37 protein-coding genes (1 of these 37 running past the window's edge) are annotated in these 57,671 nt (G+C 46.3%); 17 read left to right on the top strand and 20 right to left on the bottom strand.

The features are described 5' to 3' along the window. Window positions 1-5,903: the 5' portion of a T9SS type A sorting domain-containing protein gene (locus ACTHMC_RS24300; RefSeq protein WP_440417209.1), read on the bottom strand. The gene continues 427 nt to the left of window position 1, outside the view; only the first 5,903 of its 6,330 coding nucleotides appear in the window; its start codon is at window positions 5,901-5,903; the stop codon falls past the left edge of the window. Window positions 5,904-6,261: 358 nt separating this feature from the next. Here ACTHMC_RS24300 and ACTHMC_RS24295 point away from each other — a divergent pair, with 358 nt between their 5' ends. The 3 genes from ACTHMC_RS24295 to ACTHMC_RS24285 all read left to right on the top strand — a co-directional run bounded on the left by ACTHMC_RS24295 (window position 6,262) and on the right by ACTHMC_RS24285 (window position 12,773). Continuing rightward, complete coding sequence (locus ACTHMC_RS24295; protein ID WP_440417207.1) at window positions 6,262-6,939, top strand: response regulator; 678 nt, start codon at window positions 6,262-6,264, stop codon at window positions 6,937-6,939. Window positions 6,940-6,970: 31 nt separating this feature from the next. Next, window positions 6,971-9,526 carry a T9SS type A sorting domain-containing protein gene (locus ACTHMC_RS24290; protein ID WP_440417205.1) on the top strand — a complete coding sequence of 852 codons (2,556 nt, stop codon included), beginning with the start codon at window positions 6,971-6,973 and terminating at the stop codon, window positions 9,524-9,526. Window positions 9,527-9,680: 154 nt separating this feature from the next. After that, window positions 9,681-12,773 carry an ATP-binding protein gene (locus tag ACTHMC_RS24285; RefSeq protein ID WP_440417204.1) on the top strand — a complete coding sequence of 1,031 codons (3,093 nt, stop codon included), beginning with the start codon at window positions 9,681-9,683 and terminating at the stop codon, window positions 12,771-12,773. A gap of 47 nt (window positions 12,774-12,820) precedes the next feature. Here the strand turns inward: ACTHMC_RS24285 and ACTHMC_RS24280 are convergent, their stop codons facing one another. From ACTHMC_RS24280 to ACTHMC_RS24240, 9 genes are all read right to left on the bottom strand, one after another. Further along, window positions 12,821-14,083, bottom strand: a complete 1,263-nt coding sequence (locus tag ACTHMC_RS24280) for a hypothetical protein (RefSeq protein ID WP_440417202.1) — start codon at window positions 14,081-14,083, stop codon at window positions 12,821-12,823. A gap of 37 nt (window positions 14,084-14,120) precedes the next feature. Continuing rightward, entirely contained in the window at window positions 14,121-15,017 is an 897-nt protein-coding gene (locus tag ACTHMC_RS24275) for a S1 family peptidase (RefSeq protein ID WP_440417200.1), read from the bottom strand. Between the two features lie 25 nt (window positions 15,018-15,042). Continuing rightward, window positions 15,043-16,134 (bottom strand): thioredoxin family protein, encoded by a 1,092-nt coding sequence (locus tag ACTHMC_RS24270; protein ID WP_440417198.1) that lies wholly within the window; start codon window positions 16,132-16,134, stop codon window positions 15,043-15,045. A gap of 15 nt (window positions 16,135-16,149) precedes the next feature. Next, complete coding sequence (locus tag ACTHMC_RS24265; RefSeq protein WP_440417196.1) at window positions 16,150-17,496, bottom strand: TlpA family protein disulfide reductase; 1,347 nt, start codon at window positions 17,494-17,496, stop codon at window positions 16,150-16,152. 56 nt (window positions 17,497-17,552) lie between these two features. Continuing rightward, window positions 17,553-18,476: a hypothetical protein gene (locus tag ACTHMC_RS24260; protein WP_440417194.1), complete on the bottom strand. Its 924-nt coding sequence runs from the start codon at window positions 18,474-18,476 to the stop codon at window positions 17,553-17,555. 11 nt (window positions 18,477-18,487) lie between these two features. Beyond that, window positions 18,488-20,065: a RagB/SusD family nutrient uptake outer membrane protein gene (locus ACTHMC_RS24255; RefSeq protein ID WP_440417192.1), complete on the bottom strand. Its 1,578-nt coding sequence runs from the start codon at window positions 20,063-20,065 to the stop codon at window positions 18,488-18,490. A gap of 12 nt (window positions 20,066-20,077) precedes the next feature. Continuing rightward, window positions 20,078-23,698 carry a SusC/RagA family TonB-linked outer membrane protein gene (locus ACTHMC_RS24250; RefSeq protein WP_440417190.1) on the bottom strand — a complete coding sequence of 1,207 codons (3,621 nt, stop codon included), beginning with the start codon at window positions 23,696-23,698 and terminating at the stop codon, window positions 20,078-20,080. Between the two features lie 283 nt (window positions 23,699-23,981). Next, window positions 23,982-25,163, bottom strand: a complete 1,182-nt coding sequence (locus tag ACTHMC_RS24245; RefSeq protein WP_440417188.1) for a FecR family protein — start codon at window positions 25,161-25,163, stop codon at window positions 23,982-23,984. 69 nt (window positions 25,164-25,232) lie between these two features. Further along, complete coding sequence (locus ACTHMC_RS24240) at window positions 25,233-25,832, bottom strand: RNA polymerase sigma factor (RefSeq protein ID WP_440417186.1); 600 nt, start codon at window positions 25,830-25,832, stop codon at window positions 25,233-25,235. Between the two features lie 195 nt (window positions 25,833-26,027). On the opposite strand from ACTHMC_RS24240, the gene ACTHMC_RS24235 reads away from it, so the two are divergent. From ACTHMC_RS24235 to ACTHMC_RS24225, 3 genes are all read left to right on the top strand, one after another. Continuing rightward, entirely contained in the window at window positions 26,028-30,335 is a 4,308-nt protein-coding gene (locus ACTHMC_RS24235) for a hypothetical protein (protein ID WP_440417184.1), read from the top strand. A 125-nt stretch (window positions 30,336-30,460) separates the two neighbouring features. Then, the gene (locus ACTHMC_RS24230) at window positions 30,461-33,568 is read left to right on the top strand and encodes an ATP-binding protein (RefSeq protein WP_440417182.1); all 3,108 of its coding nucleotides are present in this window, start codon (window positions 30,461-30,463) and stop codon (window positions 33,566-33,568) included. A 77-nt stretch (window positions 33,569-33,645) separates the two neighbouring features. Continuing rightward, window positions 33,646-34,269 carry a response regulator gene (locus ACTHMC_RS24225; protein ID WP_440417180.1) on the top strand — a complete coding sequence of 208 codons (624 nt, stop codon included), beginning with the start codon at window positions 33,646-33,648 and terminating at the stop codon, window positions 34,267-34,269. A gap of 26 nt (window positions 34,270-34,295) precedes the next feature. On the opposite strand, the gene ACTHMC_RS24220 is transcribed toward ACTHMC_RS24225, so the two are convergent. The 6 genes from ACTHMC_RS24220 to ACTHMC_RS24195 form a co-directional block, all read right to left on the bottom strand. After that, window positions 34,296-35,066, bottom strand: a complete 771-nt coding sequence (locus ACTHMC_RS24220) for a TIGR03915 family putative DNA repair protein (protein WP_440417179.1) — start codon at window positions 35,064-35,066, stop codon at window positions 34,296-34,298. A gap of 1 nt (window position 35,067) precedes the next feature. Further along, the gene (locus tag ACTHMC_RS24215) at window positions 35,068-36,330 is read right to left on the bottom strand and encodes a putative DNA modification/repair radical SAM protein (RefSeq protein WP_440417177.1); all 1,263 of its coding nucleotides are present in this window, start codon (window positions 36,328-36,330) and stop codon (window positions 35,068-35,070) included. Between the two features lie 111 nt (window positions 36,331-36,441). Continuing rightward, window positions 36,442-37,188, bottom strand: a complete 747-nt coding sequence (locus ACTHMC_RS24210; protein ID WP_440417176.1) for a DUF4397 domain-containing protein — start codon at window positions 37,186-37,188, stop codon at window positions 36,442-36,444. Window positions 37,189-37,284: 96 nt separating this feature from the next. Then, entirely contained in the window at window positions 37,285-37,635 is a 351-nt protein-coding gene (locus ACTHMC_RS24205) for a hypothetical protein (protein WP_440417174.1), read from the bottom strand. Beyond that, complete coding sequence (locus tag ACTHMC_RS24200; RefSeq protein ID WP_440417172.1) at window positions 37,556-37,879, bottom strand: sigma-54 factor interaction domain-containing protein; 324 nt, start codon at window positions 37,877-37,879, stop codon at window positions 37,556-37,558. Before ACTHMC_RS24200 ends, ACTHMC_RS24205 begins: the two co-directional genes overlap by 80 nt. 110 nt (window positions 37,880-37,989) lie before the next feature. Next, a complete protein-coding gene (locus ACTHMC_RS24195; protein WP_440417170.1) occupies window positions 37,990-39,573 on the bottom strand; it encodes a PDDEXK nuclease domain-containing protein in 1,584 nt (527 codons plus the stop codon). Between the two features lie 608 nt (window positions 39,574-40,181). On the opposite strand from ACTHMC_RS24195, the gene ACTHMC_RS24190 reads away from it, so the two are divergent. Continuing rightward, window positions 40,182-40,544, top strand: coding sequence for a hypothetical protein (locus ACTHMC_RS24190; protein ID WP_440417168.1), 363 nt, complete (start codon window positions 40,182-40,184; stop codon window positions 40,542-40,544). 59 nt (window positions 40,545-40,603) lie between these two features. On the opposite strand, the gene ACTHMC_RS24185 is transcribed toward ACTHMC_RS24190, so the two are convergent. From ACTHMC_RS24185 to ACTHMC_RS24175, 3 genes are all read right to left on the bottom strand, one after another. Next, window positions 40,604-40,711 carry a hypothetical protein gene (locus ACTHMC_RS24185; RefSeq protein ID WP_440417250.1) on the bottom strand — a complete coding sequence of 36 codons (108 nt, stop codon included), beginning with the start codon at window positions 40,709-40,711 and terminating at the stop codon, window positions 40,604-40,606. Beyond that, on the bottom strand, window positions 40,708-41,121 hold the full coding sequence (locus tag ACTHMC_RS24180; RefSeq protein WP_440417167.1) for a hypothetical protein: 414 nt from the start codon (window positions 41,119-41,121) through the stop codon (window positions 40,708-40,710). The genes ACTHMC_RS24185 and ACTHMC_RS24180 overlap by 4 nt, the downstream gene beginning before the upstream one ends. A gap of 75 nt (window positions 41,122-41,196) precedes the next feature. After that, a complete protein-coding gene (locus tag ACTHMC_RS24175) occupies window positions 41,197-41,655 on the bottom strand; it encodes a YciI family protein (RefSeq protein WP_440417166.1) in 459 nt (152 codons plus the stop codon). A gap of 432 nt (window positions 41,656-42,087) precedes the next feature. On the opposite strand from ACTHMC_RS24175, the gene ACTHMC_RS24170 reads away from it, so the two are divergent. From ACTHMC_RS24170 to ACTHMC_RS24145, 6 genes are all read left to right on the top strand, one after another. Continuing rightward, a complete protein-coding gene (locus ACTHMC_RS24170; RefSeq protein WP_440417165.1) occupies window positions 42,088-42,672 on the top strand; it encodes an RNA polymerase sigma factor in 585 nt (194 codons plus the stop codon). A gap of 82 nt (window positions 42,673-42,754) precedes the next feature. Further along, window positions 42,755-43,588, top strand: coding sequence for a DUF4974 domain-containing protein (locus tag ACTHMC_RS24165; protein ID WP_440417164.1), 834 nt, complete (start codon window positions 42,755-42,757; stop codon window positions 43,586-43,588). Window positions 43,589-43,852: 264 nt separating this feature from the next. Further along, a complete protein-coding gene (locus ACTHMC_RS24160; protein ID WP_440417163.1) occupies window positions 43,853-44,425 on the top strand; it encodes an RNA polymerase sigma factor in 573 nt (190 codons plus the stop codon). A gap of 112 nt (window positions 44,426-44,537) precedes the next feature. Further along, window positions 44,538-45,578, top strand: coding sequence for a FecR family protein (locus ACTHMC_RS24155; protein ID WP_440417162.1), 1,041 nt, complete (start codon window positions 44,538-44,540; stop codon window positions 45,576-45,578). A 416-nt stretch (window positions 45,579-45,994) separates the two neighbouring features. Beyond that, window positions 45,995-49,327: a SusC/RagA family TonB-linked outer membrane protein gene (locus ACTHMC_RS24150; protein WP_440417161.1), complete on the top strand. Its 3,333-nt coding sequence runs from the start codon at window positions 45,995-45,997 to the stop codon at window positions 49,325-49,327. A 12-nt stretch (window positions 49,328-49,339) separates the two neighbouring features. After that, window positions 49,340-50,770, top strand: coding sequence for a RagB/SusD family nutrient uptake outer membrane protein (locus ACTHMC_RS24145; RefSeq protein ID WP_440417159.1), 1,431 nt, complete (start codon window positions 49,340-49,342; stop codon window positions 50,768-50,770). 31 nt (window positions 50,771-50,801) lie between these two features. Here the strand turns inward: ACTHMC_RS24145 and ACTHMC_RS24140 are convergent, their stop codons facing one another. Beyond that, complete coding sequence (locus ACTHMC_RS24140) at window positions 50,802-51,104, bottom strand: hypothetical protein (RefSeq protein ID WP_440417157.1); 303 nt, start codon at window positions 51,102-51,104, stop codon at window positions 50,802-50,804. A 314-nt stretch (window positions 51,105-51,418) separates the two neighbouring features. Between ACTHMC_RS24140 and ACTHMC_RS24135 the strand changes: the two genes are divergently transcribed. From ACTHMC_RS24135 to ACTHMC_RS24120, 4 genes are all read left to right on the top strand, one after another. Beyond that, window positions 51,419-52,171 carry a caspase family protein gene (locus tag ACTHMC_RS24135; protein ID WP_440417156.1) on the top strand — a complete coding sequence of 251 codons (753 nt, stop codon included), beginning with the start codon at window positions 51,419-51,421 and terminating at the stop codon, window positions 52,169-52,171. Window positions 52,172-52,452: 281 nt separating this feature from the next. Then, window positions 52,453-53,025: a sigma-70 family RNA polymerase sigma factor gene (locus ACTHMC_RS24130; protein WP_440417154.1), complete on the top strand. Its 573-nt coding sequence runs from the start codon at window positions 52,453-52,455 to the stop codon at window positions 53,023-53,025. An 88-nt stretch (window positions 53,026-53,113) separates the two neighbouring features. After that, window positions 53,114-54,199: a FecR family protein gene (locus ACTHMC_RS24125; RefSeq protein ID WP_440417153.1), complete on the top strand. Its 1,086-nt coding sequence runs from the start codon at window positions 53,114-53,116 to the stop codon at window positions 54,197-54,199. A gap of 168 nt (window positions 54,200-54,367) precedes the next feature. Then, on the top strand, window positions 54,368-57,671 hold a 3,304-nt coding region (locus ACTHMC_RS24120; RefSeq protein ID WP_440417152.1), incomplete at its 3' end, for a SusC/RagA family TonB-linked outer membrane protein.

Raw genomic sequence — 57,671 nt, 5'->3', positions numbered from 1 at the left:
GCACTCCGTTCAATACCAAACCCTTTGTTGTTCTGTTCACTGGCAGTGGCCCAACTGAGCGTTATGCCCTCATTCACTGCCTGTGCCGTAAATGACAGCAGATTAACCGGCAGTATAGTGCTCAGACTTTGCGTGGATGACAGGTAAACAAAACTGGAACCCAGTGGAACATTCTGGAACTCCACGTAATAAACGCCGTCCTCTACTCCGGATGAAACGGGAGCAATGGGCACCGCCTTTCCTGCGGAGAAACTGCCGTTGTCGTAAACATCGGTTATCACATCATCTGCACTGCCACTATACCTGAACCAGCCACTGGTCAATGCACCCGGAACATTTGTTGCATTCAGCTCGTCCGCACTGTAATAAACCCTTAGCTTACCGGTGGTAACCGGTGATGCATTGTTATCAGCGATGGATGCAATACGTGGCATCAGGTTGGTGAGCAGAGCTGGTCCGTTATTGTATTCAACTCCTTCAGGAGTGATGGTTACATCCAGGTTATTCAGCTCAGGAGTGGAAACGCCGGACAGACCCAGCAGCTTTTGCGTTGCATTTCCAGTCTTGTTGAAATAAACCCATTCCCCTGTTCCGCAGTTATTATTGTATTCACCGGTTGTTTCAACATTTTCCGGCAGGTATATATTGCCTGTGCTTAATGGCGTTACCCTTCCGAAAGTGAAGAAGCTGGCGCCATTGGGGAAAGCATGCATCGCCTCGTAGTTGGTGCCGTTCAATGTCAGTGCAATAGCCGTAACATTGGTGGTGAACGCTGCATCATCAGCAAAGATCATGGCGTAGTCCGCGCAGGCATCATTTGCCAGGGTGGTTGTACCTACAGAAGCCTGCGGTATACGGATAGCCAGCTGATCAGCAAGTCCTGTATTCTGAACCTTCCAGACACGGTTCATACGGCGTCCGTTATTGATGCTGCCTGCATAGATGAATGCGGTATAGGTACCGGCTGTATTGGTCATCGCTTGTACATTACCGTTATCACCCCATAGAAGGAACTTACCATCTGCAATGATGCCGGCATTGGCCTCATTGGTTTGAGCAATTTCTCCCAGGCCCATGATCACCTGTCCGTTGGTATTTGCCTGCTGGCTCCTGCTTTGCTTTTGAAGCAGTGCAGAGTTGAAGTCGTGGCCGATGCCTGCAACATTGTTATAAAACCCGGAGTTGGCCGCAGCATCCCAAACTACCGCATTCTGCGAAGTAGTGTAGTTGTTGCTGTTCTGCAGGGTAATACCATATTTGATGGCCAGGTATGCATCTACTTTATTCCGTTCTGCAGCAGTAATGGTACCATTACCATATATGATCAGTTCGCCGATGTTCCCGGTGAAACCTGCATCATCACCATTCGGACCATCTGTTCCGTTATTGATATTATTAGCGCCGAAAATATGACCGCCAGTGCCCAGCCCCCGGGCAGTATGACTATACGCAGTGCCTACCGGTGCTCCATTGAGCCCCTTGCTGGTGCTGAGATCATAGATACGATGGTACATGATACTTGGTCCATTGGAAGCAAAGTTGATACTACCGGGATTGACAATAAAATCGCCCCCGCCTGTGTTGTTGCTCCTTCCGATATTGCCATTGGCATAGAGTCCCGGGAAATCCCAATTATCTCCATTGAACAATGTATTGTTGATCCCGATATTGAAGAACCTGGAACCAGCCATGCTTTCTTTGGTCAATGAGAATATTTCGAAATCGGTCACAGATACGGTAGGCTCCGTGATATTACCGATCGCCTGGTTGGTGTTGGTGAAGTTGATGCCGGGATTGAAATTGAAATAAGCAGAATCGCCGGTTTTAAATACAGGTAATGCGCCCGTTCCAAGTTGGGATACCACAACACCGGAAGCAAAATCAGTCCACCTTGTGAGGTCTGTGCCTGTTCCCGCCGACTCCGTCTGCTTATCTGCCCTGTACCAGTGGCTCAAGCCGTTGGTCACGCCACCAGGTGCTTGTAAATAAGCAGCGAATGTAAAGTACTGACCATTGCTGAGCGTTACATCTGCATAGGCATATTCCAATCCATTCACCACCTGCAGACCGGTCATGTCTGTAAATACATCAGTAGCATCTATCACATCGTCCGGACTTTGTACCAGTTTCAGATTGGTAAGGCCACGCGGCCATGCCACACGCACCGTGCCGGTACCACCCGTATTCTGCACTTTCCAGATTGCTGCAAAGCGCTTATTGATATCCGGTATACCGGTGATGTTCACGGTTGGCCCTTTGGCCAGTTTATTATCGCCCCATACCAGGTATTGATTATTGGCTATCACTCCGGTGTTGGCCGCATTGGTATTGGCAAGGCCTGTAGTACTGATCAGTACCTGTCTGCCCGCATTCACGCTCATGGATTGCTTCTGGTATAAAGAACCCAGGTCGTCCCTGCCAATGCCGGCAATATTGTTATTGTACCCGTTATTGGCAATAACATCCCACACAATGCCTGCAGTACTGTTCAGGTAATTGCTCACCGAAAGTCCATTATCCGCAAGCAGTGTTATTCCATATTTAATGGCCAGGTAAGAATTGATCTGTTGTTTTTCCACACTGGTCAGGTCCCTTCCGTAACTGATGATCTCGGAGGTAATGGCGCCTGACAGGTTATTGCTGCCACCATCGCTGTTGATGTAAAGATGACTTCCGATCGGGCGGGATGCGTTCACATTTCCTGTTACCAGGCCGGTGGACCCGTTGAGGCTCAGCGTGGCGGAATAAGGATTGCTCACCCACTGCGGCATATAATAGGAATTGATGGCAGGAATCTTGTTGATCCTGGTAATTCCATTGATGGGTGCTGTCTGAACAAAATTATCCTGCCAGAACAAACGTGGCAGTTTGGTGGTACTGGTCAGAAACCAGGGCGCTTCAAAAGCTCCTGAGGAGTTGGCAGTAGTGCCGTAGGTAACGATGGTACGCTCGGATGCTACATCCGGATGACTTTGCAATACAAATGTCGACAAAGGCCGGTGCGCATTGGCCGGGAATACATCCGTCAGCACCAGGGAGCCATGTGCATCGATGGTCTTATCTATTATAGCCGGATTGAAATTATGCACTGCATTTTTAAATATCGGCAGGTTGAATGTCAGCAACTGGCCAGCCGCTCCGCCTGAAGATCCCAGGTTATCCCAGGAGCTTACATCGGTACTGTCTACGGAAGTATTGGTACCGGCATTTGCCTGTAACCATACTGCTGCTCCGCCCACACCACCGGGCCCCACCAGGTAACCGGCAAAAGTGAAATAGCTGCCATTACTGAGTGTCACATCGGCGTAATTGTACCCAACACCGTTAATGGTAATGGTGTTGACAGACATATCCGTGAATACATCAGTATCATCAAACACCGCATCGGCACTCTGAACAAGATGGAGATTAGGAATACCCTGCGGCCAGGCTATCCGCACTGTGGAAGCTGCTGCAGTAACCTGTGATTTCCAGATAGCAGGAAAACGCAGGTTCAATGCAGGACGGCTGGGAAAATTAAAACCGAGGGAGGGCGATCTGGAGAGACCATTGTCTCCCCAAATCAGCCACTGTCCCTCAGTCAGCCCGACCGTATTCAAAGCGTTCGTATTTGCGAGACCGGTAGTTCCGATGAGCACCTGCTGTCCGGCATTATTGCTCTGGGATTGTTTCTGATGAAGGGCGCTGCTTTCATCCCTGGCAAGACCGGCAATATTGTTATTATAACCGGCATTGGCAGTTGCATTCCACACAATCGCGGATGCGCTGTTCATATAATCGGGAACGGCTGTTCCATCATCCGTTTTCAACGTGATGCCGTATTTGATGGCGAGGTAAGAATTGATCCTTCGTTTTTCATTGCCACCTGAGTTCTGGTGGTCCACACTATAGGCAAAAACTTCTGATATGCCTCCCTGGTGATGCTCATTGCCACCTGCCTGCACATTATGTCCTTCAGAGCCGATGGCGAAGTTGGCAGGGCTCCTGTTATCGTTTAACGTACCGATATGGGTGGAGGTGGAACTGTACGTTTTACCATTGATATTCATGTACACCCCATTGATACCATTACCACGCCACAGCATGCCTCCGATATTGGCGGGCAGCGTACGTGCATCCATATCGGTTGTCATCAGCGCACGTCCGTTATCTCTCCACAATTCATACCTTTCATCCCACCTGAAGAAATTAGGGTCATCGTCTGCCCATCCGTAAGGTGTATTCCAGCCACCTCTGCCGGAATTGAACATCACACCGTAGGTTGAACCCGGGCTGTTGACAGAAGGGAAATACAGATCCCCTTCCCGGTAGAAGAAATCATTGGTACCGTCGAAATAATAGAATGGATTGAAGTTGAAGCTATAGGTTTTGTTATCGGCCTTGTATGAATTAGCGGTTACCAGCAGCGGCTGGTAGGTTGCATTGTTATTCTGCATAACATCCCTGCCATTGCCTGACACGTCCTGCCATTTATTTTTTGCTCCGGGAGCTACTACCCCGTCATCGGCTTTATGCCACATCATAAGCCCATCCACTACTCCACCGGGAGAAGGCACTTTAGCACCAAAAGTAAAGTATTGACCATTGGATAGTATTACGTCAGTATAATTATAGACAACGCCATTGATCGTTGTTTCATTGGAAGCCATATCTGAAATGATGTCTGTTGCATCGAAAACAGCATCTGCACTCTGAATCAGTTTGAGATTGAGCAAGCCTTTTGGCCATGCAATACGTACCGTGCCTACAGCTCCCTGGTTTTGTACTTTCCAGGTAGCTGCAAACCGGTGGCTGATGCCGGTGATCCCCGGAATAGCAACGGTGGCTGTTCTGGCAAGGCCATTGTCACCCCAGATGAGGTATTGCCCATCTGTGAGGCTGCCTGCATTGGCCGCATTGGTGTTGGCGAGCGTTCCAACGCCGATCAACACCTGCCTGCCTTCATTGGTGCTCCAGGATTGCTTTTGATAGAGTGCGCCGTTATTATCCCTGGCTATACCGGCAATATTATAATTCCAGCCTGCATTGGCAGTTGCATTCCAGACCGTGGTATTAGTTGAGTTTTTGTAATCGCGTCCTCCACTGGCATAGGTAGTGCCATATTTTATGGCGAGATAGGTTTCCACCTGGTCCATCTGCGTAACGGTCAGTTTATCTTCAAAAACAAGCACCTCATTCAACTGTCCACTGAATGCGCCATAGTTATTGTCACCGCCGATCCGCAGGTCGCGTGCACCTGTTGAGAGATTGGCATTCTGCAGCTGACTGGCTGCATAGTCAACCCTGTTGCCGTTCAGCGATACGGTGGCGCCTGCATAGGCGGCCGTTGCGCCGGCTCCATTCCTCCAGCCTGCACCTGCCGTAAAGAATGATCTGGCTGCCATCGGCGCGTTACTTTGCCCCTGGTATCCGGGCCCGCCGGTGAAGAACAACAGGTGGAAGTTGGAGGCATAAGTATGCAGCCCCGGATAATCCATGGATGGATGAAACCCGAGCAGGCCATTGCGTTTTTGCACATTCATGAAGCCGGCCGCATACAGGGTACCCTCAGCCCGGTCTATGATATTGATGCCTGTACCGGCAGTGAACTGCATCCAGTCATTACTGCCGTCAAAAGTCACTGTTGGATTGAAGTTGGCGAGTGTGGTGGCATTGGAGAAGACCGGCCTTGCCCCGGCTGTTGCCTGCAATAATTTGAATCCTTTGCCGGTGTATTCGTTCCACCTGTAAACCTGGCTATTATCTGACACCTGGGTGGCGCCATTATCTGTATATAATCCGGAACTGATATCAGCCCGGTACCAGGCTGCGGCAGGAACGCCTCCTGGTGATTGTCCTTTGAGAGACTGGGTGGACAGCAGTATGCCTGCCAGCCCAAAAGAGCAGATCAATTTTGTGTACATAAGATGATGGAATTAGAAAGGAAAATGGATAACCGTCCGTATTTGATTTCGTATTAAAACTACTCATATTATGAGCACCTGCTTTCAGATACAGTAATACCTGAAGCTGGTGATTGAACAATCCCGGTAATAGTAAACCCTTATAAACAGATAGATACTATCTCTTAAAGTTCCGGAACCGGTTGATGGAGCTGGTTTGGCAGGCGCCTGTTGCAAAAAAGAAGAGAAAGGGGGTATAGTAGTTCCTCAATTCCCCTATTCAATAAATTATATACTACAGGTATTCATATTGTTAATTCATTAGATTTGCCCGGGCCGGCACTCCCTCATGGCATTAAACAAATATCATCCCAGAAGAATGGAAAATAAACAGGCAAAATACAATTCAGTATTAGTCATAGATGATCATAAGATGGTGGCCAATGGAATAAAATTGTTGATAGGAGATCTATTTGAAAATTTTTACATGGCTCATGACGGAGCAAGCGGCATGAGTAAAGCCCTGCAACATTTCCCTAAACTGATCATCGTGGACTATTCCCTTCCGGACACTACCGGAGAGATCCTGGTGCGCGAGCTGAGATACAAAATCCCTTCAGCCAGGTTGCTGGCCTACACCTATACCTACTCCGCCGAAAAGATCGTGAAGATGTTTCAATCCGGCATCAATGGTTATGTGATAAAAAAAGAGAATGACGATGATTTCATACGGGCCATTCATGTATTGATGGAGGGGCGGGATTATTTCTGCAGTGAGGCCCGTACACATATACTTAACCGTTTTTCCAGCGCTGATGAAGACCATACCATCAGACATCTCATAGCAAACACAAAATTCTCAGGAAAGGAACTTGAGCTGATAAAATTATTATGCCGGCAAATGACCACCAAAGAGATAAGTAGTCATTTATACCTTTCCGAACGTACCGTGGAGCAATACCGGAGCAGTATAACCAGACGTATCGGGGCCAGGAATGTTGCAGGGGTTATCAAATTTGCATTGCAGAACGGGATCATTCAACTGGATGAATTATGATACCTACCGTCACCATATCAATGCTATCCACATGCTTACGAAGAAAGCACATTCAAAAACAACATTTTTAAAACAAACAATTTCAGCACTTTTACTCATCTTCTTCAGTTTATTTGCTTCAACCTCCCTTGCCCAGAATTGCTCTATAAATGCCGGCGGAAATGCCACCGTCTGCGGATCTTCCACCACCCTGACAGGAACAGAAAGCGGCACCATCGGTCCCGGAACGCCCACCTGGACCTTTATATCCGGCCCCGTAGTTCCTGCAATCATTTCCCCCAATACCCTGGTAACAAATGTCACCGGCATGACTGTTGATGGCAACTATGTGTTCCAGCTTTCCCGAAGCTGCGGCACCGGCACCGCCATTTCAACGGTCACTGTCACAGCCCATCCCCGCCCGGCAAGCTTTACTGCGGGCCCGGACATCACCACTGTATGCGCAACGGTGGGCACAACACCATTGGCAGGTGTGATACCTGCCGGCTATACGGGTAGCTGGAGGGCAGTGAATATCTATTCCTGGAACAGGTATAGTACGTTTGTCAATACCAATTCCGCCTTTAACAATACCACTACCGCCACTCCTGTTTTTTCACTGATCAATAAAGCCAATCATACGATTGACCCGGCTTATTATGCTATTTTAAGGATCACCTCGGCCGATAATACCTGTACTTACGAGGATACCACCATTGTAAGGTTCGTTCCGAATCCTGTTCTCGTATATACTGCCACCTCAACCGTCTGCCGGGATGCAGGGGACAACCAGGCGGTTATTTTTGTATCTGCCGGTTCCCCTATACTGACAACAAGCTACACCAATACTTCAGGCTCCGCCGGTTCAGGAACTACAGTATCGATCAATGTGATCAGCCAGCCGGCTGGCGCGAACCTTACGTTTGACCGTATCAGTGATGAAGGAAGGCTCTTCCTTACAGGCGCCAATATTCCGGGATCCTATCAGTTCCAGCTAACGGTAACCAACAGTTGCGGCACTCATACAACACCCACTTTGACCTATAATTTTACCGGCACCAAGCCACATATCGTTAATTTTCAACCGGCCGGACATGGCGCTCCTGAGCAATTGACGATTTATTCCAATGTTGGTTCAGGAGGAGAGATCCATTGCAACAGCAAGGCAGGAACCACTGCCCCGGAAACATTTTATTTCAGTATCGATCCGGCAGATCCCGCAACTGTAGTTACTACAGTAACCAACAGAGGTATCACTCCGCCGGGAGGAGCGCCTGCAATTGCATTGTCCGGCGCCGGAACCCGCGACCGGATGGTTACTGTAACACCTCCCGCAGGAGGATGGCAGGTTGGAACCTATTCATTTTCTGTATCTACCTCCAATGGAGCTTGTGAGGTAAGCCAGTCTTATTTTATTCATATCTCCGATAACGGACGGACGAGCCCCGTAGTGCCGGATGTCAGCGCGTGCTATATAGCCTCAGGAGCTGCAATATCAGCCACTGTTCCACTTCCAGCGGTTTACAAAGGAGCTGTGAATACAAGCTATTTGCAGGAATTTGGCGGCTATTACAATTTTGCTGTAGTATCCAAACCTGCTGGCTCTGCCACTCCTGCTTACACTTCCACAAGTTTGCGCAGTCTTACCAGTACCAGTACCACTATTTCCAATCTCAACAAGCCAGGGGATTATGTATTCAGCATCACTGCAACGAATGGCCCGGGCGCTGGTCCGATACTGGCGGCAGAGTATGGTTGCAGTGGCGCCTCATTGACTGGTACCTTTACAATACATGTGGAAGAGAAAATCAGCGCGAATGCAGGTTCCGGCCTGACAGGCTGTACACAGTCAGTACCACTTTTGGGAAATGCAACTGGTTCCGGTACGGGTATTTGGACAGTAGTAGATGGTCCCGCCGGGGCTAGTCCAACCATTGCATCTCCAGGCAGCCTTTCCACTACAGCCAATGGGCTGGATGTTTTGGGCCAGTATAGATTTGCATGGAATATTACAACTCCTTTAGGAGGATGTACCGGCTCCGATACCGTTGTTTACAATATCACCTGTAACCTGCCGGTGAACCTGACTGATTTCAAAGCATCAAAGCAAGGCGCAGCAGTGGTCCTTGACTGGACCACGGGCTCCGAATCAAATAACCGCGGCTTTGACATTGAATATTCTACCGATGGCAGCCATTGGAAAACCATCGCTTTCCAGGCATCCAAAGCGACAGAAGGAAATAGCGCCAGTCCCATCAACTACAGCTATACACATACCAATCCGGTCAGTGGCGCCAACTTCTACCGGCTGAAGCAATTGGACTTGAACGGCAAGTGGGAATACAGCCCCATCAGGCAGGTGAAAATGAACGCTTCTAACATTTCCGTATACCCGAACCCGGCAACCAGCAACATCACTGTTCAGGGTTTGACCGGTAACGAAACCATTCAGATCTGCGATATAACAGGCAGAAAGATAAAGCAGGTAAAAACCAGGTCTCAGTTGGTCAGTATCGGTATTTCCGATCTGCCCCAGGGGACCTATCATATTGTGATCGTCTCTGCAGGCGGCTCTTCTTCAACGTATAAAATCTCAAAACTGAAATAATGCAGTATAAAAATGGGGCCGGCACCGGCCCCATTTTTTTGCTTTGCCCACAGGCCTGCGTTCCCGGTTATCAGCACTTGATTCTAAGGCCATCCCCACTTATTCCACGCATTAAGGTGAAAACTTTATATTTGATGGATTTTTACCTGATTCTATGCAAAAGACCAGTTCCTGCTCTTACCAAAACAAGCTGCTGAAAAGCGGTCTGCTATTCCTTTGTTTCCTTTTTTTACAGCAGGCAGTATTCTCCCAAAAGAACAACTATGTAATCAGACAGTACAATTCGGAAAACGGATTACCACAGAACAGCGTAAAGGCTATCAAATTCGATAAGAGTGGGTTTTGCTGGCTGTCTACCGAATCGGGCATCGTCAGGTTCGACAATACCAATTTCAGGTATTATGGAAGTGATATCATAAAAGGACTTAAAAGTACCAGGATCTCGGCCATGATGACCGATACCGCAGGGGCCATCATAGCACAGGGGCTCGATTACCAGAATATTAAAATTGACGGCTCCTCCTCTCTCTATTCCTTTTTACCTGTACTCACGGATACGAGCATGAGTTTCGTTACTTCAGGATACCTTACCATCAACCCTACACTGGACAGTTTGTGGAAGGCTATCTATAAAAACATTACTCTCCCTGAACTAAAGAACCCGGGAGGCCTTAAAAACGGGGACATCTACCTTGTCCAGGGAGTCAATGTCTGGTATATCCGGAATCGCAAAGCCATAAAACTGCCACCCAATCAAACGGAACCCATTGGCAGCATGGTGCTCAACGATTACTATTATTTACAGATCTGGCCAGGCAACCGGATAAAGACCTGGGATAACGGTAAGGGTAAAGATGGGCAGATCGAAGGGGCTATCGCCACCGATAAAGACTTTCTCAAAGGACAATTTAAATCATTATGGTGCGAGCAGGGCGCCTTTATTTATGCCGGGGAAAACCTTTATGAACTCCGGTATACAAATGGAAAAGTAATCAGCAGGTGCGTAGCCAGCCGTCTCAACCTGGAAATGCCCCTCAGTATCGCTTATCGCCCGGACCTTAACACCTATTTTATCGGGACCGGCACCCAGGGTTTGTTCACCATCAAAGTACCTGATTTTATTTATCCTGAAATCCCCGCGGAATCCGGCCCTGAAAATTACTATGCTATCGGAAAAACATCGGAAGATGAAATTATTGTTCATAATGCAATAGTGCATCGTGATAATACTTCAAGGTATACACCTTTAGATAATATACATACCAGGGCTATGTATACAGATAGCGCGGACAGAGTCTATTATGAACGTGATTTTGTACTATGCCGTTACAATGCCAGAACAGGGATGATCGACAAAAACATTCTACAGCTGGATAACCGGCTGATGTCCATTGTGCCTGTTATGGAAGACGGTTCTTTGTTGTTATGCACACACACTACTTTATACAAAATAACCAGGGAAGGAAAACTTATCTCTCAGAACAAATTTCCCGCTGACTTCATGGCAATAGCCTTGATGCCGCTCAAAAACGGAGAATTCCTGCTGGCAACCACCAAAGGGGTAAAATGGTACCATGCAAAAGATCACACATTTTCACGGTCTGTGCTTGATTCCTTTTCTGTGAGAAATATTCATCTCGACAAACAAAACAGGCTGTGGATCGGCACAGATGGCAAAGGCTCATTTTTATATGCAGCCAATGAAACATATCCCCTGCCACCTGGCCCCAGAGGAGCGTTCAGTTCCATTCACTCCTTTATAGAAGACAACAATGGCAATTTCTGGCTACCTACCAATAATGGCTTGTACAAAGTGGCGATCAATGCACTGGTGGATTTTGTAACAGGCAGAACAAAATCGTTTTTCTGTTTTACGTTCAATAACGCAAATGGCTTAAGAACGAATGAATTCAATGGAGGTGCACATCCTAATTTCCAATGGCTGAAAGACAGTGCACTGGTTTTACCATCCATTAACGGTCTGATAAAATTCTATCCAAACCGGCTTTCTTCTGCGTTCCCCCAGGAACAGATCTTTATAGATGAAATGTCTATTGACGGACAGCCCGCAGCGTTGACCAGTACCAGTGAGGCCATCAGGCTGGAACCCAATTTCCGGACTTTGAATATCAAGGTTGCCTGTCCGTTCTTCGGGAACAAGGAAGATCTGAAGCTGGAATACAGGATCGGTAAAGACACAGACCAGTGGATACCGGTGCCTTCTTCCGGTGACATTTCCATCAATACATTGCCTGCAGGCGATTACACACTGATGTTCCGCAAAGCAGGCAGTGACCAAAACACACCCAATGCCGGCATTGCATTAAAAATAGAAGTGACCCCTTTTTTCTATCAGACAGGCTGGTTCTTCGGAGGAGTAGTTTTGTTAATCATTTTCCTTGGATACCTGTATTCAAGAAGACGATTGAGCAAGCTGAGAAAAGAGAAGATCAGGATCGAAAATATAGTAAAGCTCAGAACTGAAGAACTGAATGCCGCCATTCAACAACTGGAGGAATCGGAAACGGCTTTGAAACAGAGCAATCACGTAAAAGAACAGATCATCGCCACTGTATTGCATGATATCAGGTCGCCCCTGTTCTCTTTGCGTATGGCAGGAAAAACACTGGTCAGGAACTGGAAAAACAGCAATGAAGAAAACCTGGCGCAGGTGACCGGCATCAACCAGTTGATCGGAGAATTAGGCCGCTTCACCGATCAGTTCTTCTCCTGGGCCGCTAGCCAGCAGGAACATTTCAAAGTAAAAAAAACAACCTTCTCCCTGCAGGAGATCTTCAGAGACATTGAATCCCTGTTCAAAGAGATCTTACAGATAAACAATAACAGGTTCTCTATAACGGAAACGGATATCCGATGTTATACCGACAAGGAAATACTGGTATTGATCCTGCGGAACCTGGTGGATAACGCCAATAAGAATACAGAGAACGGCATCATCAGTATACAGGCCACCGGTATTCCGGAAGGTTTGCAGATACAGATTTCAGATACAGGAAAAGGGCTGAATGATTTTCAGATCGAAAATTTCCTGAACAGGGATAAAGCGGTAAAGAACGGCCGGATGGGAAGTGTGATCATCCTGGAAATGCTGGATAGAATTGAAGGGGATCTGCAGGTTAGTTCAGAGCCAGGCAAAGGTTCTGTTTTTACGATAAAGCTAACCTCAAAGGATATTAAATGCCTTCAGGAGAATGCAGCAACGCCAGGATACCCTCATTTTCTATGATCATCCTTTATTGTTCGCAAACCATGATTCTTTTTTGAGCATCAGAACTATTTCGATCCCTTTCCACCGCAGGCAGAACAAGGGCTGTACTGTCCGAATACCGTAGACCCGTCTTTTCCTCTGGCGCCGCCATAAATGGTGGTATGCGTTCTGCCGGACCCTGCGCAGGCAGAGCACCAGGTGCGGGGTTTTTCATTATTGGATTGTACGATGGTGGAAGAATGGGCTGCCTTCTTGTCCCACTGTTCATTCACGTACCGGTTGTATGCAAGGGCATCTATTTGCCGCTGCCGGAGTACGGCATCCACATAATCCTGTATCTGTTGTTTGGCGGCAACAGCAGGTTGATAACCCATATCGGCGGCCTTCTGATAATATTCCATGGCATAATTCCCGTATCCCATCTTCTTCACCATTTCACCTGCCATGAAATACCCTTTTGCGAAGCCCAGGCTTCCGGCATTATCGAACCAGTCTTTAGCCCTGTTGATATTATACTGGGGGATCCCCTGGGTGTTGTAGATCAGCCCAACGTTGAAGCAGGCCGCAGCACTCTGGCTGCCATCTGCCACAATGGTCCACCAATACAAGGCAGTTTTGTAATCATCCTGGCGATAGGCCTGCAATGCTCTGTCAAAGGCGGCTGTGTCCGTTGCCTTCTGCAGCAGGTCCAGGCGCGTGATGGCTTCACCATGGCCTTTGGCGGCAGCTTCCTTGTACCAGAATATCGCCTTTGCATAATCCAGGGCCCCTTCATGCGCCGGTGTACATTTCCTGTATTTATGGCCATCACCGTAATAATAGTATTCCGCCAGGCGGTACATGGCGGGCGGGTATCCGCCATCGGCAGCCCGTTGGCAATAGCGTACAGCAGAGTCGTAGTTATGGGTTGCCCAGGCGCCCGACTCGAACTGCTGCGACAAATTAAAACTGGCCAGCGGGTAAGCTCCATCGGCATCCAGGGAATGGAATATTGCCATCGCTTCGGGGAAATGTGCAGCCGTAGGTCCCATGAGCCCCACCGCCCTGTCATACTCCATATTTTTTTCCTTCGGGAAATTGCTCCGGTAAAGAAGATAATCCAGTTTCTCACGGCAATAACTGCAATTTCCTCCGATCATCTTCTTTTCTATCAACGCCTTGCCTTCGTTCACCAGGCCGTTCTCCAGGTAGAGTTCACCCAGCCGGAAGGTGTCTTTATATTTTATGTACAGCTTTTCGAGCTTTTTCTCATTCTTACCAAGTTGAGCCTGGGCAGCTGTTCCGATAAAGACCGAAGCAATAAAGAGGGGTATGAAAATGGATCTCATGGTCATATTGTTTGCAGGGATTACCGGAAAAATACAATTATTTCCGGATCAGCTTCCATAAAGATTCCACGGGAACTGTATTCTTCAGCACCATTTGTACGCCGGCATCCCTGTCGCTATGCAATAACATCCTCGTATTCGAAACCGTTCCCACCACATTTCCATACATATCCATAACAGGACCACCGCTCGAACCCGTTGCATAATCCGCTGAAATGCACATCATTTCCCGGAAGAATTTCTGTCCGGATGCTCCGGCTTCTTCCAGGTATTTATTGGTAACATTACCCTGCGAAAAGAAGTAATGCATGCCCTGGGGATGGCCGAGTACACAGATCTTATCACCCACTTTTGCCGGTTCACCCAGGGCAAGCGCCGGCAAAAGTTCTCCATTCGTTTCCAGCTGAAGGATGGCCAGATCATCTTTCCGGGAAGACGCCAGTATGGCCTTCACTGCATAAGTGCGTCCATCAGCCAGCCGCGCAAAAAAACCTTTGGGCTGGTTGCCGTCTTTCATGAATGCATAGGTGGCAGCCACATGATAATTGGTGACCATTATGCCTTTGGGATCGATGATATAACCCGAAGATTCACTCAGGTGCACGTTGGTGCAGCGCGGGCACAGGTAGGCGCATCCGGTGATCACGGTAGCCCTTTTCGCATATTCATATAAGTTAGCAGGCTCCATCACCTTCTCAGCAGGCCTGGCCAGTTCTGCCATTACACCCTGCACGCCTGCTTCCAGCGCCTTCTGTGCATCGGCAGCCTGGATAGTTGCCCCTTTGGCCAGTATGGAATCGATGGCAGCCAGGTAATCAGCTGCCATCTTTGCATCGTTGGTAAAAACCTGCGCTTCCACCCTTCCTGCCATCATCAAAAGCACCAGTATCCACAGGGCATACCTGATTTGATTTCCGCTCTTATAATGAATCATTGTTACTGATTGTAGCCTGAGGCTTTTATTTGATTGTTTCCACCTTGTTCTGGTACTGTTTGGCCTCCCGCTCAAAACTCCGGCTGGCCATTCTGAAATATTCCCTGATGGCTTCCTTTTGCACATCGGTAGCGCCCGCTGCCTTACTGCTGAGAATGCCGTCTGTTATGGCCTTGAAAGCTTCTGTGGGCGACAGGTTCCACATGTACCGCTTGTAATAATCGATCATCCCATCGAGGTCCTTCCTGGCAACATACAGTGCGATCCTGCACATATGGCTTTCAGGTTTTTGCGGATCCTGTTTCAGCAATGCCATTGTATAAGCTACATTCTCCACTTCTTCCGGCGTATAATGAATATTGTATTTGGCTCCTGTTCCAGAGGCAACAATGTACATATCCTTCCGGATCTTGTCGAAGATGATCTGGTTGACCATTTCTGCCCCCACCGCCTGGTCGATACGCCCTTTTTCCAGCATCATCTTTCTGAAGAAGGGACTGCCGAATTTCACGGCGCGCAGCGCCAGGTCCAGGTAAGTAAAGCTGAACCGTTCAAAGTCCATCGAGCTGTCATATAACTCCTCCAGAATGGCGGAAGGGTCTCTGCCATTATCGAACAGGGCTTTCGCATAAGGATACCCGTTCATCATCGATTTTTTCTTTTCATAGGTTGCCTTCATGCCTGCCATGGAAGTATTGGGGTCCATAGCCGCTTTCACTTTTTCTATGAACTCTGCAGTTCCGGCTTTCCCAACGATCCTGTTGATCTCTTCCCCTTTGCTGTCCAGGATCAGGAATGTCGGATATACATTAACGTCATACTTCTTCCTGAGCGCTGCCCCCTCCCCTTTTTCCATATCGAATTTCACCGAAACGAAACGGGGATTGAAAAAATCACCACATTCCTTCTGCGGAAAAACCTCTTTGGCCATCTCCAGGCAAGGCATGCACCAGCTGGTATAACAATCCATAAAGATCAGCCGGGGAGCGCCTGGATCCGAGGCTTTGGCCATGGCCTGGCTCATTGTCAGGTTTTCAAATTTGATACCTTGCGCAATCACCGGAGCATTCCCAAAAACACCTGCTGCTAACAGCGTAAATAATATAAAAGATTTCATGAGCTGATGATATGGTTAAAGTTTGGATTGGATCAATTCTTTCAATTTTGGATCAGAAGGCCTGATAGCATCGAACATCACGGTCTTGCCTTCTTTGTCGAACAGGATGAACCTGGGCACCGAGATCACCTGGTAATCCTTGATGATGACGCCTTCGTTATTGGAGAATAAATGCAGGCCAGACAATTTTTTGTCTTCCACCATCTTTTTCCATTTGTCTTTTTCCGTATCGATGGATACACTGATGAAGGCAACATCCTTTCCTTCAAATGCTTTTTCCAGTTCTTCCAGTGCAGGTTGTTCCTGGATGCAGGGCCTGCACCAGGTTGCCCATACATCGATCAGTACCACTTTGCCCAAATGATCGGAGAGGCGATGCATTTTACCGTTGGCATCGGGGTAGGCAAAATCGATCCAGTTGCCACCGGGCTCTTTCAGGGATGCTCTTTTTTCAAAGACTTTCATCCTGTCTTGCTGGTCTTTGGTGATCATGTATTTCAAATTCCTGCCAACAAAGGCGGTCATCCCCTGGTATTCGCCACGGTCCAGTGCCTTGAGTATGAACTCGGCTCTCAAATGATCGTTGGAGATCTCCGGGATGACCAGATCCTGTGTACTGCCCATTTCTGATTTATAAATGATGTGATTTACAAAGCCGAGGTTCTGGATGTAATTATACCCGAATGGCAATGTCCACAGCTGCTGATCTGCAAACTTCTCGGTGTTGAACAAATTCACTATGTAGGCCGGATACTGATCCTTCTTACTGTATTCAAAGGCCCTCATGAACGGCGCCAGCGCATCCATTCTGAAGCTGTATGGTAACATGTATTTTACGTAGCGGTCGAATGCTTTATTGCCGGTGTTGATATGGCCGGTAAATTTCTCAACGGGTGCCAGCAGTGAATCCAGCGTACGGTCATAATGGAGTGGTGCCAGATTGCGGGCATCTATGGAATAGCCGATCCTTCTCAATGGAGCCACCATATCAAACCAGCCGCTGAATACTTTGTTCTCCTTGCTGAGATTTCCCAGGTAGCTGACCAGGCCGCTGTTTGCCTCGATTGTGATGTCTTCGCCTTTGCGCAGGTATACCGGGTACAGTTCATCCTCGAAACCGATATAACGGATCTCATTCAGATCATTTTTCGGCAGGTCTATTTTAAAAGAGTGATCATCTTTATTCAACATGATCTCCGACAACAGAACCACATTGCCCTGCCCGGCCTTAAAGAAATAAATACGGTCTGCATACTGCCTGGGTGCAATATGCCTGATGAATTTTCCTTTGATAATGGCATGTTGCGCCTGGGTTGCTGCGGACATAGCCAGCAGCAACATGAAAAAAACTACTCTCTTCATGGAATTTTTGTATTTGTTAAGTCAGACTAAAAGCCATCAGGCCATGTCAATTTTTTTTACTGAACGGGCACGCCCAGATCTGCCAGTATCTGCCGTATATAGCCGTATTTGATCATGATATTTGGCTGGCTGCCATATAACTGGGTAAACTTCTCTTCTGAATTTCCGAGTGTTGCTTCCAGGTACATGCATACGTCCATCCAGGTTGACATGGGCGTATAGTACATATTCCTGGGATCGGTTCCGAGGAAGCCGATTGCCTGGGGCGTGGCAGTGGTTCCCGGCGGCAGACCAGTCACCAGGCTTGCCATCTGATATATATACACGCTGTACGCATCCCGGGTGGTTATGAATTTTCTTGAAACGGCATAAAACTTTTCAAGTATCCCTTTATACTTGTCGCTGATCACTGCATTGGTGAGAAGCGAACGCAGGATAGCTCCTTTATAGCTGGCCTTTGTAGTGGCGTCCATTCCTGCAATATTGGAAACCTGGCCGATCATCACCGTATTGAAGCCTTTGTATGCATAATTGCCAAAAGCAAAAGTACTCAGGTCGTCTACCAGGAAGATACTGGGAACATACACGGTTTTAGGAAGCACCGGAATGATCTCGGCCCTCAGGAATTCCAGCGCCTGCGGCACATCCGCTTTGTTACAATAACTGAAAGACTGAACTAAGGGAGGAGCGCCTGTTACGTCTACTCCCAGTGAATAGTTCAGTGAAAGTTTCTCGTAATGCGTGAATGCATGTCCAAACACATCCACCCGCTCCTGGGTACCGATGGTATCATTGATAAACACCGGGATGCCGGTTTCCTTGTAAAAAAGATAATTGGCATGGATCGTTGCATCAGCAGGATTGTCTTCCACCACCAGCCAGTTCCTGTCGTAATCCGGGAAATCAGTCACCGGTTCCTTTCTGCAGGATACAGCCATGATCATAAGTACACATGCTATGATATATCTGTTATTATTCATTGCTTGAAGATTTAAGGTTGAAGCTGGCGAACATTACGGACAGGATTGGTCAATGATCCCCTGTTGAACTCGATGGCATAATCCGGGATGGGTACCTGCCAGGCGGCTCCATCTTCAGCAATGGATTTGAGCACATAGTTACCGATCTGTGTATGGGTATTGGATTGTGCATCGTACCTGTATGCAGGGTGCTTGATGGTAAAGGAAGAAGGCAGGGGATATTTTGAATTCACAGCATATCTTCTGAGGTCGAACCAGCGATGCCCCTCGAAACACAATTCGCGGCGGCGCTCTTCCCGGATGAATTCAACCAGTGCCTGGTTACCCTGTGGCAGTTGTGAGATATCTGCATTGTTGAAACGCATCACGCGGAGTTTTTGCAGTTCCGTGCGCGCCTCACCATCTGCTCCACTCATGGCAAGTGCCTCTGCACGGTTCAGCACCACTTCTGCAAGCCGGAAAGAAAAAATACAGGAAACCTGATCAGGGTCGTTATATGTTCTCCAGGTACGGTATTTGGCCGGTATCCAGGACCTGCTTTTAGTGGCCCTGTCGAAGAAGGCGTTCAACCTGAGATCTGAAGGGTCATAACTGTCCATCAGATTCACAGAGGATTTGAATGCGGATGCGCGGTTGTCATCCCCATTCCACCTGGAAAGCGAATCATTCATAAAAACAGCCGGCATCACATTGGTGCCCATCGTAAAAATAGTTTCGGTGGATGCGCGGGAAGTGAAATTGCTGCCGCTCACAAACTGGTTCAGGTTGACCAGGCTGTATCCCATCGTTTCAAAATCTTTGGCTGCATCGATCACTTTATCATATTGCTCCGTGTAGAGGTAAACCCGGCTTTGCAGCGCCTTCACAGCGGCAATGCCTATGCGGATCTTTGTGTTCGGATTATATCCATCCAGCAAACCGGCTGCCATCTGCAGATCGGCGATGATCTGGTCATATACTTTCTGGTTGGGATCGCGGGAAAAGAAATTGTCCTCTATTTTTTCCGACACTTTCAGCGGTACACCGGGGTCAGTGGCAGCGGTGCTTTTCCGGTAAGGAGAACCATAAATATTCTGCAGCATGAAATAATAGTACGCCCTGAGAAAATAAGCTTCCCCCCGCAGGTGCTTCAGCAGGTCGCTCTGATCACCGTTTTCCGCTAGTTTGGATGCCTGGAAAATGATGGCGTTCAGCGCGCCGGTACGTTTATATAGTTTTCTCCAGGTGCTCTCTTCCCAGGTCATGTTCAGGATATTCACAGCGGGCGCCTGTGCCCAGTTATGAAATCCGGATAACATATACAAGGGAGTAGCCTGACTTGTTTCCACAAAGTCTGCTACAAACTGTTCGCAGTCATCATCCATCACATGTAACCAGGGAGCGATGAAACCTGTTTCGGAGGTCAGTTCGCCCATGGTGGACTGGCTATAGATAGAAAGAGACAGGGTATTGAGAAAACCTTCCCCGATCATCAGTTTATTGAGGTCATCGGCATTTTCCGCGTATTTCAGGTCCCGCGTATATTCTTCCAGGAATTTGCTGCAAGATGACAGCGTTAAGCACATCAGCAGTACAATGATATATCTCATGGTGCTTATGTTTTAAAATGAAATATTGATACTACCGGAAAAGGTAGGTCGTAAAGACAGGTTGATATTAGGTGAGGAGCCCGACTGTGCCGGGTCCTGTCCTCTGAGCATTTTATTGCTCAGGATAAACAGGTTGGTGCCGGTGATACTGGCGTAGGCCGAACTGAGACCGAGCTTCCGGATCAGTTTATCCGTGAAGTTGTACCTGAAAGAAGCGGATTGCAGCTTCACATGATCGGCACTCACTAACCTGGCATCGGAATTATCATACATATCGTACACGCTTCCACCAAATGAATAGGCAGTTGCAGGGAACATATTCCACCAGGGCGTATTCAGATTATTGTCAGCCAGTAATCCCGGAATATTGGTGTAGGCTTCATCACCGGGCCTGCGCCAGCGTTGAACAAACTCTTTACGCAGGTTCTGCTGCGGATAGGCTATCGCTGATGCATACCCTGAAGCGATCTTCAGCATGCGCACTTTGTTACCCAGAGAATAGGTGATGTTGAAAGACAAACCGAAGTTGCGCCAACCGAAATAGTTGGCAATCCCGCCCTGGATAAAAGGTTCCCTGCGGCCGGATTCGCTCATCACCGCCAGGTAAACATCTTCCCTCTCCATTTGTGAATACATCTTCTGGTATTCCGCGGCTTTGTCGCTTTCCGATCCGTAAAAAACAGGAGATCCATCAACCGGGCTCAGGCCTTTGAACTTATAGGAATAAAAAGTATTCAGGGGTTTTCCTGCAAGCTGAACTGAACCATCCAGGAAATTCCTGTAGGTCACATTGTCCACCAGCACATTGTTCCGGTTGTTGATAGTCCTGTTCAACACCTTGTTCAACACCTGTCCCAGCTGCGGATCGATCCGCCACACAAATCCGCGGCGTTCCCGGTTGAAGCCCGCATTGTCTACAGCAGTGATCCGTAAGGCCACTTCCACTCCTTTATTTTCCAGCGTTCCGCTATTGATCACATATTTTTCCACGCCATTGATCTCCGACACTGTTTTATCCAGGTAGGCATCTTTTGTTTTCTTGTAGAAGTAGCCCACCGAACCGCCGAGCTTTCCTTTGAACAATGAAAACTCGACAGCTACATTGGATGATGAAGTACGCTCCCATTTGAGGTCAGGATTGGGATAATTGACGATATTGGAAAAGGGCGCATTGTAATAAACATTGGTGCTGAGGTTCTGGCGGATCACCATATAGGCGGATTGGCCAGGCAGCATATTACCCTGCCAGCCCCAGGAAGCTTTTAAAGCCAGCTCATTGATCCAGTTCTGGTCTTTGGCAATATCATCTTTCATGTTCCAGCGGCCGGATACTGCCCAGATAGGCAGGAAGCGGTTGTTGGACCTTGTTCCAAAAAGGTTGGACTGTTCACCCCTGATATGCAGGTTCAGGAGATACCTGTTATCCCAGGAATAGCCGGCAGTTCCAAACCAGGCGAATTCATTCGTCAGCTGGCGGTCGTAATATCCCAGTGCAGGTTTTGTAGACATCCACTGGTTATAATACCCGGTAAATGTGGTAGGCACGATATCGAAATAGCCCCCCATCTCGCGGAAATATCCTCTCCTGGTGATGTTGAAACCTTTGTATTCGGATGATTTGATCTCTATACCACCGGTTGCCGTCAGCGAGTGCCTGCCGCCTTCACCCAGTGACGTGATATAGTTGGTCTGTAGACGGGCCGTATAATTGTTGTTGCGTGTTTCATACTTCTGCAGTTCACCGCCTACAGGGGCAAGGTCCCATCTGGCAGTCTGGTCAGCACGGAGTTTGAAAATATAGTAGGAGTTCTTTGTATAATACACTTCCCTGTCGTTGCTGCTGATGCCATACGCAAACGTGCCTTCCACATCCAGTCCCCTGGCGATTCTTACTCTTAACAACGCCCTGATATTGGTAGCGAGCAGGTTGGTAAGATCGTTACTGTTATCCCGCTCATTCAGGATATTGTAATTGTAAGAAAGTATGCCATTGGTTTGCGGGTAATAAAACAAACTTCCATCGGGATTATAAGCAGGCATGGTACGGCTGGTATTATACGCATAGTTCATGATACCCAGGTCGGAAGGGGTATAATTGCGGGTGGAATAATTCCCGGAAAATGAGATCTGCGCCAGGAATTTCTTATAGTCCGCCGTCAGGTTCAGCATGGAGGAATAACGTTTGTTGCTTTCTCCCTTTATCACGCCTCCTTCATTCTGGTATCCCATGGACGCATAATATTTGATCTCACTGGAACCACCGGAAAGGCTTAAAGTGTGGTTATGCGAAAATGCATCCTGGGTGATGAGGCCCAGCCAGTCGGTATTGACGTTTGCATAATAATCACTCAGGCGTTTGAACTCATCATAGTTGATATTGCCCTTGTAATAATCCTGCAGAGCGCTTTCATAACCTGACCACTGGGTGATATTGTTGTATCGCATCCCACGTTCCACCATTTCTTTGGAAACATCCATTCTTTCCCTGGAATTCATCATGTACATGCTGCGGTCTGAATACCTTGGCCGCTGTGTGTAACCTGCAGTCATGGAATAGGTGATGGTGGGCTTGCCCGTCCTGCCTTTTTTGGTGGTGATCACAATCACACCATTACCAGCTTTTGTGCCATAGAGTGCGGTGGCGGAGGCATCTTTCAACACATCAATCTGATCGATGTCTTCAGGATTCAAGCCGGCAATGGCATTGCCCAGCAGGTTTACAAAATCAAGGTCATTGATCTGCTGGGGATCCACATTCACCGGATCGGTGAGTACAATTCCATCCAGCACCCACAATGGCTCCCTGTTACCGAGGATGGTGGAAGTGCCGCGGATCCTCAGTTTGGGGGCGGCGCCCACTTGTCCGGAATTCTGCATGAAGATCATTCCGGATACGCGTCCTTCCAGCAATCTGTCTACCGTATTGATACCGGGCGTAAGGATGTCTTCCATTTTAATGGTAGTAACTGCACTGGTGAGTTTTCTTCTGTCTATTTTCTGGTAACCGGTATTGGCCACAATACTCACGTCTTCCAGTTTTGTGGCGGAAGGCTTTAAACTGATGACCAGACTTTTGGGGCTGGTGAGCATGGAAGGAGTTACAATAACGGTAACTGTTTCAAAGCCGATATAAGAAATGGTAAGGCGGTCTCCTTCCTTTGCATCGATGGTAAATGAACCTGTGATATCTGAAGTGGTGGATACTTTGCCTGCGCGGTGCATGATGGTGGCGCCGGAAAGCGGATGGCCCAGAACATCCTGCACAATACCACGGAGGGGAGCAAAGAGATGGATGGTTTCTCCAAAACTGATGACATCCTTATCCGGTTGCCGGTCAGCCCTGGGAGAAATGAAAATGCTTTTCCCTTTAATTGTATACTTCAGCGTTGGCTGGGATTTGAAGACCTCCGCGAGGAATTGTTCTACAGAAAGATCGGAAGCCTTCACTGTAACGGGCTTCGACAGCCGGATCACAGACTCGGAATAAAAAGATAAAAAGCCTGTTTGCTTTTTCACTGTAGCCAGTACTGATTCCAGTGAAACGTTCTCACCGGAAAAGCTGACATTCTGGGCCAGGCCTTTAGCGGAAACGTTTAAAATAAAAGCCGTCAATAAAATGAATGTTAGTTTCATTACTAACAGGGTTTTGGTTATGTACCGGCGCCCCACCCGGGCCGGCCATGTACAATAAGCAGTTTTTTGCATAAATTGCAATGTTTGGGTGAAGAAAGCAGTCTTGGAAGAGACCTATCAGTTTTTGGTAATCCAAACGTATTCCGGAAGAGCTTCAGACCTCTTCCGGTTTTTATTTGGAGAGCGGTGAACGTTTAATGCATCTTAATTTTTAGATTGTTGGTTCTATGATGAGCTTGTTGAGCTGTAAAATTGTTTGTTCCACTAATGGCGTGCAGGGTGATCAGAGTACCTTGAGTGTTTTTCCTTCCATCCGGAATTTCACTCCCATTTCCGTCAACACTTCCAGTATATCGGAGAGGTTGACATTCCTGTAAAACTCTCCTTTGAAAATGATATCCGGCACATTGTTACTGTATTCCACCCGGATATTGTACCATCTTTCCAATTGCTTCATTACCTGTCTGAGATTAGCGCCATTGAACTCGAATATTCCGTTTTTCCAGGCGAGGATCTGGTCGGGGTTAGGGGTATTGATGATCTTTATCGGCTCTGCCGCCTTTATGGATTGAATAGCCTGCTGACCTGGCTTCAGGATAACTGCCGTTGTAGTTGCGGTCTTCTCATTGGTAACAGCAGGTACTATTTTTACACTTCCATTGATCAGCGTTGTTTGAATATTTCCTTCATCACCATAAGCATTGATATTGAAACTGGTGCCAAGCACCTGTACTGTTGACTGACCATCTATATCCACGGTAAATGTGCTGGACCTGTCCTGCGCCACTTCCAGGAAAACCTCACCTGTAACGCTGATCTGTCTTTTCCCGTTATTGAAAACAGAAGGGAAACTGATACTGGACGCTGCGTTCAGCCAGGCTTTTGTACCATCGGGTAAAGTCAGTTGGTATTGGCCTCCATTGGGGGTGGCCAGCTTTATCATTTTTCCTGCATCGGCCAGCTGTTCGCCATCTGAATAGGCAATGGTTGCTCCCACGGCAATGCCCGTTTTATCAGAGGAAAGGTCAATTTGTTTATCGTCAACAGTCAGTACCGCTTTGTTGGTGCCGGGAAGGATGCCTGACGAAACAATGCCCGCCCCAGCCCCGGGGGCTGACTTTGTACGCCTGTCAGCGGACAGCATTATTGCGGTTGAAATGCCGGCGATCAAAATGGCTGCGGCTGCATAACGGACCCATGACCGGCGGTAAAGAGGAAGAGGTTTTACGGAGGGTAATTCCCGGGACATGCGCTCCGCCTTCAGTTTCTGCTCCAGGTTTTCCAATACATCGGGGAAGCTGAGGTCATGCCCACCCCATTCTTCCCAACTGTTTTTCATTGCCTGCTGCAGCACTTCATCGTTTTGAGGATCCTGCAAAAAACTGCGGAACACGGTCAATTCTTCAGAAGTAATACTTCCCTGGAGATACCTGTCTATATAATATTCAAATGTCTGCGTTTGCATGTATTGGTATAAGAGTGTATGATTTTTGGAAAGAGGACAGGTCGGACTGAAAAAAAAGAAAATATTTTTTTACCGTACAAATCCGGCCAGGATGGAAATAATGATACCGGCATTTTTTTTCAGATAGTGCCTTAAAAACACCAGCGCTTCCACAATATGTTGCCGTACCGCACTGCGGCTGATGCCCAGGCGTTGGGCGATCTCTTCGTAGGTAAGGTCTTCTTTCCTGCTGAGAAAGAACACCTCCTTCCTACGTGCCGGCAATTGATCGATACCCCGTTGCAGGATCTCCATCAGTTCTTTGGATTCCAGCTCCTGCTGACCGGTTTGACCATAGGTAAGTTTATAGAGATGGTCAGGATTTATTGGCTGGCTACCGAGCATTTGCTGCTTTAATGCGGCTTTGGCCCTGTTCCTTGTGATCACGAAGATGTATCCGGGGAAATTATCGATCCCTGTGATGTTATCCCTGTACTTCCAAAGGCTGGTAAATATGTCCTGGAGGATCTCCTCAGCCAGTTCAGGCTGTTTCAACCAGTAAATAAGGTATGAGTAAATACGGTTGGCATAGCGGTTCATGATAATGGAAAATGCCCTCTCATCGCCACCGGCAATTTGTTCCAGCAGGTGCTTTTCATCTTCGCCTTGTTGTAAATTACTGTAAACCAATATATAACATTAATGATTGCATGTGTAAATTAGAATAAATTTGGGAAATGGAAATTTCAGATACAGGCGGGATACCTGTAGTACAAATCGTACAGCCCTTTTCAATTTACTGTACAACCCACATTTTTTAGCGGTTCTACCTTCACATTATTCATTACTTCTATTCAATTGTCTTAACCATTTCATCAAGATCCCATGAAAAAAATTTTACTTCTTCTTGGAGTATTGTTTGTGCAACAACTCCATGCAGCAGATTATTATTGGGTAGGCGGAGCTGGTAACTGGAGCGATCTGAACCACTGGCGCCTCGGCAGCAGTGCAGGTTCCATCCCCAGTATCGTACCTTCTTCTTCCGACAACGTGTTCTTCGATTCAAACAGCGGGTTTGGCACCACTACTGCCACCAATACCGTAACGGTCAATGCAAATTCCTTTTGTAATAATATGACCTGGGCCGGTGTTCCCAATAACCCGCGCATCATTACCAGCAACGCAACATTCACGGTATCGGTCAGCGGAAATCTGGTGCTTTCGCCTGTTACCACCTACAATGTGCTCTTCAGGTTTCAGGGAGCAACGCCAGCCACCCTCACCACCAATGGAAATGTTTTGGGTGAGTTTGGTCTGGAGGTCGATAAGCCAGGCAGCAGTCTTACCCTGACGGATGACCTGGTTGTTACGGCAAACACCAATTCTTCCGGCACCAACTGGGTCTATCTCACGGCAGGTACATTTGACGTATCCGGGAAAACGGTGAATATCCTCCAGTTCAGCAGTGAAAACACCAATCTGCGTGTACTTGAAATGACCAATGCCACTATGAGCGCGCGTCTTGCGTACCGGTTTACCAATCTCAACAAAACCGTCAATGCAACCGGTTCAACGCTGACGGCTTATACTTTTGTAAATGATGGTGGCGTGTATAACAGGGTAACGGCAAACAACGGCTCCGGCCCCAATACCATCATTGTCTCCAACTCCACATTCAAGTCCCTTACCTTTTCAGGAGCGGGAGGAGCATTCATGGATATCGGGAATAATAACACTGTTGATACACTTGTATTCAACGGGCAGGGTTCAATAGGCGCCAACAACACCATCGGTTCCGTTCTTTTCACACTGGCAGCATCCATAGATGGCACCAACAATGTGATCCGGAAGATCACTGCACTCAACAGTTTCCAGGTGAGCAACAATTACGTGAATACGGTGGACAGTGTTATCCTGGCTCCCAATCGCACCACCACATTCAGAGGCACATTCAATATCAATAAATATCTCTACCTGTCCGGCGCTCCCTGTGATGCCTATACGGAAATTTATGGTGATGCGGCTACCGGCACCGTTAATTTTGCTTCCGGCGCTATCGTGGATATCAGCAATGTGGTCCTTACCAATGTGATCGCCACCGGCCCTGTTACTCCTATTGCAGTGAATGGTATCGATGGAACGGGCAATTCAGGCTTTACCATCACAGAGCCATCAGGCACGGGCACTACGCTCTATTGGGTAGGCGGTGCAGGAGACTGGAATAATAAAGCCCACTGGAGCCTCAGCAGCGGCGGCACGGGCGGCGCCTGTGTTCCCTTCAAGAACGACAACGTGGTGTTCGATGCAGCCAGTGGTCTCGCAGGCCAGACAGTAACTACCAGCAGCAGTTCATTCTGTAAAAATATCACCTGGGCTTCCGGCGTTGGTGCCACCACTTTCAATGAAGCCGGCGGTACATTCAGAATATATGGTTCCGCAGTGCTGCAGCCCACTGTAAGTTATATTGCAGGGTTTGAGTTCTATGGCCCCGATGCCGCTACGCTCACCACCAATGGTGCGGCAGGGGGAACAAGTAATTTTTCCATTTCAGTTTACAAAGACGGCAGCGGCTCTCTCACATTACTGGATGACTGGATCAACACAGGCAGCAATTCCAGTATCAACTTCGGAAGCGGAGGATTGAATATGTCCGGACGTACCGTTACATTCTGGATCTTCGCCAGTAACAACTCGGCTGCCAGAGCCCTGGATATTACCAATGCAACCATCACGGCCAACTTAAGGTGGGTGTATTTTGGAGCCAATAAATCCATGACTGCCACCGGATCGCGCATTACTTCCCATGCCAGGTTCGCTACCAACGCGCCGTCTGGTACCTATCCCTGGGTGGAGCTCTCCGAGATCAGACGTGAAAGCGCTACTGATTTCGATATCTCCAATACCAGTTTCGGACAACTGACCTTCACCTCCACCTCCCCTACCAGCCTCGGCAGGATCCTGAACAACAACACCATCCGCCGCCTGGAATATAAAGGATCGGGTACCATCGGAAATAGCACCAGTAACACTATCGACTCCCTGATACTGGCCGGTTCAAGAAATTATATCTTCTCAGGAACCAATAACATTCTCAAATACATCAAAGCAGAAGCAACTCCCTGCAGCGGGCTCAGCGAATTGAGAGGCGGCGGCGGCGGCACACCCACACTGGCCCTCCAGAGCACTACCGAAGTTCATATCGATAATGTATACCTGCAGAACCTGCGTGTGACCGGCCCTGGTGTACCCTATGTTGTCAACGGCGCCGATGCAGGCGGCAACACGGGCTGGACCATCAATGCCGCGGCGGCAAGCCCCCGTTACTGGGTTGGCGGCGCAGGAGACTGGAACGATCCCAACCACTGGAGCCTTACCAGCGGCGGAACGCCCGGAGCCTGTGTGCCTACCGTATACGATGATGTATACTTTGATGCAGGCAGCGGATTTACCCCCTCCAGTAAAACAGTCACCATCAGTACCGGTAATGCCTATGCGAGAAACGTAAACTGGGCTGCGGCCACCAATGCCCCCATCTGGAACAAGACAGCCACCTGGAATATGGAGATCTGGGGTGATAATCTGGTGCTCAATCCTGCTGCTACTTTTGATGCGGCAGTATTATTCAAAGGCCCTGCTCCCGCCTTCCTCACAGGCAATGTTTTGGGCAACTTCGATATAGCGATCGATAAAACAGGCAGCAGCCTTACCGTGCTGAACGATTTCAGCAATGCCCAAACCAATATATCCTTCTACAACGGAGCATTCAATGCTTCAGGGATCAGGCTTGATATATTGCAGATCGATAATTCAGTGGCCATCAACAATGTGTTTGCCATCGATATCAGCAACTCCACTGTTACCTGCCCCTTCGGCTGGCGCTTCCAGGGAGCTGCCGCCAACCACACCCTGAATGCCGCCAACTCCAGCATTACCACCGGCGACTTCAAGGCTGAAGGCATGCAATACGATACTGTATTGATAACCGGTTTAACTTCCACTACTGTGGCCATGAACAACACTGTGATCAACAGGCTTACTTTTACCAATGCCTCTACTACCGCTACTGTTGGTATCACCGGAAGCAACAATACCATCGACCGGGTTGAGTTCAAAGGCAGCGGCACCATCACCGGCAGCGGCAACGTGATGGACACCCTGATCTTCTTCCCCGGCAATACTTATACGCTGCTTGCAGGCAGCAACAATACAGTGAACGATGCCTGGTATGGCAGTGGCACTCCCTGCCGTGCCACCGAGATCGTAAGTTCAAGCACTACCGTCAATGCCACCATCACCAAGAATGGGGACCCCGTAAGCTTTGATTACATCAGAATGAGAAGGATCACTGCGGCCGGAACCGCTGCCCCTTTCTCCGCGCAAAAGCATAGCACAGACCTGGGTAACAATACCAACTGGAACATCGCGCCTTATGACGGGGCATCGCCTATCTTAGGCCTGGGAGCAGACAGGGCAGTTAACCCTGCAGATTATCCTGTTACACTTTACACCACTGGCTTCTTTGGCGCTCCCGGTTCCCAGTTCACCTGGAACGATAACAGCACCGCAGATACACTGGAGATCACAGGCCCCGGTACCTACTCCGTGGATGTAAGCTTCCCCGACGGCTGCACTATCAGCGATGAGATTGTGATCACCAATGCATCCACCCTGCCCATCACCCTGGAAAGTTTCACCGGCAAACAGGTGGATTGCAATATCCGCCTCAACTGGAAAGTAAGCGAAGCCGTCAACTTCAGCCATTTTGAAATCGAGAAAAGCACAGATGCTCAAACTTTCACCAAAATGGCTACAGTGGCTTACTCCGGCGCATCAGATTTTAACTGGACCGATATTTCACCTGAAGCATCCTCCAATTATTACCGCCTGAAGCTGGTTGATACCGATGCCAGATTCAAACACAGCAATATCATTTTCGTAAAGAACAGGTGTGCCAGCGAAACCATCAACGTATATCCGAAGATCACAGACAACCGCGTTCAGGTAACACTGCCTGCCGGTTATGAGCGCGCCAGCATCCAGGTTTACAATATCTGGGGGCAGCGCATGAACCCGGTGATCAGCGGAAACGGATCCACCCGTTTTGTAAGCATGCAGACTTTACCGAAAGCAACTTATGTACTGCAGGTGATCAATGGAGCAGAAAGAAAAAGTTTCTCCATCATCAGGCCCTAAACGATGCAGCTCCTGCTGCAAAGCAGCTGAAAAAACAATCACAACTCCGGTCATATCCCTGACCGGAGTTTTTTTATTGACACTATTTCATTTCAACTACCCGCTTCTTACTATATTCGATGCCCATGAACGCAACGAATACACCCCTGAAAATCCTGGCCACTATCCTGTGGCTGTTACAGGCCGTTTCCGTTCATGCCCGGCAAAAACATATCATCCGGCATTTTACCAATGAGAACGGCTTGCCGGCCAATGGCATCAAAGGGCTGCAGCTCGATAAAAAGAACGGCTTCCTCTGGATTGGCAGCCAGGCAGGGCTTGTACGCTTCGATGGTAAATATTTCACCAGCTTCAGGAATAACAAAGATGACCTCACCAATCGCAGAACCGCCGCGCTGACCCGCAACAGGGAAGGCGCCATTTATTTTGCTGATGAATACTTCCTGGTGAGCAGGATCAATGAAAACCATCCTGAATTCCTTTTTAAGGACACATTCTTTCTTTCACCCTATAGCTCCCGGGGCGGAGAATACACTTTAAGGCCGGCAGCCGAAGTAGCAGAAAGATTACGCCACCTGTCAAGTTCCGGCTTTCTTCCGCCGCTGGTATTATTTGATGATGAGAAAGGCGACAGCAGCAGTTTTTCATTCCACCATTTCGGGAATATCTATCATTACCAGGCAGCACAAAAAAGGTTGCTTGAATTTCCAGGCTATCAGGCACTCTTCAGGCTGAATAAAGAAACGTATTTCGTAAAATCAGCGCTGCATATGGCCTGGTATAACCACAGCACGGGGAAAGCAATGCCGGTGCGTGTTTACGGCCTGCCTCCCAATAATAGCTGGAAACAAAAAATGCCCCGGCTAATATGGGAACCAGGCATGGATGCACCAGTGATCATCGACTATCCCAATATCTACAAACTGAACGGAAAGAACGACAGCCTGCATCTTCAACTGGTTTGCCGGGATTGCTGTCCTGAAAACAGTCATATCATTGCCGTACAGATCTGGGAAGAACAGAACCGGCTCTTTTTAGGCAGTGAAACAAATGGATTATACATTGTAGAAGCACCGTTCCTACAGCCGGTACGGGCAGAGCCTGATATCGAAGCGGGTAAAGAGGAATATGGTCAGGCGGAAGCCGTACCCGGAACTGTTATCACTTCATCCGGGCTTTACTTTACCACGCAGGGCTCGCTCGTTAAAGAAGCCCCCCCATTAAAGTTCCGCTCCAGGAATATCTATAAAGACAGCAATGGAGATTGCTGGTACCACAATATAGATACCATCGTACATTGGTACCGCGATGGCCACACTGTTAAGATCCCTACCCGTACAGAAGTCAACAAAATGGTATTTGTGGAAATGAACGGCCGCCTGTACATGATCAGCGAACTGTTCATTGCAGATATCACCAACAACACTTACAAACAGCTCTTCCGGATCCCGGACAATCCCAAAGACCTGAAAGGATTTCTCGCACCGGATGCCGCCGTTGAATACGCACCGGGCGTACTGGCCATTGCAGGGGAAAAACTGGTGCTCTTCGATGTGAACAGACCGCAGAAACTGGATACGGTCCATATTCCGGGCCTCACCACCAAAACACGCGGCCTGCTGAAATACGGGGACTACCTGTTCATTGGCACTTATGGACAGGGACTTTATATTTACAAGAACGGCATTGTAAAAAAGATGCCCACGGATAAGAACCAGTACCTGTCTTACGCGCATTGCTTTATGACAGACGAGCAGGGATATTGCTGGATCAGTACCAACCACGGGTTGTTCAAAACAAGCATGCAAAGCCTCCTGGCAGCTTTTGAAAATGACCTGCCCGAAATCTACTACCAGTATTTCGGAAAGGAAGACGGCATCTACAACACAGAATTCAACGGAGGCTGCCAGCCCTGCGCCATCAGGCTTTCCAATAACCGGTTTTCATTTCCCACGATGAATGGAATAGCGGTATTTGATCCATTACAGCCTCATACCCCACCACCTGGTGGTCAGATCTTTATAGACGAAGTACTGATAGATACTATGTTGTATCTGGTAAGCGACAGCAACCTGCAGCATATACCATACGATGCGCGGAACCTGCGCTTTAAACTCACCCTGCCTTACTTTGGCAATCCGGAAAACATTTATTTTTCCTATAAACTGGAACCTTATTCCAGTACATGGGAAACACAGGATCTCATACAAAACAATATCATCCAGTTCGGCAGGCTGCAACCAGGTGATTATACCCTGCACCTGCGCGTAAGGAACGGATATAAGCCTGATGATTTCGGTATCAGCACTGTCAGATTCCATATCAGCAAACCCTGGTTCCAGACCTGGTGGTTCTATCTGTTCTGCTTCATGGGACTGATAGCCCTCCTGACAGGAGTGGTGAAATGGCGCACTGCTACCATTGCCCGCAGGAAAGAAGAATTGCAGGAACTGGTGGCCCTTCAAACCCAAAACATCGAATCACAAAGCAGGCAGCTCGAAGACCAGCTGAAACAATTACAGGCCCAGCAGTTGAGGCTGGAAGAAGACAATAATATCAAAGCGAGGTTGATCGGCATCATCAGTCATGATATGATCAGCCCCCTGAAATTCATGGGATATATGGGTAACAGGCTGAAGGATGCTTTCCAGGATTCGGATGCAGGTTATCATACAGCTTCGTTTATCGTCAACGTTGCGAAGGAACTGGAATCGCTTTCGGTGAATATCCTGAACTGGATAAAATTCCACCACCAGTCGGTAAAAATGGAAACGGAAAAGTTCAACCTCAGTAAACTGGTTGCTGAAACGGTTGAAATTCCCGCCACCCTCGCCAGGGAAAAAGGATTGAACTTTGAAATTGATGTTCCTGCCCATATAGAGATGGTACAAAACGCGCAGGCCATGGGCGTTATCATCTACAATCTTTCCATGAATGCCATGAAATATACGCCGGCCGGAGCTGTAGGCATCCGGGGAGAAAGCACAGATGAGGAAGTGATCATAACAGTGACCGATACTGGTCCCGGAATAAACCCGGATCTGTTGAAGAAACTGAACAGCATGGAAACCTTTGTGGCTGGTTATACAGTAGGAGAAACTTCCAGGTACCAGTTTGGGTATGTTATCATCAAAGACCTGCTCCGCCTTGTTGACGGTACATTGAACGTACGCAGTACTGAAGATTCCGGGACCACTGTTACACTGAAATTCAGAAAGATCGCGGAAGGATAATGTGCTACCGGCAATGTATGCAATAAATGATTAAATTGCTACCCGTCCAGTTCAATTTTGTACCCAACCGCTTACGTATGCAAACTGTTTTGATTGCCGATGACCATCAGATAGTCCGGCGTGGGATCAGGATGATCATAGAAAGTTTTTCCGCAAAATTTCAGATCATAGAAGCTGAATCCTGTGCATCAGTAGCACAGATCCTTTCAGGTAAAAAAATAGACTATGCCATACTGGATATGGTATTGACCGATGGCAACCTGTTATCGATCATGCAAAAGATAGAAGCCTGCAGCGCTCACACCAATATTCTTGTATACTCCATGAGTGAAGAACGGATCTATGCCCGGAGACTGATTGAAAAAGGCGTCCGTGGCTTCCTTTGCAAACAAACCTCTATCGAAGAGCTTGAGAAAGCTATCCGCTGCATCTTTAAAGGTGAAATATATGTAAGTTCAGATTTACTCGGTAACCTGATCCATAATTCCGGGCCAGCAACTAAAAACCCCATCGATTCACTTTCAGACAGGGAGCTACAGGTAGTTGAACATGTGGTGCTGGGCATGGGCGTTAAAGAAATCGGGGAAAGAATGGGGCTCGACATCACCACCATTGGTACTTACCGCAAGCGGGCTTTTGAAAAAATGGAAGTGCAGAATACCATTGAGCTGAAAGAAAAATTCCTGTTGTACAAGGCGTAATGGATGTACATGCTTTCTGCAGCAATTCATCGGAACGGATCTTTCTCCGGTAGATATTTCCAATATCTTCTGGGCATATGCTGAATATGCAGTTTGAGGTTTTTCCTGGCGCTGATATTTACACTGCTGAAGTATTGTTTCCATAATTTCTGATAGAGCTCCTCAGTTTCATCATACAGGTTGCGGATCTCTTTTCCGGATCCGGCTTCTTCTGTGAAGGTCAAATGAACCGTATCCACCTGTACAGTATCGTAATACAATCCATATTTTCGCCGGGCATCATAGATCAGCCACTGCTGGTCTGCATAACGATCCAGGAAATGCTTTTTAATGAGGGGCAGCACATTGAAATCGGGCTCTATCACGGCATAATACAGGTTGTCCTTTGTAAGCTGAAAGCGTATGAATGCCTCCATACGATGCTTTTCCCGGTGCACCATCTTTGCTGTTTGGGTAACAGTCAATACAGACGGATTACTGAAATCCTGTTCTATGGAATGAACGGATGTAAATGCATACTGGATATATTGCAGCAACACATTCTCAATTCCCTGCTGCTCTGAAAGAAAGGCTTTGTATAATTCCCCGCAGGCGCCTGTTGGTAAACGTAATTGTAAACCTTTCCAAACCCGGCCAGCCTTATTGTCATCCGTGATCACCTCATGCGCGGTATCAAAAATATTCTTCTGGTAATTTTCTCCGGATGCAAAATCCACTGCAGTGAATTTATACTCATACACATCAAAAACCGCAGACAGGAATCCATCGAAACTTCCATCGTAAACCATCAACTGCATTTCAGAATAATTTGATCTGTGTGGAGAAATTAGCTTCGTATTTGCTCTTGCCCAAGGTGAGGATCTGCTGTCTGATCCGGTCCGGAGTCAGGTCCTTTCGCTCAAAATCACGACTGGCGCAGGTGATGAAGTACCTGGCCCTGCTGACACTGATCCCGATACTTTTAAGATGATCCCAGTCCAGTTTATTGAATTTCCTGGCCGCACAGATCTTCTCCACGGATGCGAGACCAATGCCCGGCACCCGCATGATCAGTTTCTTATCCGCAGTATTGATATTCACCGGGAACAGGTGCATATTGCGAAGCGCCCACCCAAGCTTTGGATCTATGTCCATATCCAGCAGCGGTTGCTCCTGGTTCACAATTTCATTCACCTGGAAACCATAAAAGCGCAGCAACCAGTCGGCCTGGTACAGGCGGTTCTCGCGGACAATGGGTACTGGCGTTCCCACCGAAGGCAGGCGGTTATCATAGCTGATGGGAACATATCCTGAATAATAGACACGCCGCATGTTGAAGCGCTTGTAAAACTGGTCGGCAATATGCAGGATCTGCATATCGGTTTCCGGAGTGGCGCCGATCACCATTTGCGTGCTCTGCCCGGCAGGAGCAAAACGGGGTGCATGTTTCAGCTGCTTTTTTTCTTCTGAATTTTCTATGATAGCATCTTTCAGATAACGGATAGGCCTGATCATGTCTTCCCTCTTCTTATCAGGCGCCAGTAACTGCAGGCTGCTTTCCGTAGGCATTTCAATATTTACACTCAACCGGTCCGCATACAGGCCTGCTTCGCGCACCAGTTCATCACTGGCTCCGGGAATAGCTTTGAGATGGATATACCCATTGAAACGATACTCTGTTCTGAGTTTTTTAGCGATGAGCACCAGCCTTTCCATCGTGTAATCCGCGTTGGAAAAAATACCTGAGCTCAGGAACAGTCCTTCAATATAATTCCTCCGGTAAAAATTGATGGTGAGATCAACTACTTCCTGCACCGTGAATGCAGCTCTTTTGATATCGTTGCTTTTACGGCTGACACAATAGGCACAATCGAAAATACAGTGGTTGGTAAGCAGGATCTTCAGCAGCGAAACACATCTGCCATCCTCCGTATAAGCATGACAGATTCCATTACCTGTTGTTCCCAATCCCTTATTGTGGTTGGTGCGGTTGCTTCCGCTCGAAGAACAGGAAACATCATATTTAGCTGCATCCGCCAGGATGGTCAGTTTCTCCAGTACCCGCTCTTCATTCCTCATCATATTTCAAATATACTAAACAAATTAGCTATATATTGCTAAATAATTGAGTTTTTGTACTAAAAAAATGGAGAAACATTCGTCTCTCCATTTTTTACTGTTGAAAGCTGCTCATTATGGCTTCGGACTTTCATCCGTCAGCGTGCCATTGGTCACAAACCTGATCTGCACTTTGCTGCTTTCATTGGTTTCTTTTGGAATACCGGATAATAAAACGGTGTATACTTTTTTGGGTTCAAGGGAGATGGTTCTGTTCACATCTACTCCATTGCTGCTTTTCACAGCAATGGTAACCTCTCCTGGATTTACTTCTTTGAACTCACTTACAGTGGCATACACGGCATTGTTGTTCACCACTGAACTTCCATTGGCTGTGATGGTTACCGCTGCAGCATTCACTGAGTCTGCAATGGCGTTGATATACCTCACATAAGCTTTACCGGAACTGGCCGACAGGCTGTCGAAGTTATCGGTGGAAATCACATTTTTGTACTTATCGCCTGTACCCACTACAAAAAGGGAATAGTATTTACCCTGTTCAAAATTCTGACTGCTGGTAACCAGCGGCGTTGGATCAGGATAATCGAATGCGGATACCGAGCGGTTGCCGGTGTAGATATTCTGGTATACCCCGGTGAAACTCTGATAAGCCAGCGGAGATTGGGTCAATGTGTTGCCGGACAACTGGATCACCAGCGATTGCTGATCAGGAGCCAGGTTGAAAGCCATCAGGCCTGCCGCAGGTATCTGGGTACTGTCGCCATCCTTATTCTTCAGGCAGGCACTAAACAACACCCCGGACACAGCCACAGCTACAACAGGTAACGCAAGTCTCCGGAAGCAAGAAAGGATCTTGTTCATGTACTTTAATTTTTAAAAATGAATAATGGTGTAGAGATCTTGCAGCAGAAATGGCCTCGAAGTGAATTTTACAAAAAATAAGGAACTACAAAACTACTATTCAGACAGGTTATTTACGCGCGCCGCAGCATGTGAAAAGTTAAGTGAATGATAAAATAGGTAAGGGATTGAAACAGAGGGTGCTTCAGGATGTGAATTTCTTCCCGGCCCCAGCTTGCTCATTCTTGCTTTCAGCGTGCTCCCATTGATGGCCAGGAGCTCGGCCGCTCCACCGGGGCCGTACAATTTATGATTGCAGGCCAGCAGTGCCTTCATGATATGGTCCTTTTCATTTTCAGCGATGGTTTTGATGGCGGTGTTTTCAGGCTTACTTTCCTCCTGCTTTAAACCTGCCCTGCGCCATCTCCTTTTCCAGGTTCCGGTTGGTGGCCGCAATGATGCGAACATCCACCCGGATAGTTGTTCTGCCACCGATCCGCTCCAGTTCTTTTTCCTGCAACACACGCAATAGTTTTAACTGCAACTCGATGGGCATCTCACCTATTTCATCCAGAAAAAGTGTGCCGCCATGCGCCAGTTCAAACTTACCAATGCGCCTGTCGAAAGCGTCTGTGAAGCTTCCCCGTTCATAACCGAATAATTCACTTTCTATCAGACTGGCAGGGAGGTCTGCACAGTTCAGTTTGACCATTGGCTTTTTAGCACGTGCAGATCGGTTATGAATCTCCGTTGCTACCAGTTCCTTACTCCCATCCGGAAGGCAGGTGTTGTGTGAGTATTTGGAGGTGTAAGCAGCTAAGACTATAGAATTCCTTCAACTTTTTCATTTATCTCTTCTATGATCAATAAGATCCATTGTTCAGCAATCAAATCAATGTCTTGTTCTTTCCATTCGTAATGGTACAAATACTCAGAATAGATACATGAATTTTCAATCTTTAATATATACTTGTAGTCTCCGAGTTCAATCAGCAGTTCTTTCGACAGGTTAAATGACTTTAACCCAGCTGGCTTAAACCCGTCAAAGCATGCGTTTAGACCAAGCTTCGATATTTCTCCATTATTAAGTAGTCGCGCTTCTAAATCATAAGTCATAAAATGCTGGCTTAGAGATTCATTTATTCTGATCTCAAATTTGTTCCTGGCAAATAATTCAAGTTCATTACTTAGCATTATTTGCATTTTCATATTCAATGGTTGCAAGAACTCTGTAAAGAGATAAATAACATTTTTTGCTTCTTTAATACTTTTGATTTGCTCACCTTTTAACCTGCTTAGTACCTCATTCAATTTTTGCCGTTTGGCATCCATTGGATTTAAAGCAACCTGCATTTCCTTTTGCAATTCCTGCTCTAGTTCCTCTATTGTAGGCATCTCAACCAGCAATTGTTTTGGCATAAGATCGTATTCTGCCACTCCCATTGGAGTTCCAATTCCTTTTAAGGAATACTTGACAACAGTCTTATTGGGTGTTTTACATAACAAAACACCAATAGTTGGACCATGGGAAGGCATTTTATATTGAGCATCAATAGTATTGACATAAAAGTTGAGTTTGCCTGCAAATTCTGATTTAAAATCGCACACTTTGAGTTCAAAAACTACAAAACAATTAAGATTATAATTGAAAAACAGAAGATCCAGGGCAAATTCATCATCTTCTACTTTAACATTAAACTGGTTACCAACAAATGCAAAGCCTTTTCCAAGCTCAAGCAAGAATCGTTGAATATGTTTTATCAGCGCTCTTTCCAGTTCACGTTCCTGTATTTCATCTGTAACTTCCAGGAAGTCAAATATGTAAGGATTCTTAAGTGCTAGTTTTGCCAATTCAGATTGATTACCGGCCAAAGTCTGATCAAAATTAGTAATCGCATTACAATGACGGCTGAAGAGGTCTGTATCTATGTTAATCTTCAATAGCTCTTTAGTCCAACTATTCTCAACAACCTTATTTAGATAGAATATCCTTTCCTCAATTGTTTTAACTTTTGATAGTATAACTGTGTGATGGGTCCAGGGGACTTGAAGCAAGGCTGAAAAATTATTATTTCCCTGATTTTCAACACCTTGCAATTTTGCAACCGTTGGTTGCAAAATTGGGAACTGAGGCCATGCCTCAGCAAAAGCCTGCATGTAAGCTAAATTACGAACAGAAAAACCAGACGAGTTTGGGAATTCGGACTTCAGGTCATTGGCCAGCCGACCAATAGTATTTTTTCCCCAGCCTTCTTTCTGTTGTTGATCAAGAATTATCTTGCCAATTTCCCAATACGTTATTAAAAGCTCACTATTGGCAACCTTTACAATGTGCTGCCGGGATTGCTTAATACGCCCTACCAATTGGTTAAGAATATTCTGATAATTTAATTCAATACCATCCATAATTAGTGATTTACGGTAATGAATGGCTGGGTCAAAATCTGGTGCTCGGAAAGGATACTTATGAGCATAAAATTAAACAATTACTTGTTATCGGTTAACAATTAATGTTAGTATCAAAAATATTACCAATACGGGTATCCTTGTTATTCGTAAAAAGCCAACGCAGTGGTTAAAGCAAGAAAATAAGTTTCATATAATAAACTTCATATATCAATCTTCACATTTAGCACTTTCATAATTTGATAAAATTCCCAATCTTTATAATATCGAAACGGGTTTCAGCATTTTGTAGCCATCCTTTTCGCAATCATTTCCATTAGCACACTTATCAGTTATTGCTCTCTTCAATTACATCTCAACTGGTTCAGCTGACATTAAACACCCATAATTTACAGTGCCACACCTCACTGTAAGAGTTTCCTTATTGATAAATTCATTAGAAAACAATCCGGGCAGGCTTGCTTTGATTGCTCTATTACGTTCGTAATGAGTGAAAACAGTTACGGACAAAATTATTTAAAGAGCAATCGGAGGCTATAACGGGGGCAACCAGATAATGCAAGTGCAATAAATCTGGATTCAATTCAAGTGTAAAATGTACGCTGTAAATGAAAGTTTCTATCCCTGAAGACAATAATCATTCTGACTCCAAATTTGCTGAACAACTAAAGGAATTGCAAAAAGTAAATCCGAAATATCCGGATAGACTTTTCGACCTTAAAGAAGATCAGGTCCGCCACGAAATGGAGATGGAGAAACGAAAAGAGGAGAATAAAATGAAGCTTGCCCGCTTCAGATTATGGAATCTGATTTTCTTTCGTATAATTTTTGGAGGCATGGCAGCCACTCTTTTCTACTTCAAATATGAAATAGCTGCTATCTCAATGCTGGGTGGCTTTTTAGGCACTTTACTTCCATCCGATCTTAAAAAGTATTTACCGGGTAAAAAAATAACTCCACCTTCAGAATAACCATCAAAAAGACTGCCCCGAGGTACCGGAGCAGCCACATCATCACCAATTCCCGCAGCTTATGCAGCAGGAATAGCCATACGTACTTCCACAATTGCGCCATACTGAATGATCGGGCATTTACTGGCAATTTCAACTGCTTCGTCGTAATCATTGGCCCTGATCACGAACAACCCGCCGATTGATTTTTGGGCGGACTGTTAGGCAGGTCCATCACATCCTCCAGCATGAAAGACACAGGCCCATCGGCTTCCAATACAGCCTGAATAAAAGGTTCATTCAATGTAAAATGAGCGTGCACCATTTCATCATAGCGGTCGTGGGTACGGATAGCCGAAGCTTTGTGATCCAGGAGAAATGGGGTGTAAGTCTCATCATGGGCCTCAATAAGGGTAACGATGGTATGTGTGAAGTAAAAAAGGCTTTTGATCCGTTTGGAAAAGAGGACAATGAGATCGTTCTTATCACGGACCTGGGTGATATCATTGCCGAGGTCGAGCAGGATCTTACGCTCCTGTTCAAGGTTGATGGATCCCTGAACGGATGGAGGCAGCAAAGAAGGTTGGGCCTTTTTCACGCGGTGCTGAGCTGGTGAATGGGTGAGTAAGCAATTTATCAAAAATAAGGGAGGGTGGCTGCAACAGGGAGAAAATCAAGGCTTCTGTTCTCCAACTTTATCGTGAAAAGGCAAATACATCGGCAAAGCCGCCGAGCCATACCATTCGAGAATTTCCGCCTCCAGTACTTTCTCTTTGATGGCAGGGTCCTTATCCAATAGCTCCAGCGCTTCAGCAGTAGTTTTTACATTGAGGATGAAAATGCCCCTGAACGATCTATCATTTTTTTTGAATGGGCCGGCTACTACCAGCTTGCCGGAACTGGCCAGTTTGGTGATATTTTCCATATGACCACGGAAGAGACCATCCAGTTTAGTCTTATCGGTATTGGTGTTTGAACCCGTTTTGAGTATCACGAACACATACATCTTCATTCCGTATTTGTCGGCGCCAAGGGAGTCGGCAAGCGCTTTGTTATAATTGGGATTGCCCTGTTGGGCAAACAGGACCTGCCTACCAATGAAAAAGCAGCAAAGGAGTACAATGGCCTTCATATCAGTTGTTTTGGTTATTATAAATATAACAAAATCGCTGCTGCCACACTGTACTGAATTATTTACCGGTTCCTTTCTCCCTGCCAGGTACTACAGGCTAAACAACTTGAACGAATCCAGACACAAAAAGTAAGGTAAATAAAAATTTACTTTTTCCCGGTTTCCCGTAACCGGTGATTTCACGGCAATGACAAACCCACTGAAATGCAACACCACAGCATATTCCATCATTTTTCGCATATTCATTAACGAGATATTCAGTTTTTCTTAAAAAATAAACTTTCCGGAAATGTCCGTTTCAGGCAGGGACAAAAAGAAAATAACCTGTTATATAGGTAGAAAATTGTTTTTCGTGTCGTTTCCAAAGTGCGATGGTAAGTTCAGAACTGTTTTGTAAACCTTAACTAACCGACATTTAAAATCTTCTCTTTTATGAGCGAAATTGATGGCCCTATGGAAACCAGGGACCTCCGGTACTATATCCTTTATCTGCATATGAACTGCCGTGAACGTTGTTTCCTCTATGCATTGAAGCGGGTCCACAACAAAGAGCTTGCCGCAGAGCTTGTTGCCAGTGCCTTCAGCAAGGTAGTATTCAAGAACCCCACCTTTTCATCCACGGCAAATGCAGAAGGATATCTGTTTGTAACACTCAGGAACACCTGCAATGATTATTTCAAGAGTACTTTAACCGAAGTGCTGGATCCAAAACTGGAGATCGCCAGTCCCCCGGAAGTGTACACCAGGATTGAAGCCTTTGAACTCCAGCTCAGTTATAAAGGGATGCTTGAAAAGCTCGCTAAGATCCTGGCGCCTGCCGAGCGGATGATACTGCACCTGAAATACATTGAAAACCTGTCCAACCGCGAGATCGCAGCGCGCATGAACCGCGGCGAAGACGGGATCAAGGCCCAGAAATACACGGCTGTGCAGAAGATCCGGAAACAATATCCTGAATTCCTCAAAGCATGGCGTGAGATCGCTTCCGTAATGGTATTATTCATTCTAATCAACTGACCATTTCCTTCATAATTTCTGGAAAACCGTATTACAATTTTTCCGTTTTCCAGTGTAAAAAAAGGGAATCAAACTGTGCTATATGGACAATAATTTTGAAGCTTATAAGCTGATACGTTCCAAAGTACTTGAGAACCAGATCCTTCTTCCTGAAGAACAGGCCCTTTGGGAGGAATGGAAATTAAAATACGGAGAGTTGATGGCTCCAACGCTGGAGCTCAACGAGGTGGCTGCCACGCTGAAGTACATGGAAAGCACTTCGTGCTTCCGTGACTTTTTTGAACAGGTGAAACAGCGTGCCAGCCTGGAACTTGCCATCCACCAACTGCCGGGCCAGGAAGTCACCCCTCCATGCGCTGCTGAGCTACCAAACATATGTGCCGATCAGCCAACCAGTTTTTGGTTGAGAAAGCCATTCCGTATTGCTATTTCCATCACCACCCTGGTAATGATCGCCGGGGTGTTCCTGGTGCTGAAACCTGAGGGCTCTCATGGTGCAGGCGCCCTGCAGCCGGGCACCAGACGCGATCACAGGCTAACCACTCCCAATCAGCAGTCACTGGTCACCGTCAATAAATCTCCTGCGCGTTTATTTCAACCGGCAAATGAAACAGTTAATAATAACCAAGAACGGTTTATCTTTTTCCTCCGCAGCTTTGCTGAAATAAAACCATCGTTAGAACACTGGTACAGGGTTACCATCGTTTTCCGGAATTTTAATAAGGCGGACAGCAGTTACAGGCATACGCTGGACGTATCGAAGGATCTCCCATTGGCCCGGCTGTTGAAAAGAATGGAAAAGTCCGGACGGTTCAGGTTCCACCCCAGGAAAACGGAATTCCAGAAAGGCGATACTGTCTGGATCACCAGTGATACATACCCGCTGAATGACAAGACCTGCCTCATAATCAATTGATTCAACATTCAATGTATGCTTTCCAAAAAACAAAAACCGATCATTTCTTCATTTTCGGTTATTACTTACCGTTAATTCCCATCTTTTTATAAAATAAACTTTCAAAAAAGCTCCCGGATTATTAGGGCGAAACGGGGCTGATCCCGTTATAATATAAACCAGATTCTGCGGGTACCAAAGCCCTGGAGTATTACGGGAAACCGTAATTAGTCCGGTAACTGCGGTCAGATTCAATCCCGCGCTGACATTAAAACATATAATCCGATGCAACAGAACCCGCTCTCGTCCGGAGAGCCAGGCCCTGATAGGTTTTTGGAAGACCTGTTTAAACGGTATTATAATCCGATGATGGCTTATGCCTATACTACACTTAAAGATGAAGCGCTGGCTGAAGACATAGTCATTGATTCATTTCTGAAAGTACAAAAAGCACGCCCCCATTTAGCCGCTGTCAAAGATATCAGGAGTTACCTGTTCATTACAGTCCGTAACGGCTGCTTCCGGGCGTTTACTGAAAGAAAGATCAGGGATAATTATCTGAACGATGTAGCAGCACAGCCTCCCACCTACACAGAAATAGAAATCTTCCTGCACGAAAGCCTCCAGATAGAGGACTGGGTGGAACAGGTACTTTCATTGCTCACTCCTTCTGAGAAAAAGATCATAAAGATGTCTTTCCTGGAAGGCAAATCTGTAAAAGATATCGCGGAAGAACTGAACAGGTCAGAGAACGGTGTAGCCGCGGAGAAGTCCAGGGCCCTGAAGAAACTCCGCGATAACAATAAGAACCTCCCTAAAGGGCTGTCCATCTTACTGATAGCGCTTATTCAGTCATAGGGACCAGCACTTTTTTTAGAAAAAAACAGAAAAGCTGTATAAGAAAATGAAAGATTTTCACTCTTTACATATAAAGGGAATAAACTCCATGGGAAATGAACATCTCCAATTCTTGAATGTCCGCTTCAAAATACATGAAGGTGTAGCCTTACAGCCGGAAGAGCAGGATCTGATGGAGAAATGGTTGCAAAAGACCGGTATGCCGGAGAAAGTGGAAATGAGCCCTGAGAAAATGGAAGCGGTTCTTTTTGTATTAAAGAACCGGATGACAGCTGCACAGTTTGCGGAAAAGCTCGCACAGCGGGAAAAGGAAAAAGCAGCTGCAGCCTATAAAAACACAGAGCCTGAAACAAAAGTTTCAGAAGAAACTGTTCCTTACAAAAAAATCAGCCTGCGCCCCGGTCATCTGGCCCTGGCCGCCGCTGTATTGTGCGCCATCTACCTCGGCATCATCACCATCAGGACTTACCTCCAGAAAGAGCAGGTACAGGAGATGGTGAAAAGAGAGATCGTTCAAACAAGGAGTAAAGAAATAAAGTCGGGCGTTTTGCCGGACGGATCCAAATACTGGGTCAATGCTTCTTCCACTATCAGCTTCCCATCCAGGTTCGATGGAACCCGGGAAGTGGAGCTCAACGGAGAAGCATATTTTGAAGTCAGGCCTGTTGCGGGGCAACCGTTTATCGTATCCTCAAAAGGTCAGAAAATACAGGTGCTGGGAACCGAGTTCAATGTATCTGCCTATCAGGATGATACAGTGATCAGAACCACCGTGCTCGGTGGATCTGTACTGGTGGAAGCATTGAATAAAAAACAGCTACTGCAGAGCAGGCAGCAATCCGTACTGAATGCATCAGCGCTGACCGTGCTCCCGGTTGCAAGACCGGAGGATGCAGTGGCGTGGAAAAGGGATTCCTTTTCTTTCAAGCAGGCTTACATCACTGAAATAGCAGCGCAACTATCGCGCTACTATGAAGTAAAAATGGAATTTTCAAGCGGCGTGAACAACGACCTGTACACACTGGCGAATTTCAGCAGGAAAGAACCGATCACCAGGATCCTGCACATGATCGAAAGCACCAATAACATAACATTCGACATTCCGAATTCACCTGTGAAAAAAGGAGATGTGATCATCATCCGCAAAAAATAACGGACCTTATTCTTTTCGATATACGCACTTCACTTTCAACTTTATCCAAGAGGCTGGTTAAGGACTCTGACACTACTCCACACAGTAGCAGGTCAATACCCTGACCAAATCCAATATCCTGGAACGAACCTCAAGTTCATTTTATCCCCCGGCATTCAAACCTTGTGCCGGTGGCTTATCCTTTTGGAAGTTACATTATCCATTGAACCTTCATTTGTCCTATTCAATCAGCCGGCAGCATCGTGGGGTGCCCGGCAAAACACCTTCTATTATTGAACTGCATCCCGGCCGGGGTCTGGTTTGATTGCAGTGCATGACCTAGTATCCAACAGGTCCTGCTCTCTGTAATCTTCTATCGTGGCCAGGACAGAAACTGTGATTATTACCCTTATTGTAAAAAGCCAAAACTAATTACAATGATCATCCTTTCATTCAAACCAACCATGCTGGCTGCCCTGCTTGTGTTTTTATGCACAGCAGGCAGCAGCCAGGAATTGAAACGGGACACATCGAAGGTCATTTACTTTATTGATCCCCATCCTAAAGTAAGGAAACTGCTGCTTTCCATTGAAAAGCAATCCGGCTTCAGTTTCAATTTCAACCATGAGAACATACACACGGAAGCCACTATCATCCTTCCCAATTCAAGCCTTAGCGTTAATGTACTGGTGCATCTCATCGCTGTTCACTTCAATGTTTCCGTAAAATTCGAGGACAGTTATATCGTATTCGTAAAGAAAGACGCCACAGAAGCACCCGGCGTTCCCGAGCAGACCGGCTGGGTGTTTGATGAAGAGCAAAATCCTATTTCAGCAGTCAGCATCAGGGTGCTCGATGCTTCAGGGTCACCCGGTATATCTGGCTCCGACGGAAGTTTCAAATACCTGTACGATCCCAAACATAATCAGCTTGAATTCAGCAAGCCCGGTTATCAAACCAAAGAGGTCAGCCCGGAAAAATACATGCCCCTGAGCGTGATCATGAAAAGAGCTGCCAATCAAATGACGGAAGTGATCGTGCCAGGAATTGCCACCACCCGCACAAACAGCGTGGGCGCCGTTGCAAGTATTGAAGGAAGAGGCCTGCCAACCGGGTACAACAACAACCTCTTCAGTGGCCTACAGGGAAAAACACCGGGATTACTCATCACTGACGCCAGTGGTGCGCCGGGCAGTACGGTCAAGATCCTGATCCGCGGACAGCAATCCATCGGGTTGCTTGCCGGGTTTGCCAATCTTCCTGCAAACAATCCGCTCATTCTGGTGAATGGCGTGATCTGGCCCACTGCCAATCAACCCCTCAACAGGCTCAGGTCCATGCTGGGTGATCCGGAGATCTTCGGACAGCAGAATGGCCTTGGCAACCTCAACTGCATCAACCCCGCAGATATTGAAAAAATAGAAATTTACAAGGATGCAGACGCCACCGCTATTTATGGTACGCGTGGCGCACATGGTGTGATCAGCATCTGGACGAAAAAAGGAGATGTTGGCGGCGCCCTCAGATACAATATCAAAGCAATGCGTGGACTCGCTTTCAGCGCCTTCCGCCCCAGGCTGATGAATACTGAACAGTATGCGGCCATGAGACGGGATGCCATCATCAACGGTGGATTGCCAGTGGACGCCAGCACGGCGCCGGATCTTTTTCTCTGGCCTTTGGACAGGAACACCAACTGGGCAGATTATATGATCGGGAATACCGCCAGAACACAACAGTACTATTTCTCCGCCAGTGGCGGCATCGGTAAACAGTTCAGCGTCTATTGCGGCGCAGGCTTCCAGGAGGAGAGTTCAGTGCTACCTCTGAAACTGTCGAACAAAATGGGCACCTTCCATGTAAATGCATTTTACAGTCCGGGGAAGAAGTCCAGCACGCAATTCTCTTTCCTGGCAAGCCATTCCCAAAACCAGCAACCCGCCATCGATCCGATGGTTTCTCTGATCAGGCTCGCGCCCAATGCGCCTGCCGTCACAGATGCACAGGGCAAGTATGTATATGAAGAGAACGGACTGGAGTTTACCAATATCCGCGCCCAGTTGCTGAACTGGAATGAAGCAAAGACATTCACCATTCATGCCAGTCTGTATTCCGAATATGCACTGGCAAAAAGGTTCTTCCTCAAGATCAGGCTGGGGCTGAACAATATTCAACTGAATGAGAACAGTTTCTACCCTATCCAGGCATATCATCCGAAGTCCGGCATGACCGGCACCGTTGAAACTGCCAGTTCCACTTATATGAGCACTTACGCGGATCCGCAGTTGCAGTATATCGATTCAAGCCGTTCGATCAAAACCATCACCGTCACATTGGGGGCCACCTATCAGTCGAGGAACGACAACTGGAATAGTATCCACCTCGGCGGCTTTCCCAGCGATAACCTGATGGGAGAACCTAGCGCTGCCACTTCCACGCAGCGGGATGGCAATGAAAACGTCTACCGTTATGCAGCTTTGTACGGAGGATTCAGGCTGACCCTTCAGGAAAAATACATTTTCAATATCACCGGCCGGATCGATGGCTCCAGTAATCTCAGTCCGGAGAACAGGTTCGCTGCATTCGGCGCCATCGGCGCCGGCTGGATCTTCAGCAATACCACCTGGATGAAGGACCATGCACCTTTCATCACCTTTGGTAAACTGCGCGCCAGTATCGGCACAACTGGAAACGACAATGCGGGTGGAGCAAGTTATAAAGACAAATACAAACTGCAGACAGATGCCATACCCTATGGTGGTATCATCGCCATTAATCCGGTGAGCCTGGCCAACCTGGCATTGGGCTGGGAACAGAACCTGAAAAGAGAGTTCGCGCTCGACCTTGAAACGGATGCCGGTGTATCGCTGACATTCGCCTGGTACCATAATATCACTTCACGTCAATTGGTGGGGGTAAGTATTCCTGCGCAGGTGGGTTATACACATCTCAGCGGGGTCAATCATTCGGCAAAGGTGCTGAACAGCGGATTGGAGTTATGGGTGGATGTGTACAGGAAAATTTTCAAGCGTATCAAATGGTCTTCTGAATTATCGCTTACACTTCCCCGTAACCGGTTGAAGGAATTTGCCAACCTGGAGACATCTCTGTACAATCGCTCTTTAGTGATCGGAAAATCATTGACGGAGCAGCAGGCCTTTCTCTTCAAAGGAGTGAACCCCACCACTGGTCTCAGCGAATTCATCAATATTGCCGGGGACGTTAATATCACGAAACCGGAAGACATGACAAGTATCGGCAATTTAGATCCTGCTATTTACGGAGGATGGAACAACAAACTCACTTATGGACAATTTGAACTGAGTTTTCTGATAGAAGGAAAGGTGCAGAACAATATCAATCCGAAATATTTTGGATACCTCTACCAGCCAGGTAATAGCAATCCGGAATGGCTGACCAATCAATCAGTGGCATTTGTGGATCGCTGGAGACTGCCTGGAGATGTATCCGGCAATCAGAAGGTGTCAATATCGCAGGATCCGGCATTTCTCCAACCTACTGAACAATTAATGGCCTCAAATAAAATGCTGGTAGATGGATCTTATTTGCGTATCCGTTATCTGGGCTTTAGCTGGACTGCACCGAGGCACTGGTCTAAACGGTTCTCCCTGTCCACTTTGAAATTATATCTGCGCATGCAGAACATTGTAACCATCACTGGCTATTCCGGTAGTGACCCAACCATTCAATCACCTTTAGCGATGCCATCAGTCAGGTCTTTTTTAGCCGGCCTGGAGATCGGCTTTTAAATCATACAACTCATGAAACCAGATAATATTTCCAATACGATCCTTACTTCCGTTATGTTCCTATTACTCTTAACAGGCTGCAGCAAGCTGATAGAGACAGGAAAGAGCTCCAGGGACCTGAGCAGCGAAGACGTGTTTGCCAGTGATCAATCGGCCACGGCGGTTATGATAAATACGTACCGGGATATGATGGATGCCATTGATTATGCTAACGGCAATACTACCCGCCATTCAGGGCTGTACAGTGATGAACTGCAGCGGCCGGGTGCCGCGCCAACTGATGTTGATGCGCCATGGTTCAATAGCAATGTGCTTCCATCCGATAAAACATTACAGAAATTCTGGAGTAAGCCCTATGATTATATTTTCCAGTGCAATAATATCCTGGAGAATATTGTCAACAACAATCGCTTAAGTGATACATTGAAAGCAAGACTGGAGGGTGAGGCAAGATTCCTGCGTGCCTTTCATTATTTCCACCTGGTCAACTTTTTTGGTGCTGTGCCTGCCATCACCGTAACGGATTACAGGGTCAACCTGGGCAAGGGCCGGGAGCCAGTGCAGGAGATCTGGAAACTGATCATCGATGATCTTACTGTGGCGGAGAACCTCTTGCCTGATAATATCAATACAACAGACAAATCATTACAAGTTGGAATTCGCGCCAGCAAATGGGCAGCTAAAGCTTTACTGGCGCGCGTTTACCTGTATCAGAAAAACTGGGAGCAGGCAGAACAATATGCGTCAAAAGTATTGAGCTCCCGTGCCTATCAGTTGGAAACAAGCCTGAACAATGTATTTTTGATCAATAGCAAGGAAGTGATCTTTCAATTGCAGCCAATTAAGAACCAGAACAATTCCGCTGAAGCCACTTTCTTTATTCCTGCTGGCAGTGGAGCTCCTCAACTGGTGATCAGGGAAGGATTGTACAACAGCTTTGAAACCGTAGACCAACGTAGAAAATCATGGTTGGGAACATATGTAACTGGAGCTAAGAATTACTATTATCCGAACAAATACAAAACACGCAGTTCCACTCCAGCAAAAGAATACAATGTGGTATTGCGATATGCAGAGCTTTGGCTGATCCGCGCGGAGGCACGTGCACAGTTGGGCAAATTATACGGAGCAGGATCTGCATCATCTGATGTCAATACGATCAGGCAAAGAGCGGGCTGCGCTTCGTTACCTGAAGGACTTACACAGCAGCAGATGTTGCAGCGCATCGAACAGGAACGAAGAGTTGAGCTGTTTGCAGAATGGGGACACCGTTGGTTCGATCTAAAACGCACAGCAGCATTCAACAATCCCGGAGAGACCAGGGCTGAAGAAGTTATGAGAACACTGAAGCCGGGCTTTACAATGCACCAGTTATTGCTTCCTGTGCCGGATATAGAAAGAACCCGGAATATCAACCTGGATCAAAATCCGGGTTATAATTGAACCCCACGGTTTTATGCCAGTTAAACTATAATTACCACATATTACTATAGATCTGCGCGCTGATGGTAGGTGAATAATAACCCCATACTACAGGCAACAGTCCAATACCTGGAACATTGCTCCAGGTGTAATCGGGATATAAATTTCTCATGCGGTTTATTTCCGCTGCCACGCCACTTACGGTGCCGGTTGGATCCGTCATGCCCGAATCATAATACCAGGTGAACAGGACTTTTCCATCAGCTTCATTACGGAAAACCTTATTAGCCGGTGCACCACTTTGGATGACGAGGCTGATTGATACAAGGATCAGGAGGGAAAGAATCTTCTTCATAATAGAAGGTTTAAGTGTGTATGTAAAATTAGAGAACACAAATAGTCCACTGTTCGCATCATGGCAGCGATGCGATCAGGAAATACATATAGAAGATTCAAAAGGGTATGGCAGACGGAACGATAATATAAAGACACTTGAAAAAGGTAAAAGGACAGTTCTTAAAATAATTGCAAGAAGTGTAAAAGGAACATGTTGAAGCTATGGATGATCCCAAAAAAATGGAAATGCCCCCAGGTTTACTTTGCCTCCTTTCTTTAGTATAGAAAATAGTGAACGTGACAATTTTGACACCAACCTAAATTTTTCATGCGATGAAAAAGGTACTCTATTTTATACTTTCCATTCAAACTGCTTTTGCACAGGTTCAAAGGCAGGCATCGGAGAAGATAGCTGTTGTGATCGGGGTTTCCAACTACGAAGCAGTTACTCCTTTAAAAAACTGTCTGAACGATGCTAATGATCTTACCCAGAAACTGACCAAGCTGGGATTTAACGTAGTGCTATTATTGGACCCTGATGTGAAAACAGTGCGTCAGAAACTGGACAGTTTAAAAAAGAAACTACAACCATCCGATACATTCCTATTCTTTTTCTCGGGACATGGTATTGAATATAATGGAGAGAATTATTTCTTCATGAAAAACTCAGCTCCTACATCCGATAAGAATATTCCGGAAGAAACGGTTGCGCTAAATGACGTGTTAGGGGTTATAAAATTTGCCAGGACAAAAACAGGTATAATAATCCTGGATGCCTGCAGAAGCAATCCTTTTGTTGAAAAATGGCGATCCTTTCAATCTAATAAAGGATTGAAAGACGTAGATACGCCGGCAGGCGTATTTATAGGGTATGCAGCGGCGCCGGGGAAAGCAGCTTCAGGAGGGATACGCAATAATAGCCTGTATACGGAGGCCTTACTAAAATTCATTGAGATCAGAGGGATATCAATTGACCAGTTATTTACAAAAATCAATAAGGAAGTAAGAATTACTAGCGATGGCAAACAGATACCCCATAAAAGCAGCTCTTTAGAAGAGGAATTCTTTTTCAACGTCAATCCCTGATCTAACAGTTATCTATATATGAAGTTTCATAAAATAAACTATTTTTTGAAATAACTCTTCAAACTGAGCAGGAGTAAAGACTTCACGATTTCTTCGTATATCGGTTAACGATATGCGAAGAAATATATCCATAATATATTTCCATTTTTTTTAGGCGTAAAAAAATACACAGCAGTTATTTTTCTGAACGCAGCACAATCCTAATGATCCTTCGCAATTGCAACAAGGCGATACCCATTACGAATGAGTAATGTAGGACATTAAAACTAAAACCATGCTTTATGCCCGATAAAAACGATCCGCCGGAAGCCAGGCAGCTGAATGAGGATATGATTTATTTACATGACCAGTTCAGTGAATCGCAGATATTCAGCCTTATCAAAAAACAAGTACCCAGAAAAATAGCGGAAGATATAGTTTATAAAGCTCTTCTTGCAATCAGGCTTCGCGCCAGGGAATATGAGTCCAAAGAGCACCTAAGAAACTATTTCTTTAAGTCAGTTAACAATGGCTATAAGGATCATATCAAAAAGAGCCTGCAGTTACCGATTGATGTAGTTGATATAGACAATTATGAAGATACTCAAAATACCAGGCTCCTTTTGTTCAACGGAGTCAGAACGGCGCGGGAAGCAATAGAATGGTTACTGTTACATGTAACCAAATCAGACAGGCGAATACTCAGGTTATATTACCTGGAAGGTAAAACCCTTGATGAGATCGCTGAAATCATAGGTACGACTAAAGGAAGTGTCAAGTCTCAAAAATCCACTGCCATTAAAAAACTGAAGATCAAATTCCCAAGACTGACGGAAGAGTTACTCTTATTCATCCTTGGGGCTTTCCTTGTTTAACCTGGTTGGTTTTTTATCAATTTAATTGAAACACAGTATAACATTCGAGTACATCCTGGTATAACTATCAGGAATCAAAACAGGCTAAATGGAAAACGAAAAAAATCAACTGATCCTTATTCAGATCAAGATCCTGGAAGGACAACCCTTGCTTCCCGCAGAGGAAGAACAGTGGAAACAATGGGAAGAACGATCAGCCTCAGTTAAAGAACTGGAGATGGATATCCCTGATATTGTGCTCCTTATGGACCTTCATGAGCATCATCTTCCAGCGGATGAACTGCTGAAAAGACTTGACGAGGATGCTATGAAATATGAATTGATAGATGATGTTTTGGTCAAAAAAGAAGAGAAGCCCCCAAATCAGGCCAATCTCGCTCCAAAAATCAATTGTATCATCAGAAACAAGCGATGGTTAAATGTTGCCGCTGCGGTTTTACTACCGGCTATTTTACTGCTTGCTTATGTATTCTTTCGGAAAGGTTCCGAATCGCTTCCTGAGTCAATGTTGAATGCCAGTACTCAAATTGGAGAAACCCTGAACATTTCATGGTCAGATAATCCTTCAAAGATAAAGTTGAACAACATATCAGAGATCTATTACCCTGAGTCGCTAAACGGAGATTCGAATAGGATACAGCTATCAGGGGAGGCCTATTTCGACATAGCAAAACGGACAGGTAAGCGGCCACTGATCGTCAGTGCCGGTTTCATGAATATAGAAGTGATTGGCACCCGGTTCAATGTTGCAGCTTACAAAGAGGACTCTGTCATCAAAGTAACGCTCGATGAAGGGGAAATATGGATTTCAAATGGGAAACAAAGGACGAAGCTTACAGCACCAGTTTGCGCCTTCGTATACCGTGACAGCATCCCAGTGGTTACCCAGATTCAGCCGGGGAAAGGAGTTGCCTGGATCGATGGCATTTTCTCCTATTCAAAAATGCCGCTTCCAGAAATTATGAAAGAGCTGAAGCGATTGTATGGTATTTCCGCTACATACGAAAAATTCAGTGAAGAGTGGAAAAATATTCAATACTCAGTCCCGTATTCCAGGAAAGAATCCATAATGGTTATCCTGGACAGGCTTGAAAGAATGGGCTATTTCGAGTACCAACCCAAGGGAAAAGAATTCAAATCCGGAGACACTATCAGATTTATCAGAAAACCTTGATCCTGATTCAGCTTCTTAAAATATAATATCCTCAGAAGATCAGCATTTGCCATTAAACCTCCTATTGATAATTTCCAACGCCGGTATGCCAGGGGTGGCCGGCCTCCTGTCCTGAAAAGGTAGATTAACCCGGAAACTGTATAGAGGTTTAATTGTAAATTATCTCAAATGAGGAAAATTTTAAGAAAGCAATTCTTGATACCTTCTTTATTATTTCTTTCTCAGGCTGAAGTATTTGGCCAGCATCTTCAGGCAAAAGATACCATTAAGACGGTGTTGCTGATGAATAACAAGTTCAGACTCGCAGATCTGGCCAAAACTATAAAAGATCAAACCCAATGGCTGCTTGTTTTTTCATATCTGGATATAGATGCAGAAAGGGTATTTTATTTCAGGGCAAGCGAATTATCAGTAGGTCGCATTATAAATCAGATAGCTGATACATTCGGAGTCAGCTATTCTGTTGCCAATAATGCCATCGTATTCAAACGAAAAACAAAGGCTGTTGCATATCAGGGAACAGTAGTGAACACCAAAGGGCAGGCCTTGAGTGGAGTTATCGTTTATGATTATTACTCACAGAAAAATTCTGTCCGCTCGAACAGGAATGGCCGCTTTCGTTTCGGATATAGTATAATGGGAAAGCGCCTTGTACTGACACACAAGAATTTTGAAACGCAATTGTTCGATGTAAGGAATAATGATACATTCCAGGTAGTGATGAAACCTGCATGGAAAGAAAGCCTGGTAACAGTTGAAGTAACAGCTCCCAAAAACGCGAGCAACAGGAATTCAATATCCAGGCAAACTTTTACTCCGGGCACATTGTATCAGGGCATTCGGGAAAACGGGAGTACTCAGGTTCAGAATAAGGTTCCAGGCGTATTGATCATGAATACAAATGGAGGTTCAGGGAGCCCGTCAAGACTAAAGTTACGTGGTCAGACAAACATTGGACTGGAACCTGGGTACATAAACCTTCCGGAGAGCAATATCCTTTTTCTTGTAGACAGCACCATCTGGGATGGTCCCACAGCAACTACGCGCAGACTCAGTTATATATCAGGAAACACAGGAAGAATAGGGAATACAAATCCTCTTGAAACATTGAATCCTGCAGATATAGAAAACATTGAGTTCCTCGTGAATGCGGATGCCACTTCTAAATATGGGAGTCTTGCATCAAATAATATAGTCAGCATTCACACTAAAAAAGGAAGGCCTGGGGACGCCATTAATTTTACCTTTTACGGATCTACAGGTTTCGCCGAAGCAGCCACGAGGATCCGGCTTATGAATACACAGCAATATTTTGGCGCCAGAAGAGAGGCTCTTTTCAATGACGGCTTACAGGCAGACTCAATCAACGCATCAGAACTCATATTCTGGCCTGCTGACAGATATACAGATTGGTATAAGTTTCTTACGGGCAATACAGCTCAGGTACAAAGATATTATGGCTCGCTAAAAAGCCGTATTGGTAAAAAGTCCGGCGCCTACATTGGCATAGGCTACAACAGGGAAACAACGGTTCTTGCCCTGAATCGTTGCAGTCATAATGTTACACTACAGGCGAATGTGAATCATATATTCAGCAAAAAATCATTGCTGCAGACCTCCCTTTCTATGATCTATGGCATCAACCAACTGCCAGCCAATAATCCTATTCCACTTTCTTTCCTTTCCCCCAATGCGCCTTTCCCAACAGACGACAGCGGAAAACTTATTCATTCAGACAATGGCTTGAATACACTAAATATCATAGAAGAACTTCAAGATGATTATATAGAGCGAAAGCTGGTTGTGCGGGGTGCTCTCAAATATGAACAAAAGATCCTGAGAGGGCTTTCTTTTTTGACAAGACTGACAGTGAACAAAAACATTCTGAATGAAGTCACACGGTTTCCTGTACGTTATTATCCAACACCAACTGCGGGATCAAGCGAATCATCCCTCACGAATAAGACCACGCTGATTTTAGAAAAAGAACTGAATTTCTATGATACAAGCAGGAAACAAAACATCATCTTCATTCAGCTGGCATCTACCCTGTTGCAGGAATACAATGGCTGGACTACCAACAGCTACGAAGGTTATGCCAGTAATGAGAATCTGGGAGATCCTACAGTTGCAACTACTATTATTACCGCTGGCAGGAAAAGCAAATACCATTATGCCGGTTTATCCGGATCATTCAATATTCTGATGCAGAACATGTATTCCCTGAATTTTACTATAAGATATAATGGATCGAGCAGGTTCAATGCAGCAAACCAGTCCGGATTCTCGGGAGCAGTGGGCGGCTCCATTCCATTTACAAAATCTAAATGGATAGCCAGAAAACTTCCGTTTCTGGATTACGGGAAGTTGCATCTCAGTTCAGGTATCATACTTAGCGACTATGTTGAAAACGGTAGAAATCAAACCACTTATGCGTATGCAACGGACGGAAGCAGGTACAACAATAAAACTCCGCTAATTATCAGTCAGTACGCAAATCCATCACTTACCTGGGAAAAGACCTACAAGAATGATATCGGCATCGAGCTGTGGTTCAGGAATTTCATTTTCCTGAATGCTACCTGGTATCGGAACGTAACTACCAATCAGTTCATTTCCGCTTTATACCCAAAATTTACAGGATTGCAGTCGCCGGCTATCATCAATCATAATGCAGAAGTACTCAATACTGGCTTTGAACTTTCAATAGGCATAAATAAAGCATCCAGGAAAGGTAACAGGTCTTTTAGTTCCAGGATATCGGCAACTACACACCGGAATCGTGTACAGCGCTTTCCCGGCCTGGAAAATTCTCTGTACAAAAATACAATCCGCCTGAACAGTTCATTGTCATCGCAACCGGTGTTATTGAGTAAAGGAGTGGATCCGGAAACCGGCAAACATGAATTTGTAGACATCAATGGAGATGGGAAAATCAGTAAGCCGGAGGATCTCGTACCTGGCCCCGACATGGATCCACTGTTATTTGGCGGTTGGCAGAATAAGTTCTGTTTCAAGGGTTGGGAATTTGAAGTTTTTATAGATGGAATGATTCAGAAAGCGTTGAATCCAAAAATGGCTCCTTTTCAAAGCCTGCCTGGCTCTTTCCGGCCGGATATCCTTACCAACCTTTATACATTTTATGAGGAGCGCTGGAAAAAAGAGGGAGATATTTCATCCAATCAGCGCATGTCTGCAACCGGTGCTGGCGGAGCCTTACAATCCTTCAATAATGAGCTGAGTTCAGAGAATGCTCTTGTAGATGGAAGTTTCGCACGACTGAGGCTTATAAGCGTAGGATATAAATTTCCACGAGAGCTATCCAGGACCCTTCGCGTGAAGCAGGTAATGGTTTATCTGCGGGCACAGAACCTTTGTTTGCTTACAAAATACAAAGATGGAGATCCTACACAATTAGACTCATTTGCCATTCCTTCTTCCAAATCTTTATCAGTCGGATTTTCAATCAATT

Source organism: Pseudobacter sp. (assembly GCF_051955275.1).
Classification (GTDB): Bacteria; Bacteroidota; Bacteroidia; order Chitinophagales; family Chitinophagaceae; genus Pseudobacter.
This window is presented reverse-complemented; position numbering and strand designations above follow the sequence as displayed.

Excerpts from the sequence above, each read along its gene's own strand:
- ACTHMC_RS24295 (WP_440417207.1), top strand. The coding sequence starts at position 6,262 with ATGGAAAATAAACAGGCAAAATACAATTCAGTATTAGTCATAGATGAT.
- ACTHMC_RS24290 (WP_440417205.1), top strand. The coding sequence starts at position 6,971 with ATGCTTACGAAGAAAGCACATTCAAAAACAACATTTTTAAAACAAACA.
- ACTHMC_RS24285 (WP_440417204.1), top strand. The coding sequence starts at position 9,681 with ATGCAAAAGACCAGTTCCTGCTCTTACCAAAACAAGCTGCTGAAAAGC.
- ACTHMC_RS24280 (WP_440417202.1), bottom strand. The coding sequence starts at position 14,083 with ATGAGATCCATTTTCATACCCCTCTTTATTGCTTCGGTCTTTATCGGA.
- ACTHMC_RS24275 (WP_440417200.1), bottom strand. The coding sequence starts at position 15,017 with ATGATTCATTATAAGAGCGGAAATCAAATCAGGTATGCCCTGTGGATA.
- ACTHMC_RS24270 (WP_440417198.1), bottom strand. The coding sequence starts at position 16,134 with ATGAAATCTTTTATATTATTTACGCTGTTAGCAGCAGGTGTTTTTGGG.
- ACTHMC_RS24265 (WP_440417196.1), bottom strand. The coding sequence starts at position 17,496 with ATGAAGAGAGTAGTTTTTTTCATGTTGCTGCTGGCTATGTCCGCAGCA.
- ACTHMC_RS24260 (WP_440417194.1), bottom strand. The coding sequence starts at position 18,476 with ATGAATAATAACAGATATATCATAGCATGTGTACTTATGATCATGGCT.
- ACTHMC_RS24255 (WP_440417192.1), bottom strand. The coding sequence starts at position 20,065 with ATGAGATATATCATTGTACTGCTGATGTGCTTAACGCTGTCATCTTGC.
- ACTHMC_RS24250 (WP_440417190.1), bottom strand. The coding sequence starts at position 23,698 with ATGAAACTAACATTCATTTTATTGACGGCTTTTATTTTAAACGTTTCC.
- ACTHMC_RS24245 (WP_440417188.1), bottom strand. The coding sequence starts at position 25,163 with ATGCAAACGCAGACATTTGAATATTATATAGACAGGTATCTCCAGGGA.
- ACTHMC_RS24235 (WP_440417184.1), top strand. The coding sequence starts at position 26,028 with ATGAAAAAAATTTTACTTCTTCTTGGAGTATTGTTTGTGCAACAACTC.
- ACTHMC_RS24230 (WP_440417182.1), top strand. The coding sequence starts at position 30,461 with ATGAACGCAACGAATACACCCCTGAAAATCCTGGCCACTATCCTGTGG.
- ACTHMC_RS24225 (WP_440417180.1), top strand. The coding sequence starts at position 33,646 with ATGCAAACTGTTTTGATTGCCGATGACCATCAGATAGTCCGGCGTGGG.
- ACTHMC_RS24220 (WP_440417179.1), bottom strand. The coding sequence starts at position 35,066 with ATGCAGTTGATGGTTTACGATGGAAGTTTCGATGGATTCCTGTCTGCG.
- ACTHMC_RS24215 (WP_440417177.1), bottom strand. The coding sequence starts at position 36,330 with ATGATGAGGAATGAAGAGCGGGTACTGGAGAAACTGACCATCCTGGCG.
- ACTHMC_RS24210 (WP_440417176.1), bottom strand. The coding sequence starts at position 37,188 with ATGAACAAGATCCTTTCTTGCTTCCGGAGACTTGCGTTACCTGTTGTA.
- ACTHMC_RS24205 (WP_440417174.1), bottom strand. The coding sequence starts at position 37,635 with ATGTTCGCATCATTGCGGCCACCAACCGGAACCTGGAAAAGGAGATGG.
- ACTHMC_RS24200 (WP_440417172.1), bottom strand. The coding sequence starts at position 37,879 with ATGGTCAAACTGAACTGTGCAGACCTCCCTGCCAGTCTGATAGAAAGT.
- ACTHMC_RS24195 (WP_440417170.1), bottom strand. The coding sequence starts at position 39,573 with ATGGATGGTATTGAATTAAATTATCAGAATATTCTTAACCAATTGGTA.
- ACTHMC_RS24190 (WP_440417168.1), top strand. The coding sequence starts at position 40,182 with ATGAAAGTTTCTATCCCTGAAGACAATAATCATTCTGACTCCAAATTT.
- ACTHMC_RS24175 (WP_440417166.1), bottom strand. The coding sequence starts at position 41,655 with ATGAAGGCCATTGTACTCCTTTGCTGCTTTTTCATTGGTAGGCAGGTC.
- ACTHMC_RS24170 (WP_440417165.1), top strand. The coding sequence starts at position 42,088 with ATGAGCGAAATTGATGGCCCTATGGAAACCAGGGACCTCCGGTACTAT.
- ACTHMC_RS24165 (WP_440417164.1), top strand. The coding sequence starts at position 42,755 with ATGGACAATAATTTTGAAGCTTATAAGCTGATACGTTCCAAAGTACTT.
- ACTHMC_RS24160 (WP_440417163.1), top strand. The coding sequence starts at position 43,853 with ATGCAACAGAACCCGCTCTCGTCCGGAGAGCCAGGCCCTGATAGGTTT.
- ACTHMC_RS24150 (WP_440417161.1), top strand. The coding sequence starts at position 45,995 with ATGATCATCCTTTCATTCAAACCAACCATGCTGGCTGCCCTGCTTGTG.
- ACTHMC_RS24145 (WP_440417159.1), top strand. The coding sequence starts at position 49,340 with ATGAAACCAGATAATATTTCCAATACGATCCTTACTTCCGTTATGTTC.
- ACTHMC_RS24140 (WP_440417157.1), bottom strand. The coding sequence starts at position 51,104 with ATGAAGAAGATTCTTTCCCTCCTGATCCTTGTATCAATCAGCCTCGTC.
- ACTHMC_RS24135 (WP_440417156.1), top strand. The coding sequence starts at position 51,419 with ATGAAAAAGGTACTCTATTTTATACTTTCCATTCAAACTGCTTTTGCA.
- ACTHMC_RS24130 (WP_440417154.1), top strand. The coding sequence starts at position 52,453 with ATGCCCGATAAAAACGATCCGCCGGAAGCCAGGCAGCTGAATGAGGAT.
- ACTHMC_RS24125 (WP_440417153.1), top strand. The coding sequence starts at position 53,114 with ATGGAAAACGAAAAAAATCAACTGATCCTTATTCAGATCAAGATCCTG.